Source organism: Lacticaseibacillus songhuajiangensis (assembly GCF_003946025.1).
GTDB classification, from domain to species: Bacteria; Bacillota; Bacilli; order Lactobacillales; family Lactobacillaceae; genus Lacticaseibacillus; species Lacticaseibacillus songhuajiangensis.
On sequence record NZ_RHNR01000016.1, the window covers coordinates 1 to 44,123 of the forward strand.

Consider the following 44,123-nt stretch of genomic DNA (forward strand, 5'->3'; position numbering starts at 1 on the left):
CCTATGCATCTATTATACAACGATAACGGGTTAAGGAACTGTTACAGATAGCTTGGACAAATTATTCACCAGCCACTAAATAGCGGAACGTCAGACGCTAACCAGTACGTCATTGATTACGATAGCGAACTATACCAGTCGCAAGCTAAATTGGCTGTCGATGGTAAAAACGAATACAATTCTGACGATAAATCTAACTCGGCAGTAAAAGTCGGTGTCGGCGATGATTTGCAGTATGATATGTCATTAACCAATCTTAACCGCGATATCATTAATGGTGGTAAATTGACTTTTGACTTGCCAAAGGGTGTCGAATGGGCGCCAAATAAAGACGGTGTTTACGGTACAGTAACTTACACAAGTGCTGATGGGAAACAATCAAAGTCGCAACAAATTAAATCCGGTGATTTAACTAGTGCGAATGAGTTGAAATTGAGCAACGATTTCCAGAGCGTTGGTACAGCTGATAGTGCTGGTTACGTGCGTGGTACACTCGCAGTTCATTTGAATACGACTGTCATTGCAGCCGCGGATACTAAAGTGGATGCACTTGATGTAAAACTTAATGATGAAGATTGTGGGCTAACTGGTCCCGAATTAAGCACGACGACCAGCCCAAACATCAACGTCATGGGTGACACTATTGATGCGTTCAATTCTAATGGTAAGAGCGATATGTCCGGAGACGACGCGCGCGCAATCAAGGCTAAATCAACTGTCGGCTATGAGTACACACTCAAAGATGTTGGTGCCGCTGTTCTTAAGGACGGGAAGGTTAAAGTGACCTTACCGACGGGGACTACTTTGTCTGAAAATGGGGGTACCGTTGGGTTTATTTCCTTCCAGCCAAATGATGCTGATAGTGGCAAAGAATTGCATCAAGGTATTACGACAGATGATCTAAAGAATATGACCGGTGAACAAACTATTACGTTTAACTCGGATACTTTTGCGCTTGATGATTACAGCGTTAAGGGAACCTTGACGGTTGGTTTATATCAAACCGTGAATGGTTCAGAAGGCGATATTATTTAGCCTGATGTAGTGGAGCTGCTGAGTGGTGACACGAGTTACCAAACGTTCAAGAGTAATCCGTGGAAGATTGCACCGGCAATTTCGGCGTCATTGAGTGTAAAAATGCAAGATCTCAATTACAGTGTGCCAGCGCCGAATGATAATCATAAAGCAGCGCAACAAGACATTCTGCAGTACACGTATACTCTGACGTTTGACGTACGGAATAGTACTGATACAAGTTGGAATAATTTGGTTCTAACGACTGGATTGCAAGATAATCTGCATATTCGCGCTATCAATGGAAAAACATCTATCAACGGAAATCCAATTGATAATGACGGCGGTTTTGGTGCAATCAACATGCATGAGATATGGGGTGACTTAAAAGCTTCAGATGCTGATGCCAATGGTAAGATTACTAAGACGGTTACATTAGATTATGAACTTGCAAGTACTGATGGAATAACTTTTTTGGATGCGACTCAAGCGACTATTGATGGAACTGGTACTTCAGGTGGTCATTCAGAAAGTACGACGAATCCTAAAATTCCGATTGATTCAGGAGATCGGAGCATGGTATTAGATTTTAGTTCCATGCAAGTTTACAACGATAAGCAGTCTGCAGATCAGGTGCCCGAGTCTCAAACAATTAGTGGCGAAGAGACTGACAAGGTTAAAGACGGTAAACATACCGGCCAAAATAATTACACGTTAAAGTCAGGCGATACGAATGTTGTCTTAAATGGTGGCCTCTGGGGGTCTGGTAATGCTGATGACTACGACATATACACGGTTATTAATGGTGTGAAGACTGAAACAGGCGCAAAGCCAGGTTCCTTTGGTTTAATTTTTACTAGAGAAGGTGCAACGGCTGACCGTGTCAAAGCCGGCGGTGATCCTGTTTACAAAGCAAGCCCGTTGCATACTGGTATCAACGATATTAAGATATATGCTCTAAACACGAAGACTGGAAGACTTGTACAAGGTGGTAGCGCGATGGCCCCACCTGGAGACGGAGATACGAAGAAGAATCCGTATCCTTACGTTGAATTCACTATCATCGACCCAACGCCAACATTGGTCATCAATCACGACGTTCATTTTAAGGATACACAGTTAACTGGTGATTCCAGTTACGTTGCTACGAAGGACGACGATAGTCCATTCAGCATGGTTGTGAAGTACGCAGATGCGGATAATTGGGCATTGAGCGTGCAAACGACCAAGTTTACGGATGCGAGTTCCAATGCGCTAAAGGGTCAACTTGTCTACCGCACCACGGACGGAACCTACTTGCTGAACGATAGTCCAAATACCATTTACAGTAATGATGGAACAAGCGGTCTGGAACAATCATCTGGATCGGAATTCGACATTACAAGCAAGTGGAAGCATGACGATTTTGCGGAGGATGATTTTGCAAGTGGTAACCCTTATGGTCTGTACCTGAATCTCTTCTCAGATGCAACTGCGTCAGATACTAGTTCGACAAGTTATACTGGTCAAATCACTTGGACGTTCAGCAATACGCCTTTAGCAAGCACGACGACAAGTAACTAAGGTAATTCGACATTATTTAGTTGATTGTCTTGATATAGCTTGCGTAATTAGATACAATGGCTGAGTAAATAGATAAAAGTTTGCTCACCCCCCAGCATTAAACAACTTTTGGGGGACGACCCGTCTGCAGGGGAACATCACCCGCTGTTAGGACGGGTCTTTTTTATTATAATGAAGAAGGGGGGATGGAGTCGTGAGTAAGTGGAAATCGATAGTGGGAACAGCGGTTTTGTTGTTACAGGGGTTTGCATTTCCAAGTCTAGCAGTTCATGCTGCTGATGATTTTCAAATTGTGCCGACCACAAGTGGATCAACCGCAACGGTCGCGGGCTCTATCTCCCTAACTGCAGGCACAAGCTCAACACTGGAGACCGTACCAGATTTTGAATTTGGCACGCAATCGACAAGTGCTGAGAACAAAAATTATGCGGCGAAATCTAATCGCGTGAATGATGACTCGGAAACTGTTAATGCGCCGACTAGTGATGACGATGAATCAGATGGGACGAGTACCATCACTGCAGTTCCGGATAGTAGTATGCAGCTAACAGTTCGTAATCCTGGTCGCGTCACTGGATGGTCAATTTACGTACACGCCAGCGATTTCATTCAAACGGGAACAAACGATATCCGTGTGTTACAGGGTGCGATTCTTTCCATTAAGAAGAACATGAGTAATCGGCAGACAGGTGCAACTGATACCAACAACTCGGATCAGAGTACTAATGGGGATGCACGCATCTGGACTGGCGACACGCATCAGACTACAGACGAGGCACCGCAGTCACCGTTGATTGATAATTCTGAGGCTACGAGTTCTACGGATACAAGCACGACAGCGGATGTAACAACTGGCCTGATGAGCGACGCAAGTAACTTTGTCATTCCAATGAGTACCGATGTGGGTGCAGCTGAGATTTTTGCAGCGGATGCAGGCAAGGGTGTCGGTGTTTGGAATCTTGATTTTAGTGCAAACAACGTCCGTTTGGATGTCCCAGCAGGTAACGTGGCCGGTTCTTACCAGGCGGATTTGACCTGGGAACTTTACAATGCCCCCCAAAATTCGACCGAAATAAGTGAATAATCCAGTGAATATTGACTGATTAACGTGATTATCACGTTAATCGGTCTTTTTTTGATTCTAACGATAATCTTCGAAAATAGCCTGAGACCTTGGTGCTAAAGGGATGATGGCGGGTAACAACAATGAAATTTGTTTCCGTCCGAAAAAAATACTAATGATTGCCATCACATTTATTTGCAAATGCCATATTTAGGCATTTTTTTGAATTACTTATAAATTGGTATATACGTAATTAACGCATTTAATAGACTGCAGAATGGGCGTTGATAGGGGACGTAATGATCATTAGTTGAAAATTTTCCAAATTGGTTTTGACAATATTTGCAAAAATGTGAGAATTTTAACATTAATCGTTCGACAAAGTAAAATCAGTAAATACGGATGGAAACGCATTAATGCAGATTTGCACTTAACAAACTCGGTTGAGGACTGCGCGGGAAGTTCGTGACAAGATGGCGCGTAATTTTACCATAATTGAGCTTTCCATAAGCAATAACTAAATTAAAAGCCCGTGGTTAAAGGGTTCTTCACTTATAAATAACGTCGAAATCTTTTGAACTACCGCTACTGTTTTCTAATGGACATCATAACGTTGCGTACAACCCTTGAGCCGCTTGAATTTCAGCGTGTTGGCTTTTCTGCCAATTACCGCGAATTTGCTAAGCATAACGTTCGATGATACTCTTAATACATCAAGAAGAGCGAAACACAAGCCAACCAGTTAGTTTGGGGGAACGACCTGGTTGGTGGAACTAAGGGAGGAAGACGTCATGTTTAACAACTTCAAGTCAGTACTTGGCACTTTCATGATTATCAGTGCGACAGTTAGTGGCTTAGCTTTTACAAGCGGTCATGTGGCAAGTGCTGCAAGTGATGGACAGACGACAACCGCCCATGTGGGTTTGACTCTTTCTGATGATGCGGCAATTGGTATTAAGAATGCTCCAAGCTTAGATTTCGGTACAGGATCTGTCAGCGCGACGACAACAAGTATCAAGGCTGTGGCACAACCAGGGGCATTGGAAATTTCCAATCCTGGGTTGACGACCAACTGGTACGTTAATGTTACTGCTAGTAATTTTGTTAAGCAGGGTGACAGCAGTGAGCGCACAATTCAGGGCGCTGAAATCAAGATGGGTAGCGGCCAGGTGAGTGCTAATCTGAGTTCTAATGTTAGCGCAACGCCTAAGGCTGCGCAGGACGTGACACTCAGCGCTGGGGGCGCTGCAGTAGATGTTCTGAAACCTTCCGATGAGGGTGTTAGCGTTGGGGATTTCTCAGACAAGTTCTCTGTTGATGAAGTTCAGCTCGTGGTCCCTTCAGGGAACGTTGCTGGTACCTATCAAGCTGATCTTACATGGGAACTGAGCAACACACCTGCTGGGAGCAACATTGCCTAGTCAGCACGTTTCAACAAATAGTGGAAAAGTTTTATTTAGGGGATTTAAGTTTTAGGTGCATCACATATAGGTTTGGAATCAAGTAGCTGGGGAGCTGCTTTTTTTTGCACAGAGCGGAGCCGAGCGGTTAAGAATTGAGGATTAACGGGCTTCGCAACAAGGGCGCGCCTTTATCCTTGTTGTGAAGCGTGTTAACTGCAAATTCGTGCTCGGCGGAGCTCCACTAAAAAATTCAGCGCAAATATTGCAATTCAATGTGGAAACAAAGATAGGAAGGTAAACTTTTGCAACTTCCTGACTGAATGCCCTTACAAATCCGCTTCGTTCGTATTTGCATACTTGTCGACACGCGAATCTGGTGCTAAACTTGCAAACAACAAAAAAAGCGTGAACAGCGGAAATTGGCTTTGTGCGGCCTTTTTCCACGGCACGCAACGCTGTCTGCGCGCGAATGTTATATCTCAGTCGCGCGCCAAAAGGCAGCATCCTAATATGCAAGATAGCGTCGGCAGAAATCCTAAAACCGGGATTTCTGTCGCCCCTACCTTGCATACCGGATGCTAACCGCCTTTTGTCACAGCCTTTTAGTAAGCGGAGCGCCGCTTGCGAGTTTTAGCGGCGAGAAGGAATCTTGCTGCGCTCGCAAGGACGCCCCGCTTTCGTTTATCGTCGTCGCCACAGCCTAAGAAAGAAGGATTGATCGTGAATAATTGGGATTCCAAGTTTGCACGTCGCGGTTTTACTTTTGATGATGTTTTGCTCGTACCAGCAGAAAGTCATGTTTTACCGAATGAGGTGGACCTGTCCACCCAACTTGCACCGAACATTAAGCTGAATGTCCCAATTATCAGTGCCGGCATGGACACCGTGACCGAAAGCAAAATGGCGATTGCCATGGCGCGTCAGGGTGGCCTCGGCGTCATCCACAAGAACATGTCCATCGCCGCTCAGGTCGAAGAAGTGGCCAAGGTGAAGCGCGCCGTCAACGGCGTCATTGGCGACCCCGTTTACCTGACCGCTGACCGTAGCGTTAAGGAAGCCGCTGACCTCATGGACGCGGAACACATTTCCGGTGTGCCAATCGTAGCTGGCCACGACGACAAGCGCCTGGTCGGGATTATCACGAACCGCGACCTGCGCTACGTTGGCGACATGTCCGTTGCCATCTCCAGCGCCATGACCGATGAAGTGGTCTCCGCACCGCTGGGCACCACCTTGCCTGAAGCACAGAAGATTTTCCAGGCACACAAAATTGAAAAGCTCCCACTCGTTGATGAAGAAGGCCGCCTTGCCGGCCTGATTACCATCAAGGATTTGGAACAGCTCACCAAGTACCCGAACTCCGCTAAGGACGACAAGGGCCGCCTGCTCGTTGCCGCTGCCGTTGGGGTGACCAGCGACACCTTCGAACGGGCCGCTGGCCTGCTCGACGCTGGTGCTGATGCGATTGTCATCGACACGGCACACGGCCACTCTGCCGGTGTGCTGCGCAAAATTGCCGAAATCCGCGACCACTTCCCGAAGGCGACACTCATTGCCGGGAACGTGGCCACGGCTGAAGGTGCCCGTGCCCTCTACGATGCCGGTGTCGACATCGTGAAGGTCGGGATTGGCCCTGGCTCTATCTGCACGACCCGCATTGTTGCCGGTGTCGGTGTACCGCAGCTGACTGCCGTTTACGAAGCCGCTGGTGTGGCCCGTGAACTCGGCAAGACCATCATCGCTGACGGGGGCATCAAGTACTCTGGTGACATTGTCAAGGCGCTGGCAGCCGGCGGTAACGCCGTCATGCTTGGTTCCATGCTCGCCGGGACCGACGAAGCCCCCGGCCAGATGGAACTCTTCCACGGCCGGCGTTACAAGACCTACCGGGGCATGGGTAGCCTCGGCGCGATGAGTCAATCCCACGGCTCATCCGACCGTTACTTCCAGGGTGCCGTTAACGAAGCCAACAAGCTCGTTCCTGAAGGGATTGAAGGACGTGTGGCTTACAAGGGCGCTGTCGGCGACGTGATTTTCCAGATGGTCGGCGGTCTGCGTTCCGGGATGGGTTACGTTGGCGCACCAACGCTCGGCGTGCTCGCTGACGATGCGCAGTTCATCCAGATCTCTGGTGCGGGCCTGCGCGAAAGCCACCCACACGATGTGCAAATCACCAAGGAAGCACCTAACTACTCTGTGGAATAAACTATTATAGATGAAACGCGTCGTGTCCTTCGGGATACGGCGCGTTTTTGCGTGGCACAAGTAGTGGTGGAGGTGGTTGCGAACTTTGCACTTAATCAGGTGAATGAACAACAAGCTGTTCGCTACCCTGCTACTAAAATGCGGCGCGGCGGCATTTGCTTGTGCGGTGTTTGTGCCACTGGTTGGCCAAGGCTAAGATGATGTCGTAATCCGGTTACTTCGCATAATAGGAGGCGTGTACCATGCGCTGGGTCTACATCACACTGTGCGCCGTCATTTTACTCGGGGACATCGTCTACATGCGCAGCCTGCGCTTGTTTCACCGGCAGCGGCGGCTGCGTGCACCGCTCGCGTGGGTGCTGTTTGCCGCGACTCTGGCCATTCTCCTTGCAATCGTGTAGCGCACGGCAACGGCTAGTTTCAAAGCGCTAATTGGCTGTTTACGGAACGCTCCGTGAGGCGCCCGTGGGGAATTCATGGAATTTTTAGGTAGGCCGAACAAAATTTTGCGAAAGCCCCTTAATTAGCTTGTTTTTCAGAAAATACGGTGTATATTGAGTAATGGAAATAATATTGAGCGGGCGCTCAGTTAAATGCTGATTAACACGGAAGCCATTGCGGTTGAAGTGAGTCGGAGTTGTCGATTACCCAGAGTAATGACGGTACTAACGCCGATGAACGCCATGTTGGTCACCGAATTTCTAAGCCAATAGGAAAGAGGTATCCTCACATGCAAGCAAGTGAAGAACTGAAGATGAAGAACCAGGCAGCGGACAAGGAAACTGCTGGCGGCGGTACCGGCGCTAGCCTGGGTGAAGTAAACGGCACAATCGAAGTGCCAAAGAATGCGGGCTTCTGGAAGACCTTCAAGGCCTTCAGTGGCCCCGGTGTCCTGATTGCCGTGGGTTACATGGACCCTGGTAACTGGATCACCTCTATCGCTGGTGGTGCGCAGTACCGTTACGCGCTGCTCGCGGTGGTCCTGCTGTCCAGCCTGATTGCCATGCTGCTCCAATCCATGGCCGCACGGCTCGGGATTGTCACCGGGCAGGATTTGGCCCAGTTGACCCGGGCACACACCAGCAAGCGGATGGGCTTCTTCCTTTGGGTGGTTGCCGAACTCGCCATTATGGCGACGGATATTGCTGAAATTATTGGTTCCGCGATTGCGATTCAACTGCTGTTCGGTATTCCGCTGATCGTCGGGATTATGATTACCGCCCTGGACGTTTTGCTCTTGCTCTTGCTGATGAAGCTGGGCTTCCGCAAAATCGAAGCGATTGTTGCCACTTTGGTCATTGTGATTCTCGTGGTCTTCGCTTACGAAGTGTTCCTGGCTAAGCCTGACATTGGCGGGATTCTGACCGGCTACATGCCAACCAGCGCCATCATCACCAACCACGGGATGCTCTACCTGACCCTGGGGATTGTTGGTGCGACCGTGATGCCGCATGACCTGTACCTTGGATCTTCTATCTCCCAGACCCGTAAGGTTGACCGCGACAACCGCGTTGAACTGGCTCAGGCCGTTCGCTTCAGCACCATCGACTCCAACGTGCAGCTGTTCCTCGCGTTCATCGTGAACAGCCTGCTCCTGATTCTGGGGGCTGCATTGTTCTACGGCACTAACAGTGACCTCGGCCGTTTCGCCGACCTGTTCGCTTCCCTGAACAACCCGCAGATTGTCGGTGCCATTGCCAGTCCAGTGCTGAGCATGCTCTTCGCCGTCGCACTGCTGGCTTCCGGCCAAAGCTCCACCATTACCGGGACGCTGGCTGGGCAGATTGTCATGGAAGGGTTTATCCGCATCAAGGCCCCAATTTGGGCGCAGCGCTTGATTACCCGGATTCTGTCCGTTTCCCCAGTGCTGGTCTTCGCCATCATCTACCACGGCAATGAGGCAAAAATCGAAGGCCTGCTGACCTTCTCCCAGGTGTTCCTGAGTGTCGCTTTACCATTCGCGGTGATTCCGCTGGTTATCTTCACTAGTGACAAGAAGTTGATGCAGGAATTCACCAACAAGCTCTGGGTCAAAATTTGTGCCTGGACGTCCACGATTGTCCTGATTCTGCTGAACATTTACCTGATTCTGCAGACACTGGGCATCATGAAGTAAGACTTGAACTGAACTATTGAAAAATCAAAAAGGGCTACGGTTTTCCGCGGCCTTTTTATGTAGACAATGGAGGATACAAATGGCAAAGAGTGAACAGCAGCGCGAACATATCTTAGATGTGGCCCGCGATCTGTTTGCGCAAAACGGTTACGAGGCAACGACGACGCGCCAGCTCAACAAGGCGGTCGGCATTGCGGACGGGCTGATGTACTACTACTTTCCGCACGGCAAACAGGAAATTCTCGATACCATCGTCCAGCAGGGTATTGCCCGCACCGAGGGTGAGGTGCAACTGGACATGACTGGCGTGACCAATCGCGCTGAGGTTGAGGACCGAATTCTGGCCTTCATCCAGCAGGTTTGGGGACTCTTCACGCGCGAAGACAATTACCAGTCCTTCATGATCACCATCCGTGAGCGCATGCTGCTGACGGATGCGGAATCCAGCTGGCTCCACAACATCACGGCTTCAATCGAAAGCAACATCGAAAAGGCCTTGCGCGCGGTGACGGACGTGCTCGATTGTGAGCCGGAAGACGCGCCGCAACTAGCGAGTCTAATCATTGCGATCATGGAGCGGACCCTGTACGATGAACTCCTCGTGCGCAGTAACCGCACGCTCGCGCCCGACCAGATTGACCAACTCCGCGCGGAAGTGCACTTTCTGCTGAATCGGTAGGTTGGGTTTGACTTTGTGGGCTGGAGGCCGGGCCTGGAGCGGTTTAGTTACGCGACCAGGGACTTCGTGGCGGGGACCGCTTCAGCCCGCGATGCGGTCTTCCGCTGGCAGATTTGCCGAAACTCGCGTCAAATCTGCGCTCCCGGGAATATTGTGTGCAGCCGCTGTGCGTCTCCAAACAATATTCCTTTCGCCACTACGTCCCTGGTCGCTCCACTAAACCACTCCAGACCCTACATTCTGCGAAACTGCGCTGTCGGAGCGGTATAGTATTGATGATGGGTGGCAAACAGCACAGACTGTGAAAATTATTTTTATAGAATTAGCGAGTAAATTTGCTAAAGAATTGGCATGTGACGAGACGTCATGTGCTGATTCTTTTTTATTGTGGGGCATGTCACAAACTGGTATCTCATTGCTAAGTTATCATTCCTCCGTGTGACGGCGTGCATCGTAAATTTACTATGTAGGGGAGAGGACAGCGTGGCGGAGTGAGCGAGGGTGGAGTGGCGAAACGAATCATGTTTGGAGACAGGGCGGGGGTTATGCCCTGGCTGCACACATGATTCGCGGGAGCGCGTATTTTGACGCGGGCTTTGCGGCAAAATCGCCAGTGAGAGCCCTTGGGGCTCGAACGGTCCCCGCCACGGAACCCTTGCTCACGGAGTTACGCTGCCATCTCCCCGGCATAACCACGACACAAAAACACCGGCTGCTCGGGCCGGTGTTTTTGGTGTTCGCAGAGTTAGCGGCCTCTACGGACAGTATGAGGAGTAGAAAATGAAGAAGAAGTGTTTGTTTTGGGAGGAAGAACGGTTTTCCTTGCCGCCTTCTATGCTGATAACTATACCGGCGGTGCATGAATTAAAATGGGTCAGTTTGTGAACCTTTTGCGCCGATTTACTTAAGCAATGTTTACGGCGTCTTGTGCACGCCGCAAAGTGGGGTATTGTAATAAGAAACAGAGAAAACGTATCTTAACCTTCTGCTAAAGTGCGCCTGCGCGTACGCAAGCGGGCCGCAGTCTGCTAAACTGATACCTAGATACGCGTAATTCTCAAACAAATGCGAGGATAGATAATATGAAAATTTTGATTGTAGACGACGACAAAGAAATCGTACAGCTGCTTAGCATTTACGCTACTAATGAAGGCTACGAGCCAATTCCGGCCTACTCAGGTAAGGAAGCCATCACCAAGTTGGTCACCACGCCTGACATCGACCTGATGATTCTCGACATCATGATGCCGAACATGTCCGGGATTGATGTGGTGAAGGAAGTCCGGAAGGATAACCAGATTCCAATTATCATTGTGTCCGCCAAGACCGGCGACATGGACAAAATTCAGGGGCTGATTACTGGTGCCGACGATTACGTCACCAAGCCATTCAACCCACTGGAAGTCATGGCGCGTGTGAAGAGCTTGCTGCGCCGGAGCAAGAACCAGGTCAAGAGCGACACGCCAGACGTACTTGAAGTGGGTCCGCTGAAGATTACCAAGGATAGCCACGAAGTTGTGACGCTCACTGGTAAGCAGATCCAGCTGACGGCGCTTGAGTTCGGCATTTTGTACCTGCTGGCCAGCCACCCGAACCGTGTGTTCTCCGCGGATGAAATCTTCGAACGCGTTTGGCAGCAGGAATCCATTGTGTCCGCTAAGACGGTCATGGTGCACGTGTCCCACCTGCGTGACAAGATTGAAGAAGCAACCGATGGCGAGAAGGTCATTGAGACCGTCTGGGGCGTTGGTTACAAGGTTGAAGCATAGCAATGGCCGGTGAAAAAATTCACCTAACGGGCCGCGAGAAATCCGAACTCTGGATTGAAGGGGTCGTCACCGTTATTTTGCTGCTACTGCTCAACTTGGCGCTGGTTGTCATGATCAACCAGATGATTTCCGCGAGTCGGGAATGGCAAAACACCATCTGGACCATCAAAACCACGCTGACTTTTGGTCCGAACGGCACCCACTTGTGGAGCTGGCAGTACCTTTTTGTTGGCCTCATGGCGCTCGCCGACGTCATTGTCGTGTACTGGCGCCTGATTCGCCGTTACCGGCAGATGCAGTTGCGGCACGTCATTGGCGAGCTGCACTACATCGCTAGTGGCCACCTGAACCACCGCATCCGCCTCGAAGTGAACTCCGACCTGCAGCACGTGGTCACCAGCATCAACGCGCTGGTTGATAGCGCGGTGCAGTCGATGGAAGAAGAGCGCAAAATCGAAGCGAGCAAGGATGAGCTGATCACCAACGTCTCGCACGATATTCGCACGCCACTGACCAGCATCATCGGCTACTTGGGTCTGATTGAGGACCACCAGTATAAGGACGAGGAAGAGGCGCGCAAGTACGTGCACACCGCCTTCCTGAAGTCCAAGCAGATGAAGGTACTGGTTGAGGACTTGTTCGAATACACGAAGGTGCGTTCCCAGGCCACGAAGTTAAACGCTACCCAGTTCGACATGGCGGCGATGCTGGAACAACTTGCCGCTAGCTTTGAGCTGGAAGCCGGTAAGCGCGGCGTTGAGTTTGAGGTGCACGCCGACCCAACGCCACTGATGATGAGCGCGGACGCGGAGAAGCTCAGCCGCGTCTTCAACAACCTGGTCATCAACGCGCTGAAGTACGGGAAGGGCGCCAAGCACATCTTCCTCACTGCTGAAAAAATTGGTAGCGAGGTCGTTGTGCATGTCTCCAACGACGGTCAACCAATCCCGACCCGCTCGCTCGGACAGCTGTTTGACCGCTTCTACCGAGTTGAGGAAAGCCGCTCCCAGGAAACTGGCGGCTCCGGTCTTGGCCTCGCCATTGCCCAAAGCATTGTGGCACTTCACGGTGGCTACATTTATGCTGAAAGCAACGACGAGCTAACCAGTTTTGTCATGCACCTGCCGCTGGAAATTGGCGTGACCCTCAAACGCGAGGGGGATGCGCCGCAGCCGCAAGGTGAGAGTAAGTAACACATAGCGTAGTCGCGCGCCAAGGGGCAGCCATAACACTCATTGCTTTAGCAATGCTAGTGTTATGGACACCGGAGGGAACCCTAATATACAAGATAGTGACAGCCAAAATCCTAAAACCGGGATTTTAGCTGTCCCTACCTTGTATAACGGACTCTGACCGCCTTTTGTCGCAGCCTCATCGTAGTCGCGCGCCAAGGGGCAGAACCCTAGCGCATAAGGTGATACCAACAGAAATCCTAAGTTCGGGATTTCCGTCGGTATCACCTTATGCGACGGGTTTTAACCGCCCCTTGGCGCAGCCTGTCCATAGAAACCGAGGATTTCGTAGTCATGAAGAGATTTTTCACCGCAATTATTGGCCTGATGGCCGCAATTACCATTGGTGCCAGCACCGTGCCGTCCGTAGTGAATGCGGCGTCCACCACCAGTGTCACCGACAGCCTGAATGTTGACGCCAAGGCTGCCATCTCCGTCGACGCCAAGACCGGCAAAATTCTGTATTCCAAGAATGCCGATCAGGTGCTCCCCATCGCGTCCATGTCCAAGCTGATTACCGTTTACCTGCTGCTCGAAGCGATTAAAGAGGGCAAGGTGAAGTGGACGGACAAGGTTACCCCTGACAAGGAAATCGTCAAGATTAGTCAGGATAGTTCCCTGTCCAACGTGCCACTGCGCAGCGACAAGTCCTACACCGTGCGCGAGCTCTACCAAGCCACACTGATTTTCTCCGCGAACGCGGCGGCAATGATGCTGGGCGACATCGTGGCGGGCGGCGACCAGAACAAGTTCATCGACATGATGAACGCCAAGGTCAAGTCCTGGGGCATTAAGGACGCTAAGCTCGTCAACGCCAATGGGCTGAGCAACTCCGCGCTGGGTAGTTACATCTACCCAGGTAGTGGTAAGAACGGCGAAAACGTCATGAGCGCGGCCGACATGGCCGTGGTGGCCCGTAAGCTGCTCACCGACTTCCCTGACGTTTTGAAGACGACCAGCATTGCCAGCAAGACTTTTGAAGCTGGCACCAACGACGCCACCAAGATGGACAACTGGGACTTCATGTTGCCAGGGTTGGTTTCCGCACAGAAGGACCTGAATGTGGATGGCCTGAAGACTGGGACCACCGACACCGCCGGCGACTGCTTCACTGGGACCGCAACGAAGAACGGTATGCGCATTATCACCGTTGTCCTCCACGCGGGCGGGAGCGGTACGACCAAGCGCTTCGTCCAGACCGCGAAGCTAATGCGCTGGACGTTTGCCAACTGGAAGTCCATGAAGGTGCTCTCCGCCGATTCGACCATCAAGGGTAAGAGCAGCATCGCCGTTGATAAAGGCAAGCAGGAGACGGTGCCGCTGAAGACCGACAAGGCCATTACCGTGCTCGTGCCAAGCAGCACGACGTCTAGTGACGTGACCTTGAGTTACAAGGCGCAACGCAAGCAGCTGACGGCGCCGACTAAGAAGGGCACCACCGTGGGCACAATTAGCGCCAGCGCCAAGGGCGACAACCTCGGTTACCTGGAAGACGCCAACAACACGAGCGACCTGGTAACCACCAAGTCCGTCCAAAAGGCGGGTTGGTTCACCCTGATGTTCCGTGGCATTGGCCATTTCTTTAGTAACTTGTTCTAGAGATACTAGTAAATTAATCGTGTAATAGCGGACTACTGATAAAACGTAGTCCGCTATTTTTATATCTTCTTAAGATTCTCTCAAGGCGCACCGACCGTCAGTCATAGCGCTTGCATGCGGCAAGGGGATAGTGCAAAATGCTCGCATGAACTAAAGAGGTGGAGGCTTGAGTTATGGACTATTTTGACATTACCCCACAGGGGATGCAGTGGTTACACGACGAACTGGAGCGCTGCAAGCAGCAGCGGCCGGCGCTCATTAAGCGTTTGTCCGCGGCGGCGGCCTTGGGGGATCGCTCCGAAAATACGGAATACACAGAATCCAAGCGTGATTTGCGGCACCTTGAGAGCCGTATGCGCTATATGGACAAGCAGACCCGCTACGGCCAGGTAGTGACCGTCAAAGACGATGGCGTGGTCGCGCTCGGCAAGACGGTGTGTTTGTTGTTTGACGGCGACGATGACGACGATGTTGAAACCTACCAGGTGGTTGGTCCAGCAGAGGCCGAGATGGCCGACAACAACCTGACCAGCGTGTCGCCACTGGGCAGTGCACTGATGGGTCTGAAGGCAGGCGACACCGCCACGGTGCAGGCACCAGCAGGTGAGTATCAGGTCACTGTGAAGTCAGTGACGCTGACGCCGCAAGCAAAGGTGGCGGATGCCTAATTTCGCTTTGATGCGTTTAATCTTATGAAGACGAATGCAAGCGGACACTGTTTTTGATTATCGACACAACGTGAATTTGAAGCACTAGGAAACGGGCCGGATTGACGTAGTGGTCAGAAACGGCGTTGGCGAGAATAAAATTAACAGTGCATGCGACTTTAGTCGTGTGCACCGTTAATTTTATTGGGAGTGGGATTTTGACGTGGGTTGCGGCAAAATTCCCAGTGGAAGACGGCGCAGCCGGCTGAAACGATCCCCGCCAACGCCGTTTCTGATAACGGAGTCAATCCGGCCCGTTTCCGGTCAGCAGCCACTGTATTGTGTGACATTTCGGTGTGCTATAATTGACAAGAATGCCTTAGCAAAGCTGGATAGAGGAGACGTACCCATGGCAATTTCACTTACTGCATGCATTTTGTTACTGAAGGAACACCACCTGCTGAAGAGTAGCGCCGTCCAGAGCGATGACGCACCCCTCATGACCGGGATTTCCTTTGATTCACGGAAGGTTGAAGGTCCCACCCTGTTTTTCTGTAAGGGGACCAAGTTCCGTCCTATCTATCTGTCCATGGCTAAGGACAGCGGGGCAACGACCTACGTTGCCGAAAAGCCTTACGTTGAAGGTAACGGCCTCAACGCACTTATTGTGACTAATGTCACGAAGGCGATGTCCATTTTGGGTGCTGCGTTCTACGACTTCCCGCAGGACGATCTGCACGTGATTGCCTTCACCGGGACCAAGGGGAAGACCACGTCCGCATACTTCACCCGCGGCATTTTGGAAGCTGCCCACCCTAAGCACGTGGCGCTATTCTCCACAATTGACCGCATTGTTGGCCCCAACCCGGACGAACGTTTCAAGTCTGATTTAACCACGCCGGAAAGTCTGGACCTCTTCCACGACATGCGTGAAGCCGTCGATAACGGCATGACGCACCTGGTCATGGAAGTTTCCAGCCAGGCCTACCTGCGTAACCGCGTGTTTGGCCTGACCTACGATGTTGGTTTCTTCCTGAATATCACGCCTGACCACATCGGCCCGAACGAACACCCAACTTTTGAAAACTACTTGCACAACAAGCTCCAGCTACTGGTGAACTCCCGCAAGGTGGTCATCAACGCTGAAACTGAGCACTTCAACGAAGTGTACGCTGCTGCCCGCACCACGACTTATGGCGACAGCATTTACCTCTTCGCGTCTGCCGGCTTCAAACCGGACGACCCAACGCTACCAATCGACTTCCGCTTTGATAGCTCCGAAGCCGACCTGGCAACCAGCAAGTTCACCATCATTCCCGTGACCGACAAGGCCGTGGAACTGAACATTGGTGGTCAGTACAGCCTGAGCCTCATTGGCGACTACAATGAAAGCAACGCGACGGCGGCTATCATTGGGGCCGGTTTGTCCGGCGTTGATGCGACTAAGGCTGCAGCTGGGATCAAGAACGTGCAGATTCCGGGCCGCATGGAAACTGCCAACGTTGAAGGTCACGGTCACGTTTACGTGGACTATGCGCACAACTACGCCAGCATGAAGGCGCTGCTGAGCTTCCTGAACGCTGAGTACAACAACCCGAACATTCGTGTCGTAATTGGTGCGCCTGGGGATAAGGGTGTCTCCCGCCGCGCTGATTTTGCGAAGGTGCTCAATGAGTACGCGGACGAAGCTTACCTGACGACGGACGACCCAGGCTTTGAAAGTGCAGATGCCATTGCGGACGAGATCCGTGAAGGTATCGACGAGGACCGGGTCAAAGTGCACAAAATCATTGACCGCCGCGAGGCCATTAAGACGGCGATTGCGGACAGTCGCCCAGAAGACATCGTGGTTGTTGCCGGTAAGGGTGCGGACCCGTACCAGAAGGTTCGCGGCGTCGACACACCATGGCCAAAGGACATGGTGGTTGTCCACGAAGTAGCAGAGGAATTGAAAAAATAGTCAATTAGTTGAGGAGGATGCGATTATGCAACGCTTCTTCACCGTCATCGGCGGCATGGGAACGGCAGCTACGAACTCGTACGTGAACTTACTTGCAAAGCGTACGGAGGCAAAGAAAGACCAGGATTACATGGATTACCTCCTGGTGAATCATGCCAGCGTCCCCGACCGGACGGCATACATCCTCAATCACAGCAAGCCGAGTTTCTACCCGGCTTTGCGCGAAGATATTTTGCAGCAAAGCAAACTAAACCCGGAATTCATGGTGATGGTTTGCAATACGGCCCATTATTTCTACCAGCAGTTGCAGGCACTGACGACAGTGCCACTGCTGAACATGCCGCACGTCGCGATTAACGAGATGTGCCGGCGTTACCCAAACGCCAAGAAGATTGGCTTGATTGCGACGGCCGGCACCATTGCCGATCACATCTACGAGGATGAGATTAAGGCGGCTGGCCGCGAGGTCATCTTGGGCGACAAGCGCGTTCAGGATATGGTGATGACGTTAATCTACGACAACATCAAGGAACACAACCGCGTTGATGGGGACCTGTTCCGCGAGATTCTGACCATCATGCGCGACCAGTTTGGCGCCGAAGCTATCGTACTTGGCTGCACCGAATTGTCCCTAGCAAACGACGTTGCGCCGCAACCGGACTTTGAACTCATTGACCCGCAAAGCATCATTGTGGACAAGAGTTTGTTGCTCGGTCGAGCGTTCAAACAAAATCTGGCCGGTGGCCGGCAGTTACTTGCTGATGTCATGGCAGGTACAAAATAAACCGCAAAACGGGCTGTCACAAAATGTGACAGCCCGTTTTTTAATGCCTGCGTGGTTATAAGTAGGCCCGTTTTGGACAAATATTATCCGCTGTTGCGGTCAATTCGCGAAAAATAAAGTTACTTGCCGCGTTAGCATTGCTCACAAAATCTATCGACCTTCGTGCAATTAATCACTATGCTGGGGACATCAAGTGGAAATGAACATAAGCAACATCCATTTGAATAAGACGCAGCCGTATCCGGCTATAAGTTGTTCAGCACTTTTTTGAAAGCTTTTGCCAGTGAAAATACTGATTTTGGACGTGGTACCTAGACCAACTGGGGAGTCTTGAATCATAAAATGCCGATTTGAAGCGGTTTTAATGTAAATAATCATGAAATTGGTATTGTCCAATGCTCAGTGGTACTTTTTCATGATATTCAGTGGACCAACCAAGCCGGTTCGATATGGCTCAAAGCCTTGATGTGACGCCGTTGATGGTGGCCTATACCACTTTTGAAAATGATTTGCAAAGTGAGCTTTCATTCACCGTCTGCCCCGTTGTGGCGGGTTTTCGCGATGGTTTTCTTGTTTTTAGAAAGAGCGCTTTCTAAAAAAGCTGGGATTATTTTTTTAATAGCAGGACCAATTATAATCATAAATCGCTGTTAGGGCTTACAAATGTTGTTATTAAGGCGTTTAGCAAGTGACACAACGGGTACAAATGTCTAGTTTTATTCCCGTACCATCCTTGAAAACTTTTCTGTAAATGTACAAATGGGTAATTGGTATAGTTGACGCTCGAAAAGAATGCGGTTACACTGCATTTGTGGTTGGTACCAAGAAAGGGGCGAACATTGTGGACAACGGCGAACAACCTTTACACGAGCGACTGGTCAATCAGTTGCGCGAAAGAATCCGCACGAGCATGGAACCGCATAGCCAAATTCCGGCTGAGCGCGACCTTGCGCAAGAGTACGGCGTGAGCCGCAACACAGTGCGTGCCGCTTTAGCCAAGCTTGAGATGATGGGGCTCATTTACCGCCGGCGCGGGCGCGGGACTTTTGTCGCGAACCCTTTGTCGGAACCCACCGATTTATCCGATACCTACAGCTTCACCGAGCAGATGCTCGATCAGGGCCGTGACCCGTATTCGCAGGTCATTTACCTGCAAAACTTCCCAGCAACGGATTACATCGCTGAGCAGTTGCAGATTCCTGCTGGTACACCAACGTACAAGCTCAAACGCTTGCGTTGTGCCGACGGGGTGCCGCTGATGGTTGAACGAACTTTTCTGCCGGGTGATCGCTTCCCGAAGATTAGTGCGCGGGAGGTTGAAACTGAGGGCTTGTACCAGCTGATGCTGCGCAAGTATGACGCACCGATTGCCGATGCGAAGGAGGCGTTCTTCGCCAGCCTGATGCCCGACAAGGACGCGGAATTGCTGCAAGTGCCGCTGGGTTCACCAAGCCTCAACGTGCAACGCACCAGTACCGGATTAAATGGGGAAATCGTTGAATTCACCCTGAGTGTCACGCGGGCCGATCAGTTTGTTTACCGGGTGCAGCACCACGTGCAGCAGCCGACAACCACCTGATTCTAGGAACCGACAGGGGCGGGGAGCCCCAGTAGTAGAAAGCAAGAGCGCTGGATAGCGTCCGATTATAGGAGGAAGTATTGTGTTTGAGAAATCTGTAGATGAACTGACCAAGATGGGTGCCCAGATTACCACCAAGGAAATCAAGCAGCAGCCAGAACTTTGGGAGGAAGCCTTCGCGAACTACACGAAGAACAAGTCCGCCATCACAAGCTTCCTTGCAAAAGTTGAGGAAGCGGCAGCTGGCAAGACCGTCCGCGTCATTTTCACGGGTGCTGGTACGAGTGCTTACACCGGCGATACGGTAACGCCTTACCTGAACAAGAACGGCAAACGTTCCGCCTTCCGCTTTGAATCAATCGCAACCACGGACATCGTTTCCGCGCCTTACGATTTTCTTGAAGCCGACACACCAACCGTGCTTGTCTCCTTTGCCCGCAGTGGTAACTCACCAGAATCCGTTAAGGCCGTTGAACTGACCGAACAGATTGTGAAGAACTTGCACCAGATTACCATCACCTGTGCACCAGATGGTCACCTGGCTCAGCACGCTGAAGGCGAAGACAGCAACCTGCTTTTGCTCCAGCCTGCCGGCTCCAACGACAAGGGTTTTGCCATGACCGGGAGCTTCTCTTGCATGGCCCTCACCGCAATGCTCGTGTTCGACCAGAGCAGCGAAGACGACAAGGCTGCTTACGTGAAGACCATCGTCAACATGGGTCATGAAGTGATCAGCCGCGAAGCTGAAATCCAGAACCTGGTGGACGAAGACTTCGACCGCATTACCTACCTTGGTAGCGGCAGTCTTGGTGGCCTGACACGTGAAGCACAGCTCAAGGTGCTGGAACTGACTGCCGGCCAGCTGGCAACCATCTTCGACACTTCCATGGGCTTCCGTCACGGTCCTAAGTCCTTCGTTAACGGCAAGACCTTGGTCTTCGACTTCCTGAGCAATAACCAGTACACCCGTCAGTACGACGTGGATGTGATGGAAGAAATCAACGGTGACAAGATTGCTAAGCGCATCGTGGCCGTTGGGACTAGCCAGGACAACGACTTCTCCGGCGAAAACTTCCTGTTCGCTACCGGCGACAAGAACTTGCCAGAAGGTTACCAGGCACTGCCAGACGTCATGTTTGCCCAGACACTGGCACTGCTCAGCTCCATCAAGGTTGGCAACCTGCCTGACACCCCATCACCATCCGGCACTGTTAACCGTGTTGTTAAGGGCGTTATCCTGCACGACTACGCAGGCTAAAACGTGGTCTCGCCCGCTTGCGGGCGACTGCAATTATTCGATTAAGCTGATGCCAATATGTGATGACGCGCACGTTTTCCACCTAGTCGCGCGTCGGTGGGCGCACCGCCCCAAGGCGCAGCTGCTTAACTAAGGGTTCCACGCCGTAAAAGGCACAATTATCTTTCACTTATTCATTCAGGGTAGCGGCGCAGCAAAATGCACTACTGCCCAACCATAGGAGGAATGGTTATGGCAATTATCGCTACACGTATTGATGGTCGCCTGGTCCACGGGCAGGTTGCTAACCTGTGGACGACCAAGTTGCAGGCAAGCCGCATTATGGTTGTCGACGACAAGGTTTCAAAGAGCGCTGTCGAAAAGAGTGGTCTGCGGATGGCAGCCCCAGCGAGTGTTCGACTTTCCGTTTTGGACGTCAACACAGCTGCTGCACACATCTTGGCACACAAGTACGACTCCCAGCGGATGTTCATTGTGGCTAAGAAGCCGCAAACTCTGCTCGCCCTGGTTAAGGCCGGCGTTGAGATCAAAGAAATCAACGTTGGGAACATGTCTCAGACCGACGAAACTCGTTCTTTGACCAAGTCAATCAACGTGGTTGACGATGATGTTAAGGCTTTTGAAGAACTCGACAAGCTTGGCGTTCACCTGATTGCCCAGATGGTACCAGGGGACAACCCAACAGAGTTCATGAGCTTGCTCAAGAAGTAAGGTTGCTTAGGGGATGCGCGGCAACATTTATTGCAGAAATTATTAATTTTGGCTGGGCTTAATCGCCCATTCGCCGCGCCCTCCGTCATGTTTTAAAGGAGGAAGAAACAATGCACATTGCATGGTGGCAGATTTTACTGCTTACACTGTACGCTGGCTACCAGATCCTTGACGAACTGCAGATTTACTCTTCATTGAGTGCACCTGTATTCGCTGGTCTGTTTGCTGGTTTGGTCATGGGTGACGTTAAAGCCGGTTTGATTATCGGTGGTAGCATGCAGCTTACCGTTCTCGGGGTTGGTACCTTCGGTGGTGCTTCCCGTATTGACGCCAACACCGGTACCGTTATCGCGGTTGCCTTCTCCATTGGTGCCGGCATGGACCCACAGGCTGCGATTGCCGCAGTTGCCGTTCCAGTTGCTAGTCTGATGATTTACATGGATATCCTGGGTCGTTTCACCAACACCTTCTTTGCACACCGGATCGATGCGCAGGTTGAGAAGATGAACTACAAGGGTATCGAGCGTTACTTCCTGGCTGGTGCCCTGCCATGGGCCCTGTCCCGGATGATTCCTGTTGGTTTGGGTCTGACCCTTGGTGGTGGCTTCATTTCCAAGGTTGTCGCATGGCTTAACGGCCCTGCTAAGTGGCTTGGTGATGGTCTTACCGTTGCTGGTGCTGTTCTGCCAGCCGTTGGTTTTGCCATCCTGCTCCGTTACCTGCCAATCAAGAAGCACTTCCCATACCTGATTCTTGGTTTCACATTCACAATGCTGATGACTGTTCTGTTCGGTAGTGTTCAGACTCTTGGCACCGGCCTCGCCGCTGTTTCCAAGTCCTTCACGACTACATTCAACGGTCTGTCCATGCTCGCAATTGCGTTCATCGGTTTCGCTCTGGCTGCAATGGCCTACCAGCGTGCTGTAAGCGCACCTAAGGCCGCACCAAAGGCTGAAGCGCAGAGCAATGATTCTACAGAGGGGGAAATCGAAGATGACGAACTCTAATTACAAATTAACTGACAAAGACTTCAACCAGATCAACCGTCGTAGCCTCTTCGGTTTCCAACTTGGTTGGAACTACGAACGGATGCAAGGTTCAGGTTACCTTTACCACATCCTGCCACAGCTGCGGAAGATCTACGGGGATGACACGCCTGAACTCAAAAAGATGATGAAGACGCACACCCAATTCTTCAACACTTCCAACTTCTTCAACACCATCATTACTGGTATTGACCTGGCTGTTGAAGAAAAAGAAGGGATTGCCGGTGAAGACACCGTTACTGGTATCAAGACCGGGCTGATGGGTTCCTTCGCCGCTATCGGTGACTCCATCTTCGCTTCCCTGGTACCTGCAATCTTCGGTGCGATTGCTGCCAACATGGCCGCAAAGGGTAACCCAACTGGTATCTTCATTTGGATTCTTGCCCAACTCGCAATCAACGTCTTCCGTTGGAAGCAGCTGCGTCTGGCTTACAACCAGGGGGTTTCCCTCGTGACGACCATGCAGCACCAGCTGTCTAGCTTGACTGACGCTGCGACCATGATGGGTACCTTCATGGTTGGGGCACTGGTTGCCACGATGATTAACGTTCAGTTCGCTTGGGCACCAAAGATTGGGTCCGTGCCACTGAACATCCAGAACAACCTGGACATGATCCTGCCAAAGCTCCTTCCAGCACTGATTGTTGGTGCTATCTACTGGATGCTGGGTAAGAAGCACATGACCTCCACCAAGGCCATCTTCATTGTGCTGATTGTCTCCGTTGTACTGGCTGCACTGGGCGTAATTGCTAAGGGTTAGTCAAGAATCGTGAGTTGGGACTTAAGCAGACGCCGCGTGCGCGTTACAATGTAATCGCAGTCAAAAGTTTGACCGCAACTCACAAATTGCAAATTATTTTGAAAAGAGGACATTAATATGAGCGAATTGGTACTGATTAGTCACGGTCAGTTCTGCACGGAACTGAAGAAGAGCGCAGAAATGATCATGGGACCCCAAGACAACATCCACACGGTGGGTCTGCTGCCTAACGAAGGTCCTGAAGATTTCCGTGCCAAATTCGAACAGGTAACTGCTGACCTCGGTGATTTCACCGTGTTCGCTGACCTGATGGGTGGTACACCTTGCAACGTTGCTGCGCGGATTCTGATGGAAGGCAAGGGGAGTTACGACCTGTACGCCGGCATGAACCTGCCAATGGTCATCAGCTTCATCAACGCCGCAATGCTGGGTAGCGAACCTAACATCATCGACGAAAGCAAGGCCGGCGTTGTGCACGTCAACGATGTCCTGCCAAAGTAAGGCGCAAGAACACTCCGACGCTAAAACAATAAGCAAATAGTGCAAAATGTGGTCGGTAACCGTTGTGGGGACCGGCCACATTTTACTTAAGCTACCGACATGAAAAAAAGCTAAAAATCTGCGCATTAGCCGTAGATGTCTAGACCAAAATGGTACAATATAAGACGTATGAAAGCGCCAGCAACTGTCAAAACACAGATGGGAGATTGTGATTAATGAGTTACTACATTCACGCTGCTAAGTTCTTCTTGAAGAACGTCACCGAAAACGGTGGCTACCTCGAAATTACCGATGACGGTAAGTTCGGTGACTACCTGCCAGCCGGCCAGAAGCCTGAAGGCGAAATCAAGGATCTTGGCAATAAGTGGATTGCACCAGGTCTTGTGGACACCCATATCCACGGCCTGTTGGGTCACGACGTTATGGACAACGATTGGGACGCCATCTCCGAGATGTCTGAAGGCCTCCTCAAGTGTGGTGTGACCTCATGGCTGCCAACGACTTTGACTGGTTCTTTCGACCAGCTCAACGCCGTCTGCAAGACCATCGGGGACCACGCCGGCGAAGAAAAGGGTGCGAAGATTCAGGGTATTTACTTCGAAGGTCCTTACTTCACAACCGAACACAAGGGTGCCCAGAACCCGAAGTACTTCAAGGATCCTTCCACTGAAGAATTCGATGCCTGGGAAGACAGCGCCAAGGGTCTCCTGCAGAAGATTGCCATTGCGCCAGAACGCAAGGGTGCCGTTGACTTTACCAAGCACGTTACCGGTGCCGGTAAGGTTGTCGCTCTGGGTCACTCCAGCGCAACTTTTGAAGAAGCAAAGGCCTGCATCGAAGCCGGTGCGTCCGTCTTCACTCACACCTTCAACGGGATGAGTGGTCTTAACCACCGCGAACCCGGCATGGTTGGTGCCGCAATGTTCACGCAGGTCGTTGATGACGAACTCATCTGCGACGGCCACCACGTCCGTCCAGAAGTCGCAGCTTCCCTGATTCGCGAGAAGACTCCTGAACACGTTGCCCTCATCACCGACTGCATGCGTGCCGGCTTGATGCCAGACGGCGACTACGTACTGGGTGAATTTCCAGTGGTCGTTAAGGACGGCATGGCCAAGCTCAAGGGCGGCGCACACAGCCTCGCTGGTTCCATCCTCAAGCTCAACGATGCCATTAAGAACGTTGTTGACTGGAATGGCAACACGCCTGAAGAAGCTGTCCTGATGGCTTCTTACGTACCTGCTAAGTCCTGCAAGGTCGAAAATGCTTGTGGGAGCATCCTGCCAGGCCGCGACGCAGACTTCATCGTCTTGGACCCTGACATGAGCCTTGCCGCAACTTACCTCAATGGTGAATCCCGTTACGAAGCTTAATTGCAGCACAACAAAAGCCACTCGCAAGAGTGGCTTTTTTGATGTCGCTGTCCGTCAGCGACAGCGTTTCAGTGACGAAGTCACGCTGGGCCTCTTTGGTGTTTTCATGACGCCGTTAGGCGGTGGAGTCGGTAACTCCGGTGGTGGTGCGCTTGGGCTGCGCTTCGGGAACTCCGTCGGGCGGGGACCGCTTCAGCCCACTATCGCGGTCTTCCGCTGGCAGAGTTGCCGCAAGAACGGCGTCAACTCCGCGCTCCCGAGATGATTGTGTGCAGCCACGACGGCAAATACGGCCGTCCTGTCTCCAAACAATCATCTTTTCGCCCGACTCCGTTCCCTGCGCCCTTCGGTGTCCGTCTCTCTACGCGCTAAAGCGCGAGGTCGACTGGCTTCGCCCAAGCACACCACCACCTCCGTGGCCGACACGTTACTGAGTGGCAACCCCCACAGAGACTGGGCGACGAACTTCCAACACTGTTAAAGGCCGCGATAACGGTTCTCAATGTGTGCGGTAAGCAGACATGTTGATTCCTGCGTCGACATTTCCCAGTACTTGTCCATGTGTTTGGTGTTTTCGCCAGCGTGGTCTGAAACTTTCACCACCATAGTCATGTGAATGCGCGTCGGAACTGGGTCGGATTCGCGGCAGCGGACGGGAAGGGTGTGCGTGCCCACGAAAATGGCAGTGTATGTTTCGCACATGAACTTCGTGCGAAATGTACACCGCCATTTTCGTTAGGAGCGGGATTTTGCCGGTGGGTTTGCGGCAAAATCACCAGTGGAAGACAGCACAGCTGGCTGGAACGGTCCCACGCACACCCTTCCCGGGAGCGTAGCAAATCCGGCCCAGTTCCGACCTTCGGTCTAACCACTATTTTCAATTCCTGCATCCTTGCGGATGAAAGTTTAACGACTTACGCTGACGAACGGCGACAAGAACTAGCGTGCTTTGTGCTGTTCAATCAGGTCAGACTGCAGTTTTGCCAAGGCGGGTGTGATGTAGACGCAGTAGGTGTCCGGGTTGACCAGGCGCTTAGTGGCAGCCGGCAACTCTGCTAGTCGCTGCTTGCTGAAGGCCTGGATAGCGAAGACATCGGTCTCCTCGTGTGGAGTTGTGTGGAGGTCGAAGACTTCCTGCAACCCGTGTGCTTCGACGTCAGTCAGGAACGCGTCCTTTTGAGTTGCTAGTGGGTCTGCGTTGATGACGGGCATGCTGCTGAGTGCCTCGATGTCTTCGTCGGCCAGGGCAATGAGGTCTGCGAAGGCTTGAGTGGTCCCCTTGTGGTAGAGGCGGTAAACCGCCTTGATGCCGGGCAGGGTTGTCTTACTGCGGGTGCCGCTGACCTTGATCTTCGGAATCAGCTGGCCATCATGTTCGGTGGCAGCTAGCTTGTAGACGCCGCTGAGCACTGGAGAAGAGGCGCTGGTAATCAGCATTTCGCCGATCCCGAAGTTGTCGATGGGTGCGCCTTCACTGAGTAAGGAAGACATGACCTGCTCATCCAGTGCGTTGCTGGCCGTGATTTTGGCTTCAGGGAAACCAGCGGCATCCAGCAGTGCGCGCGTTTTGTGTGCCAAGGTGGTGATGTCGCCGGAGTCGATGCGGACACCGACTGGTTTGTGGCCGGTCGCTGCCAGTTCGTGGAAGACTGTGATTGCGTTCGGAACGCCGGATTGCAGAACGTCGTAAGTGTCAACGAGCAGCGCGCAGTTGTCTGGGTACAACTTGGCCCAAGCACGGAAGGCATCCAGTTCGCTAGGGAAAGATTCAATCCAGCTATGCGCCCTGGTTCCGGCTGCCGGGATGCCGAATTCTTTAGCGGCCAGTACGTTGGAGGTACTGCTGCAGCCGCCAATGATAGCAGCGCGGCTACCGTAGATGGCCGCGTCTGGCCCTTGCGCGCGGCGAGCGCCGAATTCCATAACTGGTCGGTTGCCTGCGGCGGCGCAGATGCGGCGCGCCTTGGTAGCAATCAAGCTTTGGTGATTCAAAATGTTGAGCAGCAGTGTTTCCAGCAGCTGGGCTTGAACTAGCGGGCCGGTGACCGTGATGAGTGGTTCACGCGGGAAGACCGGCGTGCCTTCAGGAATCGCGGTGATACTGCAGTCGAGTTTGAAGTCAGTCAGTTGGGCTAGGAAGTCTGCGCTGAACAGGTGCAGGTTGCGCAGGTAATCAATGTCATCCGCATCAAAGTGAAATTGCCGCAGGGCGTCTAGCACTTGCGCCAAGCCAGCGGCGATGACGAAACTACCGTGATCGGGAACGTTGCGATAGAAGATGTCGAAAGTTGCCCGGTCGTGGGCGAGTTCCGCCTGAAACCCGTTGGCCATGGTGAATTCGTACAAATCCGTTAAAAGTGATAAATTACGCATGCTGACTCCTTTAGACAGCTTTTCGAATACGCGTCGTGAGGCTACGAACACGTCGAATGTGTCTTGACAGTTAATTTTGCTGTTGTAAGTGTAGCATACTTTCAGCAAAGCGGGTGCGGAAATACTATCACTACTTGGTAAACTGGGTTAAAATGACTGCAGAGGTGAAATAGTTATGGTAACGAGTGCGGAAAGACAGACCCATATTAAGAACCGCCTGCTCGCGGGCGGCAAAGCAATTAGTGCCGGTGCGTTTGCGAAGGAACTGGGCGTGAGTCGGCAGACCGTGGTGGGCGACATTGCGCTGCTCCGGGCGCGGGGCGAGAAAATCATTGCCCAGCCGCGCGGGTATACCTATGAGCACCCCAGCGCACGGACGGCCATCATTGTCTGCAAGCACATGCCAGCAGACGCTAGAGATGAATTACTGCGCATTGTGAACGAGGGCGGGGTCGTGAAGGACGTCATGATTGACCACCCACTTTATGGGCAGCTGCGCGGATCGCTGGAAATTGCCACGGTCAGTGACGTGAACCACTTCATCAAAAAGATGGAAGCCAACAAGGGCATGATGCTCTCCAGTTTGACCAGTGGTATCCACACACACACGATTGCTTATGACAACGAAGCGCAACTCGAGCGCATCAAGGCATCACTACGCTCCGCATGGTACCTGTACGAATAAACTTGACAAATGAAACTGAATGCGGTGAACTTAACCCTATCAAATGTGTCTTGACACATTTGATAGGGTTTCTTTTTATTCGTCAAGTGTACTTTGGTATCCCTGCTACCGGCCGGAGCGGAGTTCAATGTGCAGATTGGCAGGACATTGCTATTTTATTATGACTGCATATAGGGGTAGAGACTTTGGAAATTTCAATTAAAGAACATGCTCGTCTGGTGACGGGAGTCGGCGTTGCCTGGCTATTTGACGCGATGGATGTTGGCTTGCTGTCATTTGTCATCGCCGCCGTGAAGGGCGAATGGCATCTGAATTCGGTCCAGATGGGCTGGATCGGTAGTGTCAGTTCGCTGGGCATGGCCATTGGGGCCATTGCCTTTGGGATTATGGCGGACCGCATTGGCCGCAAGAAAGTGTTGCTCATTACCTTACTGCTGTTTTCGCTCGGGTCATTCGCATCCGCGTTTGCGACCGGGCTCGGTGTCTTCTTGGCACTGCGCTTACTGATTGGGGCCGGACTGGGCGGCGAATTGCCCGTTGCCTCAACACTAGTGTCCGAAAGCGTTGCGCCGCAGCACCGCGGCCGTAGCGTCGTGCTGCTGGAAAGTTTCTGGGCAGCGGGATGGCTCGTTGCCGCGCTAATCTCCTACTTTGTGATGCCGACCTGGGGCTGGCGCATTGCGCTGGTCATTACCGGGCTGTGCGCACTATACGGCTTGTACCTGCGCGAGGGGATTGCCGAATCGCCGCAATTTACCGGAAATAACAAGCGGGCCGGCTTCTTCAGCAGCCTCAAGAGTATCTGGCAAAAGACTTATGTCAAAGCGACCGTTATGCTCTGGACAGTCTGGTTCATGGTCGTTTTCTCTTATTACGGAATGTTCCTGTGGCTGCCGAGTGTCATGGTCATGAAGGGGTTCTCGATGATTGACAGCTTCGGCTACGTGCTGGTGATGACGCTGGCGCAATTGCCGGGTTACTTCACCGCAGCTTGGTTAATCGAAAAATGGGGGCGCAAGAAAGTACTGGCGACCTTTCTGCTCGGCACCGCCGTTTTTGCGTTTGGCTTTGGGACCGCAACGAGCACCGCGTTGCTAATCACTTGCGGCATCATGCTGAGCTTCTTCAACCTGGGGGCATGGGGCGCACTTTATGCTTACAGTCCAGAACAATACCCAAGCAGCGTCCGCAGTAGCGGCAGCGGGTTGGCCGCGGGTGTGGGCCGTATTGGCGGAATTGTGGGGCCATTATTTGTGGGCGCACTGCTTGCCCGCGGTGCCAGTTTTGCCCTCATCTTTGGCGTGTTTACCGCCGCCATTTTGATTGCGGTGCTCGCCGTGATTTTCCTGGGAACCGAAACGATGGCCAAGCGAGCGTAAGTGCAGAAGCCCAAATCTGTCCGTGAATTTGAACGTGCGTGGCGTTGATACTGTGCTAAAGTAAGCGTAGATACTTGTAAACGTGATGATTCAATTAGGAGGATTCCACAAGATGGCACATTTGACTAAGCTTACGGATACTTACACACTCAGTAACGGCGTTGAAATTCCAATTGTCGGCTTCGGTACTTGGCAGACACCTGATGGCCAGGTGGCCAAGCAGTCCGTTGAATGGGCACTGCAGGCAGGCTACCGGCACATCGATACCGCTGCAGCCTACGGAAACGAAGCCAGTGTTGGTGAAGGTCTCAAGGCTAGCGGCTTGAACCGCCACGACTACTTCCTGACCACCAAGCTCTGGAACGATTCTCACTCTTACGACAAGGCGATGAGTGCCATTGACACTTCCCTGCAGAAGCTGGGCACGGACTACGTGGACCTTTACTTGATCCACTGGGGCAACCCAATTGGTTTCCGCGACCACTGGCAGGAAGCGAACGCTGACACCTGGCGCGCGATGGAAGACATTTTGAAGTCTGGTAAGGCCCGCGCCATTGGGGTTTCCAACTTCCGCCCTAAGCACTTGGATGAATTGATGAAGACGGCGAGCGTGACCCCAATGGTCAACCAGAACTTCCTCAACCCAAGTGACTTGCAGCCAGAAGTCACGGCCTGGAATAAGGCTCACAACGTCCTCAACGAAGCTTACAGCCCGCTTGGCACCGGCAAAATTTTTGCCAGCGAGAAGTTGCAGAAGATGGCTGACCGTTACGGCAAGTCCGTCGCGCAGCTGGTTCTGCGCTGGAGCCTGCAGCACGACTTCCTGCCACTGCCAAAGTCTGTGCACCAGGGCCGGATTGAAGAAAATGGCCAGCTGTTTGACTTTGAAATCAGCCACCACGACATGGAAACTATCGACAGCCTGCACGGCGTAGCTGGTTTGGCAAATGACCCAGATACCGCAAACTTCTAGCATTTAATGAAATAAAAGTGACCTCAGACGCTTGTGAAGCGCTTGAGGTCACTTTGTGTTTTAGTGAGCTGTGGTAGAATACTTACTATGTAAAAGCGCGGCACAGTGGCCGCATTAAGTGAGGAATAAATTAATGTACGAAATTACCAAGAAACACCGTGTGAGTCCTGCCGTTGAAAAGGCATTTCCTGCAGAAGTCATTAAACAGATTTGGCAGGTTGTCGGCCTGATGGCCAAGGCGGGCCAGATTGTCACCTCACCAGTAGCCATCATTTTCTCTGATGACTTCACCGATGACGAATGCTACGCCATGATGATTCAGGGCGACGTTGCGCCCGCACAGGAATTCCCAATTGCCTACTCCGGCGAGAAGACCTTCCTTGGTCACGCCTGGATTCTGATTGTGAAGGATCGGCCGCAGACGATCACCATCGACTTCTCTGAAGCTAACGACTTGCCTGACGAGTTGAAGAACCTGTGAGATAGGCTGCAATTCAGGGCGTTTAGACGCGGAGCACAAGCTGCCAGCAGGTTAAATCCCAGGCTTGGGATTTTGCCTGCTGGTAGTTTGTGCAGTAGGCGTCTGCCCTGAATTGCGCGACTGCGCTGTGTCTCGCGTTGCAGCTTGTTGGCACTTGCACCTGCCAGCAATGAGTTTTACAGCACCGCGTGATTGGGATACACTTACTTTTGAATAGCGTAACTGAATGGGGTTGCGGCCTGGACGGCGCAGCCCCTTTGCACTTGAGGTGGACATGACAAAAGCAATTCTTTCTGTGGAACACATGCAGTTCGGGTGGAACGACCGCCAGCTGTTTAACGATTTGAATTTTGCACTAACTCCTGGCACGATGACCTCGGTTATCGGCCCGAATGGTGTGGGTAAAACCACGCTGATTCGTCTGCTGATGGGGCAGTTGCAGCCGGCGGCCGGTAAAATTGTGTGGGGCACGGATCCTGCGGTGAAGGTTGGCTACGTGCCGCAATTCCGGAATCTCGATGATGAGTACCCGCTGTCCATTCGCTCGTTCGTGCAACTGAGCCAGCTCGGGAGTATTTTGCCGTGGCACCACGCCGCCGAGAAAAAACGGCTGGACGAAGTGCTGGAACAGACCCACCTCACGCACCTGGCGAACCAGCGCTTGGGGATGGCCAGCGGCGGGGAGAAGCAGAAGGCTTACCTCGCACAGGCACTCATCGCGCACCCCAATTTCTTGATTCTGGACGAAGCGACGGCGAGCCTGGACGTGGCGACTAAGGTTGAACTGATGGACCTGGTGGCCGAAATCAACCAGAAGACTAATCTCACGGTGCTTTTTGTGACGCACGACCTGCAGCTGGCCAAGGACTACACCCAGCAGTACTTGCTGCTGGATGGTAGCGGCGCGCAACTGCAGCCGATTGCGAACATGAATCCTGAACGGATGCCGGCAGAACTGCGGGCGGTCGTGGAAACGGAGGAGAAGTGATGCTGCACTACGCGTTTATGCAAAATGCCTTTCTGGCCAGCACCTTTATCGCCATCGCGGCCGGCGTGGTCGGCGTCTTCGTGACGGCCCGCTCGACGAGTTTCTTGGCGCACACCTTGAGTGAAATCGGCTTTGCCGGCGCGGCCTTTGCGGTTTGCGTGGGCATTCAGCCACTTGTGGGGATGTTGCTGTTCACGATGCTGTCGGCCGTCACGGTTGGCCGCATGTCGACCAAACAGTCGCGGCGCGAGGCGTCGACCTCCGCTGTGTCCAGCCTTTTCGTTGGTTTGGGGATTCTGTTTCTGTCGCTGTCGAGTTCGAGTTCCAGTTACGCCACCTCAATTCTGTTCGGGAGCATCGTTGGCATTTCGCGAGCGGAAGTCTGGCAACTCGTGGCGCTGGCGAGCTTCGTGCTCATCACCGTGCTCATCAGTTACCGCTGGTTGGCGTTTGATAGTTTTGACGCGGTGGGGGCGAATGCTCGCGGACTGAAGACGAGCTTTATTTCAATCTTCTTCCTGATTATTTTGGCCATCGCGGTCTCAACGGGGGCACAAATTGTGGGGAGCTTGCTGGTCTTCATTCTGCTGACTTTGCCGAGTTCCGCCGCTAAATACCTTGGCAAGACGCTGCCACAGATGTTGCTCATTTCGGTTGCGGGTGCACTCATTGGTGTGTGGCTCGGACTGGTGCTGGCGTACTACACGAACTGGCCGGTGACCTTCTTCATCTCCGTCATCGAATGCCTCTTCTATCTGGCTGCACTGCAGTACCATAAGTGGCGGATGGCCTAATGGGCTAACTGCGAGGATAGCCGTAATTCCGGCACAGAGGCGCTTGGTTTCCGCGGTTGAGGACTGCGTGGCGGGGACCGTTCGGGCCTCCTTTGGAGTCCTTCACTGGCGATTTTGCCGCAAGCCCAGCGTCAAAATGCGCACTCCCGCGAATCATGTATGAAGCTCCGGCAAAAACCGGCCGGATCTCCAAACATGATTCGTTGCGCCACTCCGTCCTCAATCGCTACAACCAAGCACCTCTGTACCTCTGTGCTCAATTCACCACTCAGGTTGTGAAGGGGATAGACGGTGGAATCCAGTAATACTCCTGCGTGTAGTGAGTGCTCGTCGAGACTGGGGTGGGGTGGTGTAGCGTGCGGGTAGGTTGTGCGTGAATACAGAAAAAGCGATGGTATGTTGCGCGCGATTTTCGTGCAATGTACCACCACTTTTTTGTTAGGAGCGAGATTTTGACGTTGGTTTTGCGGCAAAATCGCCAGTGGAAGACGGCATAGCCGGCTGAAACGGTCCCACGCACAAAACCCTACCCGCATGCGAAGCCAACCCGCCCCAGTCCCGACACCTCTTTCAAAAAAGCCAAAGCAAAAGGCCCCAGCGATGATTAAACCCGCTGAGGCCTTTGAATGATTGCAGAACGAACTAAGCCCGTCTGAAAATTAGACTGGTCGTGTGATAGCAGCGTAAATCAGTTCCCGAACAGGCTGAAAGTTGTCCGTGACTTCACCCGCACGCACCGCGAGTACGTGGGCGTGGAGCGCGCCAAAAGTGACGCCCATGATAACGGATGGCGCGACCGGACGCATGATGTTCTCTGCTTGAGCCCTTTTGATCAGACTGATAGGCGCAATGAGCTCCTCATCCTCATTGTCTTTATTGAGCCATGCCAGGTTCGGCATGCTCTTCAGTTGTCTGAGCACTTCAAAGGTTGCAAAATCACGCTCGGCAAAGCGATACATGTTGTCGATGTACAACTTGATGGCACTGCGCGTGTCGAGCCCCACAATAGAGTCGAAGCTGTTGCGCATGCGCTCTTGCGCCGTGCTGTACACTTGGGCAATCATATAGTCTTTGTTTTTGAAGTAGATGTAGATGTTCGACTGGGCGATGCCGACCTTCTTGGCAACCTTAGTTGTCGTGACTGATCCAGCCCCGTCCTGGAGAATTAATTCTTGTGCTGCGGCGATGATGTTTTGGAATTTCTCCGGATCTTTTTTCTTCATAATAACAATATTAATGTGTGTATCTGCAAAAAACAAGTTTCACAAAAGATAGTAGTATCAGTAATGGAACCCGCTATTGCAAAAACAATTAGATAACGTACATTGTACCGGCATTGAGTCTAATATGAAAGCAAAAATTTTGTTCAAGAAGTTTACTAAAAATCGCATAAATGCTTTAGTAAACGACAAAATACAGCGCTTTCATGATATAGTAGTGCTGTTGCTTGGTATTGGGCTCGCCATGATGGCTGGAGGAATGAACATGAGTTTTGAGTACTCGTTGCGTTACACACTGGATCCGCGGACGAACACACCGCAAAAAGATGACCTGCTACTGAAGTTTTGTGAAGAAGGACGCGTCGACAACGTCGCTTTCTTCATCAATCCAGAGGAACTAAACCACAGTCACCTGACCGCGGCGCAGACGCAGGTGTGGCTCGATGCCATTCGGCCCCTGAGCGAACGACTGGCTAAAGTAGGCGTCAGCACCAGTCTCAATCCATGGACGACCATCATGCACAGTGATCGCGGCCAGGTTGTGAATCCTGAAATCGGCTTTTCGACCCTGGTGGACGTGAACGGGCACCAAGCCCACTCGATGGCTTGCCCAGGTGATCAGGTGTGGCGGGACTACCTGAGTGCCCGCTACGCGCAGTACGCGACCGTGCACCCCAAGGAGTTGTGGCTAGAAGATGACTTCCGCCACTACAACCATTCACCGCTGAAGCTCGCGTGCTTCTGCCCCCGCCACATGCGTCTGTACGCGGAAAAATTGGGTCGGGACGTGACGCGTGCGGAGTTCGTTAAGGAAATGTTGCAGCCGGGTGAACCAACACCGGCCCGCAAGGCCTACTTGGATGTGGCGCGTGAAGAGATGAAGGTCACGGTGCACCAGATTGAACAGGCGGTGCACGCGGTGTCCCCCGAAACGAATTTGGCACAGATGACGAGTTTTCCCGATTGGCACGCCATGGAAGGCCGCGATTGGGACGGATTGTTCGATAACCTGCGCGGCGCCGGGCACCCCCGCGTTGCTCGGCCACATCTGCCGGCTTACAACGAAGTGGCACCGCTCAAGTACGGCCGCGTCTTTGAGGACTACACCCGCACCACAGCAGCGTACCTGGGTGATGACGCGCAGCTCTGGCCAGAACTCGAAAGTTACATGTACTCACCATTCGTGAAGTCCCGCAAGTTCACGCAGATGCAGATTGAAACGGCTGCGTTGGTCGGTGCCAAGGGTATTTTGCTCAACCTCTTTGACATGATTGGCAATGGCATCGACGAGTCCTATGGGTATGCCAAAATGCTGGCGGACAGTAAGGACTTCCTGAACCGTATCAGCGAGCAGCGTCTGCAGATGCAAAAGTTGCGCGGCATTCGCGTGCTGGTGAGTCAGGATTCCGCCTACACGCTGCACACGGCCAAGGGGGCGGTGCCGGAAGAACTGCTGCCTAAGGAGACGTCCTGGGCAGCGCTGCTTAGCCAGTTTGGGATGGCGACGACCATCACGCCATGGCGTCAGGATAGCGTCTATCAGGGTGAGCAGTTGGCAGTTAGCGGGCAGTTCTTACGCAATTTGAGCAACGAGCAGGTTGAGCAACTGCTTACGGACAACACGGTGCTGCTGGATGGCGATAGTGTTGCGGTCATCGTGGAACGCAACCTCGGCCGTCTGCTCCATATTGAGAATGCGCAGTGGCGGCCAGTCCGGACCGGCTATCAAACTTACGAAGCAGCTGACGGGCACACAGCAGAAGGCGTGGTCGCACCACGCATCACGATGTTGCAACACGTGGGCGATTACTACCAGATTAAGTACGACGCGGGTAGTGATGTGGATGTTTGGAGTCATGCTTACAACGAAGTGCACGAACAGCTGGGCAATGTCATGAGCATCATTGATGGGCACATCATCGTGCTGCCGCTTGGCAGTGATCCGAAGTACGGCTGGGAAGCTGAGTATGTCGGCTTCCGGCAGGCGTTGTTGCAGCAAGCACTAGATACGGTTGGTGCCAGCGACTACCTACGCGGCATGCCAAACGTCAAACTGAACGTGCTGGCGGACCATGCGTGCACTACTTTGTGGTTGGCTAACTTTACGCTGGATGACTACGAGCAGATTGTTTGGCATTCTGGTAAGCCGGTTGCGGCAGACAGCGCGCGCCTGATCATCCGGCGCGGCGCCAACAGTATCGAGCAGACCGTTGCCTTGCAGCACGACGGCGCGGACATCCGCATCGCACATCCACTGCGGGCGCTGGAGACGGTACAGCTGATTATTGAGTAAATAGGCTGAAGCTGTTCGTCAGTGTAAGTGTTGAAACTTTCAATCAAGTCATCCGCAAGGATGAAAATAGTGGTTAGACCGAAGGTCGGAACTGGGCCGGATTTGCTACGCTCCCGGGAAGGGTGTGCGTGGGACCGTTCCAGCCAGCTCCGCTGTCTTCCACTGGCGATTTTGCCGCAAACCCGGCGTCAAAATCACGCTCCTAACGAAAATGGCAGTGTACATTTCACACGAAGTTCATGTGTGAAACATACACTGTCATTTTCGTGGTCACGCACACCCCTCCCGTCCGCTGCCGCCAATCCGGCCCAGTTCCGACGCGCATTCACGCGAGTTTGGTGGTGAAAGTTCCTGGCCTCAGTGGCGAGAGAACCGGCCAAGGATGGAGACGTGATTGAGTAGTGGCTGGCATCGTGAGCAGTTCATCCAACTTATCGAACACGCTGAATACCTTTACCGTGCGGAATACAGGCATTTCGTAAGCATTCAATTGTGCAATCTGTAGACAGTTAAATATTAACCTCAACATTTCGGTGCGCTGTCACGGTCTCTGTGGTGTTTTCTGTTTAGTAATGTGTCGGCCATGGAGGCGTGAGTGTGCTTGGGCGCAGCGAAGGGAACGGAGTCGGGCGACAAGATAATCTGCAGTGTATGCCCGGTGTGGGTTTTGCCGGGTGTACACCGCAGATTATCTCAGGAGCGCAGATTTGACGCGGGTTTGCGGCAAATCTGCCAGCGGAAGACGGCGAAGCCAGTCGACCTCGCGCTTTAGCGCGTAGTGAGACGGACACCGTAGGGCCGCCTGGAGCGGTCCCGCCCGACGTAGTTCACCAGAGCGCAGCCCAAGCGCACTCATGCCGGAGTTGCCGACCCCACCACCCACTTCGTGGCCGTGAAAACACCAAAGCAGACCGTCGCGACTCCGTCGCCAAAATGCTTACGCTGATGGACAACGTTAGGCACGCTTGGTGAAGTAACGCCAGATCCAGTACGGAATGAACAAGATTGGCGAAATGAGCACAATCAGGATGGAGAGAGCGAACTCGACCAGCACATCGCCGAGCGCGTCGAGGTTGCCGCTGGTGAAGATGAAGCCTTTTGACTTCGGGTACTTGGTGATTTCTTCAGTCGTTGGCTTTTCTTCATCGGGATTGTCAGCCTCTTGACGCTGCTTTTGCAGCTTACGCGGCGTGGTATTCACCAGACCATGCTGCATCCACTTGAGCGTGTTTGTGAAGTACGGTCCCGTTAGCAGGAAGCTGATGAGCAGGTATAAGTCCATCCAGTTGGGCCGCAAATCGAGGCCGCCCATTTGGCCGAGGTGGAAAAAGAGCAGCAGGACGAGAAAGCCCGGAATCAGTCTGAGTCTAGATTTCAAAAAGAGTCTCCTTACTTGGTTTTGAGGCGCAACAGCGTTTTGAGTTTGTCAGGTGCTGTTTTGCGGAAGTCGCTAATGTAGATTTCTTGGTGCTGGTAGCCGCCGAATTGACCGCGCTGCAGGTCGGCATCCTTGATCAGGGTCTCCAGCTTAGCAAAAGTTTCACCCTCCGTTGCGAAGGGGCCGACATGGACAGCCTGTGCGACCGTTTGCGCAGGTACTTCGGCGAATTGGACATCGCCAATGCGCGGGTTCTTTTTCTTTGCGAGCGCCTGCTGCTGGTACTTTGCGAAGAGTTCCGGCGTCACTGCAGCAGGCTGGCGCAACATGATGCGGTATACCAGGGCGTCCTTGTTCAGCTTGTCGCCGCGGGAGCCATCGCTGGTCGTCCAGAGGCCGGCAAGCGGGTAGACCGTGTACTCGAACGGCTCACCCGTGATTTCGCCGCGCTTGAAAGCCATCCGTAGGGCGTAAGCGACTGGATACAAGGCGCTTATATCGGCACTGAAATTCGGTTTGTTCGGATCACCCGCGCCTTCCAGGTAAATGTACTTGCTGGCGGGAATCGTGGTCAACTCAGGCTGTTTGGGGAAGTAGCGCGCTTTTTCGGCTTTACGCCATTCGTATTTAGTCATGAGGATTGTCCTTCCAGCCGGGGTAGAGTTTGATGAGCGCTTGGGTGCCGTCATTGCCGTGGCCCGCGTCAACCAATTGTTCATAGAGCTGTTTAGCTGCCGCCGTTGCCGGCAATTCCAAGTGCATGCGCTCGGCCTCGTCCAGCGCAATGCGCAGGTCCTTCAGGAAGTGCTTGGCGAAAAAGCCTGGGGTATAGTCACCAGCCAAAATGCGCGGACCGTAGTTAGTGAGAGACCAGTTAGCTGCGGCACCGCCACCAACTGTGGCGAGGACGTCCTCGAGGTTAAGCCCAGCGGCCTTGGCGTAGGCCAGCGTTTCAGTGAGACCGGTCATGGTGCCGGCGACCATAATTTGGTTGGCCATTTTCGCATGCTGGCCGCTTCCGGCGGTGCCAAAGTAATGCGTCTGGCTGCCAATCACATCAAAAATGGGCTGCAACTGCGGCAACGCCGCCTGATCGCCGCCGACCATGATGGTGAGCGTGCCGTTCTGGGCACCGATGTCGCCACCCGAAACTGGTGCGTCGACGGCGGCGGTACCGCGCTGACCAGCTGCCGCGGCAATTTTGCGGGCGAGTGTTGGCGTGCTGGTCGTCATGTCCACGACGATGCTCCCGGCCTGAGCGCCGGCCAAAATGCCCTGCTCGCTAAAGTACACATCCGCGACGTCCTGCGGAAAACCGACCATCGAGAAAGTGATGGGGGCGTCTGCCGCCACCTTGGCAGGGCTGGCTGCCCAGCGCGCACCGGCATCGATGAGCCCCTGTGCGTGGGCTTTCGTGCGGTTGTAGATGGTCACCTCGTAGCCTGCCTTGAGCAGATTTTTGATGATTCCGGTGCCCATGACACCTGTACCGACAAAACCAATTCGTTCCATGAGCCGTCTTCCTTTCGTGTTTGCACGTTTACCTTCATTTTAGCGCATTAGAAAAGGAATCGGCGTGGACGCCGATTCCTTTCTTTGAACTTTTTGCGCGCTACTTCAATTCTGCAGTTAACTGCTCGAGTTCGTCCAAACGCTTTTCAAACTGCGCGAAGGCGGCGTCTAGGTAGTCGCCGGTGGTCATGTCGACGCCGGCAAGCTGCATGGTTTCGATGGCGTCCTTACAACTGCCACTCTTCAGGTAGTTCAGGTAGGCGTCCGTTGCGCCAGGCACGCCGCTGACGATGCGGCCGGACAGCGCGTTGGCGGCGGCGAAACCGGTGGCGTACTGGTAGACGTAGTAGTTGTAGTAGAAGTGCGGGATGCGGGCCCATTCGAGGCTGATTTCAGGGTCGCGTTCCAGTGCGGGACCGTAGTACTTGGCGTTCAGATCACCGTAGTAAGCAGACATGGCGTCGGCGGTCAGAGCGGCGCCAGCCTGATCCTGCTGGTGGATCCAGTGCTCGAATTCAGCAAACTGGGTCTGGCGGAACATCGTGCCCTTGAAGCCATCCAGGTAGTAGTTGAGGATGAACGCGCGCGTCTTCTTGTCCGTCTGCGTTTTGAGCAGGTAGTCTGTCAGCAGCGCCTCGTTGGTTGTGGACGCGATTTCGGCGACGAAGATTGGGTAGTCGCCGTACTGGTATGGCTGGTTGTGGCGCGTGTACCAGGAGTGCACGGAGTGGCCGGTTTCGTGGACCAGTGTGTACAGCGAGTCCAGGGAGTCGTGCCAGTTGTGCAAAATGTAAGGGTCGGTGTCGTAGGAACCACCAGAGTAAGCCCCACTGCGCTTATTTTTGTTTTCGATGAAGTCAATCACGCGGTCATTAAAGATGTGGTCAACGTGCTTGCCGTAATCTTCGCCGAGGATGGCCAGGGCCTTTTTGCCCTCAACCTTGGCCTCGTCGATGGTGTAAGACAGGGATGGTTCACCGGTAATTGGGGTGTAAAGGTCGTAGGAGTGCAGCTCGTCCAGCCCCAAAATGCGCTTGCGCAGTGCCACATAGCGGTGCAGCAACGGCAAGTGGGCGTTCACGCGTTCCACCAAGGTGTCGTAGACGCTCTCAGGGATGGCGTTGCTGGCCAGGGCCGCCGCGCGCGCGGAGTCGTACTTGTGGGCGCTGGCAAGGAAGTTGTGCGCCTTGACGTTCCCCACGAGGGTGCTGGCAAAAGTATGCTTCAGACCATCGTAGGCGCTGTACATGGTGTCGAATGCGCCTTCGCGAACGTCGCGGTTGGTGCTGTTAATGAGCTGGCTGTAAATCCCGTGGGAAAGTTGCACCCAGTTGCCGTCTTCGTCTTCAACCATGCCGAATTCCATGTCGGAGTTGTTGAGCACGCCGAAGGTATCAGAGCTGGCGTCCAGGGCGTCACCAGCGGCGGAAATCAGTGCCTCTTTGTCGGCGGACAGCACGTGACCACGAGAGCGGGTCAGCACCGTCAGCAGGTGGGCGTACTGGGCCAGCTCCGCATTATCTTTCTCCCACTGTGTCAGCGTGTCTTCGTCAATGGCGAGCAGTTCCGGCTGCATGAAGGCCGAGTTGGTCGAGTAACTGGTGGCCAGCTTGCCCGCACGGGCGTACATCGCTTGGTAGGTACCATCGGCGGTGTCCTGGTTGCTCTTCATGCTGGCGTAAACGTAGAGCTTTTCCAGTTCCCGCTGGGCTGCTAGCACTGGCTTCAGGACACTGAGCAGGGCAACGCTGCCTGCGCCCAGTTTGCCTTGCAAGCTACTGAGTTGTTCAATATCCGCACTGGCGGTCTTGAAAGCATCCTCCCAGGCGGCATCTGTTGGGTAAATCCGCGTCAGATCCCACGTTAAGGCCGTTGGTACCTCATCTCGTTTTGGCAATTCTTGAACCAATCCAATCATCTCCATCTCAATATTTGGCCCAATGATAGCACAATTACGAAACTTTAAGGAAAATATGAGTCACTTCCCGCATAAATTTGCTAAAATATCATTGACTATGTGCATCATTTTGCAGGAAAACCAAGCTGCGGCGGCTGATTGCGCCGTTGCCAATTCAAAAAATCATATCCCCGAGAACGAAGGTAGAAGATGGAAAACAAGAGAAGACCGCGTAAGCCGGAACGGCAGCTTACGCAGCATCGCCTGTTGCGCTTAGTGCTGCTCGCACTGGCGGGCCTATTATTTGTGGTGGGTGCGTACGGATTCCGGATGTACAACGATGCCCGTAACACGGTGAACAACAGTTTCGTCCAGATTGCCGGGCGTAAGCAAACGAAGAAAATTAAGGCGACCAAGCCACTGTCCTTCCTCTTAATCGGGACTGACACTGGGGCCCTCGGGCGTAAAGAAAAACTCGCGAACTCCGACACGCTGATGGTCGTGACCATCAACCCGAAGACGAACAAGACGACGATTGTCAGTGTTCCGCGAGACACCATGGCGCAGATTCAGGACGGCACGACGAACAATATTCAGAAGATTAACGCGTCCTTCATGGCCGGCGGTTCAACCTGCGCCGTGAAGACTGTCGAGAAACTCCTGAACCTGAAGATTGACTACTACGTGACCGTCAACATGGGCGGCCTATCCAAAATTGTCGATGCGGTCGGCGGTGTCGACGTCGACGTGCCATTCTCCTGGAGTGATCCGAGCCACGATGGCGGGACCTTCAAGAAGGGCAAGGCGCACCTCAATGGTGCCCGCGCCCTGCAGTTTGCGCGGATGCGCTACAAGGATCCAGACGGCGACAACGGTCGGCAGCGGCGTCAGCAGCAGGTCATCATGGCGATTGTGAAGGCCATTCTGAGTGCCAACTCGCTGACCAACTACAAGTCGGTTCTGTCTTCCCTGAAGGGCAACCTGCAGATGAACCTGACTTTTGATAACCTCGTCAGCATTGCTAACGGTTACCGCAACGCGGCTAAGCACGTAACGAAGACGCAGATTAAGGAAAATGGCGCCTGGATTGGTGATGCTTCTTACCAGATTGCGTCAACCAAGGAACTGCAGCGCGTGAGCGACATGCTGCGCACCCAGATGGGTGAAAGCAAGGAAACCCTGGATAACGAGAATGTTCGTCAGAACAAGTTGAACTCCAGTTTTGACTTCAGCTCGGGGAACAATCCGCGCTATTACATCTTTGATCAGTATGGAAATATTTTGAAATAAGCATTTTGTCAGGCTGAGTAGCCATCCGTAATTCAAGGTGGTTGCTCGGCCTTTTGCGTTCACCAAATTGACGCTACTGGGTGCGCAAGTTATGCTTTAGCTTGTAAGTGCAAGCGTTGGGATTGGGTGCCGCGTCCGTGAAATTACAAAGTCCGTGGATGGCGCCAGCACGCAAATCGGTGCCGCTTGCAAAAGATGTGAGTACAAGTGTCTTCACAAAAAATTCACACTTTTTCGGTAAACCGGTATACTAGCGGTATTTATTGAAAGATGAGGAGGCAGTAAGTAATGGATGATGCGCAACGTGAGAAGGGGCCGTGGCGGCGGAACCTGTATATACTCTGGGGCTGTACTTTCGTTGCGGGGATTGCCTTCAGTGAAATCATGCCCTTCATGTCACTCTATGTGAGTCAACTTGGGCATTTTAATAAGGAACAAGTTTCTTTTTACAGTGGTCTGGTTTACGCTGCGACCTTCCTGGTGACGGCGATTGTGTCCCCAATTTGGGGCAATCTGGCCGACAAAAAGGGCCGCAAAATCATGCTAATCCGTGCGTCCCTCGGGACCGCGGTCGCGATGTTTCTGATGGGGCTGGCCACCAACGTCTGGTCGCTCATTGCGTTTCGCGCGCTGCAAGGTTTGTTTGCGGGCTTTATTTCAAACGCGCAAGCCCTTGTCGCTTCGCAGACGCCGCGCAAGTACGCCGGGCGCGCACTCGGGACACTGGTCACGGGGTCGACGTCGGGGATGCTAATGGGACCGATTGTCGGTGGTTTTCTGGCGCAGGTTTTCTCAATTCGCAACACCTTCTTCATTACGGCGGTGCTGCTGCTGATTACCTGCATTTTGTCGGCGGTGCTGGTCCAGGAATACTTCGTGCCGGTTGAACACCCCAAGGGCGAAAAGCACCAGAGTTTGCTCAGCCAATTTGATAATCCCAAATTAATCATTATCCTGTTGTGCTCAACTTTGATTGTGCAACTTGGTAACGCGTCCATTTCACCGATTATCAGTCTGTACGTCCGGGAACTCATGCACTACCGTGGTCCAATCACGGTGGTGGCGGGGATTATCGCGGCACTGCCGGGGATTTCCAACATTTTGATGGCCCCACGTCTAGGGCGCTACGGTGACCACCACGGCTCTGGGAAGGTGCTGATTGCCGGTTACCTTTTCGCGGTGCTGGTTTACATTCCGCAAGGTTTTGTCACCAGCGTGGTCGCGCTGGGTGCACTGCGGTTCCTGGTCGGGGTTTCCGATGGGGCGTTGTTCCCGACAATCCAAACACTGTTGACGAAGAATTCGCCGGTGAGTGCGACGAGTGCCATTTTCTCTTGGAACCAATCCTTCCAAGCGCTGGGTAATATGTTCGGTGCGTTCCTTGGTGGCGCGCTGGCCGGGATCTTTGACTACAACGTCGTTTTCATCTCGACCGCAGCGATGCTGCTACTGAACTTCGTTATCCTGTGGTTCACCGAACCCAGTCTGCGCGGTAAAAAGGCATAGTTACTTTCCGTCAGTGTAAGCGCTGAAAATACCATCCGCAAGGATGGCTTCTATGAAAATCGACCGAAGGTCGGGCCTGGGGCAGATTAGCT

Annotated in this window: 37 protein-coding genes; 31 read left to right on the forward strand and 6 right to left on the reverse strand. The window is 52.9% G+C overall.

All coding sequences use genetic code 11. The annotated features are described in order from the left end of the window. Positions 1 to 150: 150 nt before the first annotated feature. From EKM97_RS05435 to nagA, 22 genes are all read left to right on the forward strand, one after another. Positions 151 to 1,035, forward strand: a complete 885-nt coding sequence (locus EKM97_RS05435) for a hypothetical protein (RefSeq protein ID WP_125571319.1) — start codon at positions 151 to 153, stop codon at positions 1,033 to 1,035. Positions 1,036 to 1,137: 102 nt separating this feature from the next. Then, on the forward strand, positions 1,138 to 2,577 hold the full coding sequence (locus tag EKM97_RS05440) for a hypothetical protein (protein ID WP_125571321.1): 1,440 nt from the start codon (positions 1,138 to 1,140) through the stop codon (positions 2,575 to 2,577). Between the two features lie 193 nt (positions 2,578 to 2,770). Beyond that, positions 2,771 to 3,661: a WxL domain-containing protein gene (locus tag EKM97_RS05445; protein WP_125571323.1), complete on the forward strand. Its 891-nt coding sequence runs from the start codon at positions 2,771 to 2,773 to the stop codon at positions 3,659 to 3,661. Between the two features lie 770 nt (positions 3,662 to 4,431). Further along, positions 4,432 to 5,061 (forward strand): WxL domain-containing protein, encoded by a 630-nt coding sequence (locus EKM97_RS05450; protein WP_125571325.1) that lies wholly within the window; start codon positions 4,432 to 4,434, stop codon positions 5,059 to 5,061. Positions 5,062 to 5,763: 702 nt separating this feature from the next. Beyond that, positions 5,764 to 7,248: an IMP dehydrogenase gene (gene guaB / locus EKM97_RS05455; protein WP_125571327.1), complete on the forward strand. Its 1,485-nt coding sequence runs from the start codon at positions 5,764 to 5,766 to the stop codon at positions 7,246 to 7,248. Positions 7,249 to 7,490: 242 nt separating this feature from the next. Continuing rightward, the gene (locus tag EKM97_RS11935) at positions 7,491 to 7,649 is read left to right on the forward strand and encodes a hypothetical protein (protein ID WP_164507448.1); all 159 of its coding nucleotides are present in this window, start codon (positions 7,491 to 7,493) and stop codon (positions 7,647 to 7,649) included. Positions 7,650 to 8,002: 353 nt separating this feature from the next. Beyond that, positions 8,003 to 9,364, forward strand: a complete 1,362-nt coding sequence (locus EKM97_RS05460; protein WP_125571383.1) for an Nramp family divalent metal transporter — start codon at positions 8,003 to 8,005, stop codon at positions 9,362 to 9,364. A gap of 79 nt (positions 9,365 to 9,443) precedes the next feature. Further along, on the forward strand, positions 9,444 to 10,043 hold the full coding sequence (locus EKM97_RS05465; protein WP_125571329.1) for a TetR/AcrR family transcriptional regulator: 600 nt from the start codon (positions 9,444 to 9,446) through the stop codon (positions 10,041 to 10,043). Positions 10,044 to 11,125: 1,082 nt separating this feature from the next. Next, complete coding sequence (locus EKM97_RS05470) at positions 11,126 to 11,812, forward strand: response regulator transcription factor (RefSeq protein WP_125571331.1); 687 nt, start codon at positions 11,126 to 11,128, stop codon at positions 11,810 to 11,812. Between the two features lie 2 nt (positions 11,813 to 11,814). Further along, complete coding sequence (locus EKM97_RS05475; RefSeq protein WP_125571333.1) at positions 11,815 to 13,005, forward strand: sensor histidine kinase; 1,191 nt, start codon at positions 11,815 to 11,817, stop codon at positions 13,003 to 13,005. Positions 13,006 to 13,338: 333 nt separating this feature from the next. Then, on the forward strand, positions 13,339 to 14,643 hold the full coding sequence (locus tag EKM97_RS05480; protein WP_125571335.1) for a serine hydrolase: 1,305 nt from the start codon (positions 13,339 to 13,341) through the stop codon (positions 14,641 to 14,643). 173 nt (positions 14,644 to 14,816) lie between these two features. After that, complete coding sequence (locus EKM97_RS05485; protein WP_125571337.1) at positions 14,817 to 15,311, forward strand: GreA/GreB family elongation factor; 495 nt, start codon at positions 14,817 to 14,819, stop codon at positions 15,309 to 15,311. A 388-nt stretch (positions 15,312 to 15,699) separates the two neighbouring features. After that, on the forward strand, positions 15,700 to 17,250 hold the full coding sequence (locus EKM97_RS05490) for a UDP-N-acetylmuramoyl-L-alanyl-D-glutamate--2,6-diaminopimelate ligase (RefSeq protein WP_125571339.1): 1,551 nt from the start codon (positions 15,700 to 15,702) through the stop codon (positions 17,248 to 17,250). 25 nt (positions 17,251 to 17,275) lie between these two features. Beyond that, positions 17,276 to 18,034 carry an aspartate/glutamate racemase family protein gene (locus EKM97_RS05495; RefSeq protein ID WP_125571341.1) on the forward strand — a complete coding sequence of 253 codons (759 nt, stop codon included), beginning with the start codon at positions 17,276 to 17,278 and terminating at the stop codon, positions 18,032 to 18,034. 449 nt (positions 18,035 to 18,483) lie between these two features. Further along, positions 18,484 to 18,630, forward strand: coding sequence for a hypothetical protein (locus EKM97_RS11940; protein WP_164507449.1), 147 nt, complete (start codon positions 18,484 to 18,486; stop codon positions 18,628 to 18,630). A 245-nt stretch (positions 18,631 to 18,875) separates the two neighbouring features. Next, positions 18,876 to 19,613, forward strand: a complete 738-nt coding sequence (locus EKM97_RS05500) for a GntR family transcriptional regulator (RefSeq protein WP_164507450.1) — start codon at positions 18,876 to 18,878, stop codon at positions 19,611 to 19,613. A gap of 82 nt (positions 19,614 to 19,695) precedes the next feature. Next, positions 19,696 to 20,871 carry an SIS domain-containing protein gene (locus tag EKM97_RS05505; RefSeq protein ID WP_125571345.1) on the forward strand — a complete coding sequence of 392 codons (1,176 nt, stop codon included), beginning with the start codon at positions 19,696 to 19,698 and terminating at the stop codon, positions 20,869 to 20,871. Between the two features lie 231 nt (positions 20,872 to 21,102). Beyond that, on the forward strand, positions 21,103 to 21,582 hold the full coding sequence (locus tag EKM97_RS05510) for a PTS system mannose/fructose/N-acetylgalactosamine-transporter subunit IIB (RefSeq protein WP_125571346.1): 480 nt from the start codon (positions 21,103 to 21,105) through the stop codon (positions 21,580 to 21,582). Between the two features lie 110 nt (positions 21,583 to 21,692). Next, positions 21,693 to 22,589, forward strand: a complete 897-nt coding sequence (locus EKM97_RS05515) for a PTS mannose/fructose/sorbose/N-acetylgalactosamine transporter subunit IIC (protein ID WP_125571349.1) — start codon at positions 21,693 to 21,695, stop codon at positions 22,587 to 22,589. Next, positions 22,576 to 23,388, forward strand: a complete 813-nt coding sequence (locus EKM97_RS05520) for a PTS system mannose/fructose/sorbose family transporter subunit IID (RefSeq protein ID WP_125571351.1) — start codon at positions 22,576 to 22,578, stop codon at positions 23,386 to 23,388. Before EKM97_RS05515 ends, EKM97_RS05520 begins: the two co-directional genes overlap by 14 nt. A gap of 117 nt (positions 23,389 to 23,505) precedes the next feature. Continuing rightward, entirely contained in the window at positions 23,506 to 23,889 is a 384-nt protein-coding gene (locus tag EKM97_RS05525; protein ID WP_125571353.1) for a PTS sugar transporter subunit IIA, read from the forward strand. Positions 23,890 to 24,104: 215 nt separating this feature from the next. Beyond that, positions 24,105 to 25,262 carry an N-acetylglucosamine-6-phosphate deacetylase gene (gene nagA, locus EKM97_RS05530; RefSeq protein ID WP_125571354.1) on the forward strand — a complete coding sequence of 386 codons (1,158 nt, stop codon included), beginning with the start codon at positions 24,105 to 24,107 and terminating at the stop codon, positions 25,260 to 25,262. A 939-nt stretch (positions 25,263 to 26,201) separates the two neighbouring features. Here nagA and EKM97_RS05535 read toward each other — a convergent pair. After that, positions 26,202 to 27,635, reverse strand: coding sequence for a nicotinate phosphoribosyltransferase (locus EKM97_RS05535; protein ID WP_125571356.1), 1,434 nt, complete (start codon positions 27,633 to 27,635; stop codon positions 26,202 to 26,204). A 175-nt stretch (positions 27,636 to 27,810) separates the two neighbouring features. On the opposite strand from EKM97_RS05535, the gene EKM97_RS05540 reads away from it, so the two are divergent. From EKM97_RS05540 to EKM97_RS05565, 6 genes are all read left to right on the forward strand, one after another. After that, complete coding sequence (locus tag EKM97_RS05540; RefSeq protein WP_125571358.1) at positions 27,811 to 28,320, forward strand: transcription repressor NadR; 510 nt, start codon at positions 27,811 to 27,813, stop codon at positions 28,318 to 28,320. A gap of 254 nt (positions 28,321 to 28,574) precedes the next feature. Beyond that, positions 28,575 to 29,699 (forward strand): MFS transporter, encoded by a 1,125-nt coding sequence (locus EKM97_RS05545; protein ID WP_125571385.1) that lies wholly within the window; start codon positions 28,575 to 28,577, stop codon positions 29,697 to 29,699. A 112-nt stretch (positions 29,700 to 29,811) separates the two neighbouring features. Continuing rightward, positions 29,812 to 30,672, forward strand: coding sequence for an aldo/keto reductase (locus EKM97_RS05550; protein WP_125571360.1), 861 nt, complete (start codon positions 29,812 to 29,814; stop codon positions 30,670 to 30,672). 133 nt (positions 30,673 to 30,805) lie between these two features. Beyond that, the gene (locus EKM97_RS05555) at positions 30,806 to 31,153 is read left to right on the forward strand and encodes a hypothetical protein (RefSeq protein WP_125571363.1); all 348 of its coding nucleotides are present in this window, start codon (positions 30,806 to 30,808) and stop codon (positions 31,151 to 31,153) included. A gap of 274 nt (positions 31,154 to 31,427) precedes the next feature. After that, positions 31,428 to 32,141 (forward strand): metal ABC transporter ATP-binding protein, encoded by a 714-nt coding sequence (locus tag EKM97_RS05560; protein ID WP_125571364.1) that lies wholly within the window; start codon positions 31,428 to 31,430, stop codon positions 32,139 to 32,141. Continuing rightward, positions 32,141 to 32,935, forward strand: a complete 795-nt coding sequence (locus tag EKM97_RS05565) for a metal ABC transporter permease (protein WP_125571366.1) — start codon at positions 32,141 to 32,143, stop codon at positions 32,933 to 32,935. The genes EKM97_RS05560 and EKM97_RS05565 overlap by 1 nt, the downstream gene beginning before the upstream one ends. 659 nt (positions 32,936 to 33,594) lie before the next feature. On the opposite strand, the gene EKM97_RS05570 is transcribed toward EKM97_RS05565, so the two are convergent. Continuing rightward, complete coding sequence (locus EKM97_RS05570; protein WP_125571368.1) at positions 33,595 to 34,158, reverse strand: TetR/AcrR family transcriptional regulator; 564 nt, start codon at positions 34,156 to 34,158, stop codon at positions 33,595 to 33,597. A 262-nt stretch (positions 34,159 to 34,420) separates the two neighbouring features. Here EKM97_RS05570 and EKM97_RS05575 point away from each other — a divergent pair, with 262 nt between their 5' ends. Next, positions 34,421 to 36,448, forward strand: coding sequence for a hypothetical protein (locus EKM97_RS05575; RefSeq protein WP_225419218.1), 2,028 nt, complete (start codon positions 34,421 to 34,423; stop codon positions 36,446 to 36,448). A 955-nt stretch (positions 36,449 to 37,403) separates the two neighbouring features. Here EKM97_RS05575 and EKM97_RS05580 read toward each other — a convergent pair. The 4 genes from EKM97_RS05580 to pepF form a co-directional block, all read right to left on the reverse strand. Further along, positions 37,404 to 37,826: a hypothetical protein gene (locus EKM97_RS05580; protein WP_125571372.1), complete on the reverse strand. Its 423-nt coding sequence runs from the start codon at positions 37,824 to 37,826 to the stop codon at positions 37,404 to 37,406. A gap of 11 nt (positions 37,827 to 37,837) precedes the next feature. Continuing rightward, positions 37,838 to 38,461 (reverse strand): GyrI-like domain-containing protein, encoded by a 624-nt coding sequence (locus EKM97_RS05585; protein WP_125571374.1) that lies wholly within the window; start codon positions 38,459 to 38,461, stop codon positions 37,838 to 37,840. Then, entirely contained in the window at positions 38,454 to 39,338 is an 885-nt protein-coding gene (locus EKM97_RS05590; RefSeq protein ID WP_125571376.1) for an NAD(P)-dependent oxidoreductase, read from the reverse strand. The genes EKM97_RS05585 and EKM97_RS05590 overlap by 8 nt, the downstream gene beginning before the upstream one ends. A 100-nt stretch (positions 39,339 to 39,438) precedes the next feature. Further along, a complete protein-coding gene (gene pepF / locus EKM97_RS05595) occupies positions 39,439 to 41,256 on the reverse strand; it encodes an oligoendopeptidase F (protein WP_125571378.1) in 1,818 nt (605 codons plus the stop codon). Between the two features lie 189 nt (positions 41,257 to 41,445). Here pepF and EKM97_RS05600 point away from each other — a divergent pair, with 189 nt between their 5' ends. Both EKM97_RS05600 and EKM97_RS05605 read left to right on the forward strand, forming a co-directional pair. Further along, on the forward strand, positions 41,446 to 42,525 hold the full coding sequence (locus EKM97_RS05600; protein WP_125571379.1) for an LCP family protein: 1,080 nt from the start codon (positions 41,446 to 41,448) through the stop codon (positions 42,523 to 42,525). A gap of 288 nt (positions 42,526 to 42,813) precedes the next feature. Then, positions 42,814 to 44,031 (forward strand): MFS transporter, encoded by a 1,218-nt coding sequence (locus EKM97_RS05605; RefSeq protein WP_125571381.1) that lies wholly within the window; start codon positions 42,814 to 42,816, stop codon positions 44,029 to 44,031. Positions 44,032 to 44,123 lie beyond the last annotated feature (92 nt).

Bases quoted from the DNA above. Each gene is read 5' to 3' on its own strand.
- EKM97_RS05515 (WP_125571349.1), top strand. From the start codon at position 21,693: ATGCACATTGCATGGTGGCAGATTTTACTGCTTACACTGTACGCTGGC.
- EKM97_RS05575 (WP_225419218.1), top strand. From the start codon at position 34,421: ATGAGTTTTGAGTACTCGTTGCGTTACACACTGGATCCGCGGACGAAC.
- EKM97_RS05440 (WP_125571321.1), top strand. From the start codon at position 1,138: ATGCAAGATCTCAATTACAGTGTGCCAGCGCCGAATGATAATCATAAA.
- EKM97_RS05555 (WP_125571363.1), top strand. From the start codon at position 30,806: ATGTACGAAATTACCAAGAAACACCGTGTGAGTCCTGCCGTTGAAAAG.
- EKM97_RS05565 (WP_125571366.1), top strand. From the start codon at position 32,141: ATGCTGCACTACGCGTTTATGCAAAATGCCTTTCTGGCCAGCACCTTT.
- EKM97_RS05490 (WP_125571339.1), top strand. From the start codon at position 15,700: ATGGCAATTTCACTTACTGCATGCATTTTGTTACTGAAGGAACACCAC.
- EKM97_RS05485 (WP_125571337.1), top strand. From the start codon at position 14,817: ATGGACTATTTTGACATTACCCCACAGGGGATGCAGTGGTTACACGAC.
- EKM97_RS05600 (WP_125571379.1), top strand. From the start codon at position 41,446: ATGGAAAACAAGAGAAGACCGCGTAAGCCGGAACGGCAGCTTACGCAG.
- EKM97_RS05460 (WP_125571383.1), top strand. From the start codon at position 8,003: ATGAAGAACCAGGCAGCGGACAAGGAAACTGCTGGCGGCGGTACCGGC.
- EKM97_RS05495 (WP_125571341.1), top strand. From the start codon at position 17,276: ATGCAACGCTTCTTCACCGTCATCGGCGGCATGGGAACGGCAGCTACG.
- EKM97_RS05465 (WP_125571329.1), top strand. From the start codon at position 9,444: ATGGCAAAGAGTGAACAGCAGCGCGAACATATCTTAGATGTGGCCCGC.
- EKM97_RS05560 (WP_125571364.1), top strand. From the start codon at position 31,428: ATGACAAAAGCAATTCTTTCTGTGGAACACATGCAGTTCGGGTGGAAC.
- nagA (WP_125571354.1), top strand. From the start codon at position 24,105: ATGAGTTACTACATTCACGCTGCTAAGTTCTTCTTGAAGAACGTCACC.
- EKM97_RS05475 (WP_125571333.1), top strand. From the start codon at position 11,815: ATGGCCGGTGAAAAAATTCACCTAACGGGCCGCGAGAAATCCGAACTC.
- EKM97_RS05510 (WP_125571346.1), top strand. From the start codon at position 21,103: ATGGCAATTATCGCTACACGTATTGATGGTCGCCTGGTCCACGGGCAG.
- EKM97_RS05605 (WP_125571381.1), top strand. From the start codon at position 42,814: ATGGATGATGCGCAACGTGAGAAGGGGCCGTGGCGGCGGAACCTGTAT.
- EKM97_RS05540 (WP_125571358.1), top strand. From the start codon at position 27,811: ATGGTAACGAGTGCGGAAAGACAGACCCATATTAAGAACCGCCTGCTC.
- EKM97_RS05545 (WP_125571385.1), top strand. From the start codon at position 28,575: ATGGATGTTGGCTTGCTGTCATTTGTCATCGCCGCCGTGAAGGGCGAA.
- EKM97_RS05520 (WP_125571351.1), top strand. From the start codon at position 22,576: ATGACGAACTCTAATTACAAATTAACTGACAAAGACTTCAACCAGATC.
- EKM97_RS05585 (WP_125571374.1), bottom strand. From the start codon at position 38,461: ATGACTAAATACGAATGGCGTAAAGCCGAAAAAGCGCGCTACTTCCCC.
- EKM97_RS05535 (WP_125571356.1), bottom strand. From the start codon at position 27,635: ATGCGTAATTTATCACTTTTAACGGATTTGTACGAATTCACCATGGCC.
- EKM97_RS05470 (WP_125571331.1), top strand. From the start codon at position 11,126: ATGAAAATTTTGATTGTAGACGACGACAAAGAAATCGTACAGCTGCTT.
- EKM97_RS05570 (WP_125571368.1), bottom strand. From the start codon at position 34,158: ATGAAGAAAAAAGATCCGGAGAAATTCCAAAACATCATCGCCGCAGCA.
- EKM97_RS05525 (WP_125571353.1), top strand. From the start codon at position 23,506: ATGAGCGAATTGGTACTGATTAGTCACGGTCAGTTCTGCACGGAACTG.
- EKM97_RS05590 (WP_125571376.1), bottom strand. From the start codon at position 39,338: ATGGAACGAATTGGTTTTGTCGGTACAGGTGTCATGGGCACCGGAATC.
- EKM97_RS11940 (WP_164507449.1), top strand. From the start codon at position 18,484: ATGGCTCAAAGCCTTGATGTGACGCCGTTGATGGTGGCCTATACCACT.
- EKM97_RS05480 (WP_125571335.1), top strand. From the start codon at position 13,339: ATGAAGAGATTTTTCACCGCAATTATTGGCCTGATGGCCGCAATTACC.
- EKM97_RS11935 (WP_164507448.1), top strand. From the start codon at position 7,491: ATGCGCTGGGTCTACATCACACTGTGCGCCGTCATTTTACTCGGGGAC.
- EKM97_RS05550 (WP_125571360.1), top strand. From the start codon at position 29,812: ATGGCACATTTGACTAAGCTTACGGATACTTACACACTCAGTAACGGC.
- pepF (WP_125571378.1), bottom strand. From the start codon at position 41,256: ATGATTGGATTGGTTCAAGAATTGCCAAAACGAGATGAGGTACCAACG.
- EKM97_RS05450 (WP_125571325.1), top strand. From the start codon at position 4,432: ATGTTTAACAACTTCAAGTCAGTACTTGGCACTTTCATGATTATCAGT.